The following is a 42,951-nucleotide window of genomic DNA, read 5'->3' on the forward strand; positions in this document are numbered from 1 at the left end:
ACCGAGCCGCAGCTGCGCGAGAAGCTGTCGTCCGCGATCACGGAGGCGGGCGGGCACGTCCTGCCGGAGCAGGACGGGGCGCTGCGGGTGACGGGGCTGCCGCTCCCCCGCATCAGCGACATCGCGCACGACACGGACGTACGCCTGTGGGAGCTGTCGCCGCACCAGGCCTCGCTGGAGGAGGCGTACATGCGGATGACGCAGGGGGCGGTGGACTACCGCTCGACCATCGACCAGAAGGCGGGCCTGATGCAGCCCCTCCCGCCGGGCGCGCAGCCCCCCATGCCCGTCCCGGGGCAGGGCCAGCCGGACTGGTACGCCCCGCCGCCGCCCCAGCAGGGCGGGCAGCCGTTCGCGGGCCCGCAGGGCCAGGCGCAGCCGGGTCCCTACGGCGGCCCCGGCGCGGGTATGCCCAACCCGTACGCCCATCCCCAGCCCCCGGCCGCCCCGCCTGCGCCCGCTCCCGCGCCGCAGGCACCCGCACCGGCCGCCGCTCCTGCCCCGCAGGGATCCGCCACCACCCCGACCCAGCCCGAGGACGCCCGATGAGCACCCCGCAGCCTTCGATGCAGCAGGCCCAGGCCGCCGTGCCGAACCGGCAGGCGGGCGGGCCGTCGTACCCCGGTTACACCTCGCCGATCCCCGTCGTGCGCACGCATCTCGGGCACGCCATCGCATCGGAGTGGACGAAGATCCGCTCGGTGCGGTCGACGATCTGGACGCTGGGCGTGTTCGTGCTGCTCGTCGTCGGGATCGGGCTGGGGGCCGCCGCCCTGGTCGCGGCCAACTCCTCGCCGGAGAGCATGGCGGGCGACAGCCCGCTGCTCCTGGGCTTCTTCGGTCTGCTGCTCGGCAGCATGTGCATCATGACGCTCGGCGTGCTGACCACGGCCTCGGAGTACGGCACCGGGATGATCCGTACGACGATGGTCGCCTGCCCCTCGCGCGGCCGGGTCCTCGCGGCGAAGGCGATCGTGTTCTTCACCGTCGCCTTCGTGGCCACCCTCGTCCCGGTCGTCGTCGTCGCCCTCGCGGACGTGGCCCTGCTGGACGGCGCCCGCACCCCGACCGGCCAGGAGTGGCTGAAGGGCACCCTGGGCATCTCGCTCTACGTCGCGCTGCTCGGTCTGCTCTCGCTGATCGTCGGCTCGATCATCCGGCACTCGGCGGGCGCGGTCACCCTCATGATCGGTGTCGTGCTGGCCCCGCTGGTCCTCGCGCTGTTCATGGTCTCGCAGTCCCTGGCGGACCTGCGCCAGGCGCTGTTCGAGTACTCCATCCCGAACCAGCTCAGCGTGTTCTACTCCAATTCCCTCACCGACTCCGGCCCTTCGGGCTGGGACCCGCTGTGGATCATCCTCGGCGTGACGGCCGTCGCGTTCGCCGGCGCCTTCGCCCTGCTGGAGAAGCGGGACGTGTAGAACAGCCCTAGAACCTCGGCGCGTTACGGGACCGCTGCACCCGCGTGGTGCGGCGGTCCCGTGCGTTCCAGCACGCCTTGTGCCAGTGTCTGCGCTCGTCGACACCCGAGTGGTCCGGCCAGGCCACCACGTGCGGCACGCCGTCCGGGATCATCTGGTCGCAGCCCGGGCAGCGGTACGTCTTGCCCTGCGCGCTCGCCCCCGCCACATGCCGGATGTTCCAGTCCTCACCCTGCCAGTGCGTCGAGGACTGGAAGCCGCCGTACCGGCCGGACCGGTCGTCCTCGGCACTCCGGCCGGCCGAGTCCGACGAACCGGAACCCTTGGGTCGGTTGCGACGCGGGGACACAGGACACCTCACGGGGCTATACAGGGAGCACGGACCTTGTCCAGCCTACGCGGGACAGGGCGGGGTACGCGTAGGGCACCAACCCCCACAAGTCCCCCTCCGGGGCGACCCATTCTGCAGACAATCGGCAAATCTCTCCGCCAGGCCGTGTCCTCGGCACGTGTCAGACGGTTATGCCGTGTGGGGGAGCTCCGTGTCGGAGCCAAGGAAGCAGGAAAAGCACATGCACGTGGGAAGTTTCGTGTTGGCGGCCCAGTTCCCGGGGCAGGGCCAGGGAGAGGCACTGCACCGCGCGGTCCGCACGGCCGAGGTCGCGGAAGAGGCCGGACTCGACGCGGTCTGGCTGGCAGAACACCACTTCGTGCCGTACGGCACCTGTCCGTCGGCGATCACTTTGGCGGCCTTGCTGCTGGGCCGCACCCGCCGCATCCGTGTCGGCACCGCCGTGAGCGTGCTGCCCACGGTGCACCCGGTGGCCCTCGGGGAGCAGGCCGCACTGCTGCACCTGACGAGCGGCGGACGCTTCTCGCTGGGCGTGGGGCGCGGCGGCCCGTGGGTCGACCTGGAGGTGTTCGGGTCGGGTCTTGAGGCCTACGAGAAGGGCTTCCCGGAATCACTCGATCTGCTGGTGCGCTGGCTGCGCGAGCCGTCCGTCGGGGCGGACGGCGAGCGCTTCCGGTTCCGCGAAGTACCGGTGGTCCCACGGCCGTCGGAGGCGCTCACGGAAGTGGCGGGTCCCGAGGTGATCGTCGCCTGCACCTCCCCGGCGAGCGTCCGGCTGGCGGCCGAGCGCGGGCTGCCGATGCTGCTCGGGATGCATGTCGGGGACGAGGAGAAGGCGGAGATGGTCGCGCTGTGGCGCAGGCAGGCGCGCGCCGCCGGCCACGCGCCGGAGAAGGTCCTGGACGCGCCCCATGTCTCCGCCGGTGTCTGCCAGCTCGCGGACCGGCGCACGGACGCGGTGGAGGCCCTGGTGAAGGCGATGCCGGGCTGGCTCAGGCAGGGACTCGGCGCCCATGTCACGGTCGACGGCCGCGCGCGGCAGATGCGCGATCCGGTGGCCTACACCGAACTGCTCTGCGGACTGCACCCGGTGGGCACCCCGCGGCTCGCCGCCGACCGCCTGGCGGCGACCAGCGAACGCACGGGCGTCACCCGTTTCGCCCTGCTCGTCGAGGGCTCGGGAGACCTGGCGGCCACCGAGGAGAACGTACGGCGGCTGGGTGCGGAAGTGCTGCCGCATCTGTCCTGAATCGGAACAACCCTGTCCGGCGGGAGCTTGCCGCCCCGGTACTGATGCACCTCCCGCGTACGGAGCGGCAAGCGAGCGGCGCCGCGTCAGCAGTCCCGGAACTCCGGAGACTGGTTCAGCAGTTGGCTGCGCACCGAGGTGAAGCGGACCAGCGTCTCGTCGACCGAGGAGTCCAACGGGAACACCGCCACCCGGTGGCAGTTCTGGAAGGCCAGCCGCACACCGAAGTGCCGCTGCAGCGCGCCGCGTATCGCGTCACTCGCAAGCGCACGCAGCAGCTGACCGCGTGCCTGCTCGTCCGGCGGGGGCGTCTGGTTGTCGGCGAAGTTGCCGCCGTCGACCTTCAGCTGGGCCACCAGGGAGCTGATCATCTCCCATGCGTAGGGCAGGGAGGTCCGGACGCAGTCGACGAATTCGGCTTCGTCGACCTCGCCTCGCTCGGCCTTCTCGAGTAGGGCCGGTGAGACGTCGAGCGACATGGGTTCTCCTCTCGCACCCCTGATCGCTCAGGGGTTGCCGGACAGATGAGGGAGTTCGCGCTGCCGGACACGCTCAGTACACGCCTCGCGACCTCCCGTTTACTACGGTAGGCAACGGACGGTGACGGCACCAGGAGAATGCGAACAAAGGGCACTCCCAACAGGCCCACAATCGGCCACAAGTGAACAGGGTTTCTCCACAGCCTTACGGGCCGAATCGCGTGGACATGCGCCCGTCGAGTAGCGTTGCCGACCATGCGTCTCGTCATTGCCCGGTGTTCCGTCGACTACGCGGGCCGGCTCACCGCCCACCTGCCCTCGGCCCCCCGTCTGATCCTGGTGAAGGCCGACGGCAGCGTCTCCATCCACGCCGACGACCGGGCCTACAAGCCCCTGAACTGGATGTCGCCGCCCTGCACGCTGAAGGAGGAGACCGGGGACTTTCCCGAGGGTGCCGTGGGCGTCTGGACCGTCATCAACAAGGCGGGCGAGAAGCTCATCATCACGATGGAGGAAGTCCTCCACGACTCCTCGCACGAACTCGGCGTGGATCCTGGCCTGATCAAGGACGGCGTGGAAGCACACCTTCAAGAACTGCTCGCCGACCGCATCGAAACGCTCGGCGACGGCTACACCCTGATCCGCCGCGAGTACATGACGGCCATCGGCCCGGTCGACATCCTGTGCCGGGACGCCGAGGGCCGGACGGTCGCGGTGGAGATCAAGCGGCGCGGCGAGATCGACGGCGTCGAGCAACTCACCCGCTACCTCGAGCTGTTGAACCGCGATCCCCATCTCGCCCCGGTCCGCGGCATCTTCGCCGCCCAGGAGATCAAGCCCCAGGCCCGCGTCCTCGCGACCGACCGCGGTATCGGCTGCCACGTCATGGACTACGACGCGCTGCGGGGCATCGAGGACGACAAACTGCGGCTGTTCTGACAACGCCGCTTCTTCTACGACTTCTGCAACTTCTGCGACTTCTGCGACTTCTACGACGACGAGGGCCGGGTCCGCTTCCTGGACCCGGCCCTCTTGTGTCGCGCGCGGTGTCTAGATGACGGACCCGCTCGGTGAGCTCACCGTGCTGCTCTCCGGGGCGCCGGCCGAGCTGCTGGTCTCCACCGGGGCGGAGGAGGCGGGGCCGCTGGCCGAGGTGGAGGTGGTGGGGGCCGTCGTGCCGGTCGGGGTGGGCGTGGACGTCGGCGTGTCCGAAGGCTTCGGCGACTCGGACGCCGACGCGGTCGGTGTACTGGGACGCGTGGGTGTCGACGACGTCGAGGGCTTGGGCGACGTCGGCTTCGGGGACGTCGGCGTACCGCTGCTCCCCGGCCCCTTCGTCCCACTCGGCGTGTCCGAAGGCTCCGCCGCCCCCGTGGGCGTCGGATCGTCCGAAGTCCCGTACGTCCCGTCGGGCCCCGGGTCGGTCGGGCGGGATGTGGCCGTACCCGTGTCGCCGTTGCCGTCGTCGTTCTTCGGGACGTCCGCGCCGAGGTTGCCGTCGTCGATGCCGACGCTGGCCGACGGGTTGGGGCCCACCTCGTTGGACGGGGCGTTCGGGTCGTTGCCGGAGGTGGCGCCCAGCGTCACGACCGTGCCGAGGACCGCGACCAGCAGTGCACCCGCGCCGGCGGCGACGAGGTTGCGCTTGGCGAGGCCCTTGAGTCCGCCGCGGGCCTTGCGCGAGGGCACGGGCGTGGACGGCGAGCGATGGACGACGATCGTCTGGGAGTCGACCGGCGGCTGCAGCGTCGGGAAGGCCGCGGGGACTCCCCTGGGCGGTGAGGCGGACTCGTCGTACCGGGCGTCGGGCACCTCCTCGCCCGCCGTCGCGCCGAGGCCGACGGCCAGGCCGGGCGCGCTGCCGTCCCGGTCGGAGACCAGGGTGAGGGCGCGGCGGCCCGCGACGGTGCCGCGCTTGTCGGCGAGGGCGCCGCGCAGGCCGATGGAGGACTCCAGTTCGGCGCGGGCCCGGTCGAGCTGTCCGCCGCAGAGCGCGAGGATGCCGAGCTCGTGGTGGAAGTAGGCCTGTTCGGACACCTCACCGGCCAGCCGGGAGGCCTCGGAACCGGCCCGCAGCGCACGCTCCCAGGCGCCCCAGTGGCCGCCGGCGGCGAACGCGGGCGCCGCCGTGCGGGCCAGCTGCACGGTGACGGCCTCCTCGTCCTCGTCGGGCGCGGTGGTCGCCGGGACCAGGACGGCGAGGGCGGCGAGCAGGGCGTCGGCCTCCGCGCACACCCGCTCGGGGGTGACCGAGGGGTGTCCGGCCCACCAGGCGTAGTGCCGGGCGGCGGTGTGGGCCCGGCTCTCGGTGTCGTCGCCGTATCCGGCGGCCTCCAGCTGGGTGAGGACACCGGCGGCGAGCCGGTAGCGGGAGCCGACCGGGGAGACCAGACCGCAGTCCGCGAGCTCACCGAGGGCGGCGTCCGCGTGGGTGTCGCCGATGAGGGCGGGCAGGTGCGCCTGGTGGGGCACCTCGCCGCCGAGCGCGACGGCGAACCGCAGGGTGGCACGGGCGGACTCGCTCAGCCGGGAGGCGAGCAGCGGGGCGGGTGCCGCGGCCTCGCCGAGCGCGGGAAGGGGGACCTCCTCGCCCTCGTCGGGGGTGACCGGGGCGTCGGCCGGGGCCGCGTCCGCGAAGACACCGAACTCGTCGACGGCGTTCGCGTCGGCCCGCACCCGGTCGCGCTGCCTGAGCAGGGCGCCGGCCTGGACGAAGCGCAGGGGCAGGCCCTCGGACTCGAACCAGAGGTCGCCCGCCCAGTTCGACTCCTCCTCCGTCAGCACCCGTGCGACGGAACGCTCCAGGAGCTCCACGCCGTCGGCGCGCTCCAGGCCGCCGAGGAAGACCTCCTCGACGGCGGAGTCGGCCGAGGGCGCGGGCACGTCGGGCGTGGCACCGATCACGAAGGCGCACTCGGGGGTGGCGTCGAGCAGTTCGTCGAGGGCCGTGCCGCCGAACTCGATGTCGTCCAGGACGACGACCGCGCCGATCTCACGGACGCAGGAGAACAGTTCGTCCCGGTCCGGGCGGTGCAGGGGCGAGTCGAAGACGGCGTAGTAGAGGTCGTACAGCAGCTCGCTCGCCGTGCGGTGGAAGCCGGTGAGGCGGACCACGCCGTCGGGGGCGAGGTCCGAGCAGTCCTCGGCGACGAGGTCGAGGAGGCTGGTGCGGCCGGAGCCGGCGGGGCCGGTCAGGCGTACCGAGCGGCCGCGGGCGAGCAGCCGTACGAGTCGCTCGCGCTCGTCCTGGCGGGCCAGGAGCGGCGGCGCGGTGCGGGTCGGTCCTGGTGGGACGGGCGGGCGGGCCGCGCGGTCCACCTCGGCGCGTGCGGCGGCACCGTACTTCTCGGGCCGTCCGGGGCGCTCGCCGGGCGGGCAGGCCTCTATCTCGCTGCCGTCGACGGGGTTGACGGTGAGCAGGAAGTCACCCGCGACGAGTTGCACGGTGCGGGCGAGCGTGGGCGAGTGCTGGCCGAAGTCGGATGTGAGGGAGTCCCTGGGAGGCCGCTGACGCGGCGAGCCGCCGTCTTCGTCATGGCCGTACTCCTCGGGTCCCCGGTTGTTCGGGTCCATAGGTTCAAGCCCCCCAAAAGCGTCTCGTGTGCCGTCAGTGGCCCTCCCGGCCTGCAGCTCACCGCGCTGTCGCTTCTGGTCCGGGCCCGCTCGAAGGGAATGTGGCAGCGGGCGACCGAACCCTAAACCTTCGCACAGTATCTACGACAGCCCGGGGTACCGCGCCGTCCGAGACGTCACAGTCTCGTGAGGATTGCGCGTGACATGCGTGTCGTCACGGCGGCCGGGTCAGACGCGGGGCAGGGACTCCACGCCGATGCCGCCCTCGATCGCCAGGATCCGGTGCAGCCGGGTGGCGACCAGGAGGCGCTGCATCTGCGGCGGTACGTCGCGCAGCACCAGTCGGCGGCCGCAGCGGCCGGCCCTGCGGTGGGCCCCCATGATCACCCCGAGGCCGGTGGCGTCCCAGGAATCCAGCTCGGACAGGTCGAGCACCAGGTCGCCGGCTCCGTCGTCGACGGCCGAGTGCAGGACCGTACGGGCGTCCGCCGCGCTGCGGACGTCGAGGCGGCCCCCGACGACCAGCTCGGCGTGGTCGCCCCTGATGTACATATGCGCTCCCCGTGAGTGCGTGGAGTACTCCAACGAATGTGCATGTCCAGTGATGACACCTCTGACTGCGTTGGGCGGCCAGAGGTTGCCGTCCGTAAGCGAACCGATACCGAATTCACCCTCGGGTGTGAAACCAGAGGGGCTTGTGCGGTTACGGTGACGGAAAAACCGTCAGTGCTTGTAAAAGCCCTGCCCGCTCTTGCGCCCGATGTCACCGGCGTCCACCATCCGGCGCATCAGCTCCGGCGGGGCGAACTTCTCGTCCTGGGACTCGGTGTAGATGTTGCTGGTGGCGTGCAGCAGGATGTCGACGCCGGTCAGGTCCGCCGTGGCGAGCGGTCCCATGGCGTGGCCGAAGCCCAGCTTGCAGGCGAGGTCGATGTCCTCGGCGGTCGCGACGCCCGACTCGTAGAGCTTGGTCGCCTCGACGACGAGGGCGGAGATGAGACGGGTGGTCACGAACCCCGCCACGTCCCGGTTGACGACGATGCACGTCTTGCCGACGGACTCGGCGAACTCCCGCGCGGTGGCGAGGGTTTCGTCGCTCGTCTTGTAGCCGCGGACCAGCTCGACGAGCTGCATCATCGGCACCGGTGAGAAGAAGTGCACGCCGACGACCCGCTCCGGGCGCTCGGTGGCCGCCGCGATCTTGGTGATCGGGATCGCGGAGGTGTTGGAGGCCAGTACGGCGTCCGGACGCACGATCTTGTCGAGCGCGCGGAAGATCTCGTGCTTGACTTCGAGCTTCTCGAAGACGGCCTCGACGACGATGTCGGCGTCGGCGGCCGCGTCCAGGTCGGTGGTCGCGGTGATCCGGGCGAGGGCCGCGTCGGCGTCGTGCGCTTCCAGTTTGCCCTTGCTCACGAACTTGTCGTACGAAGCCTTGATTCCGTCGGTGCCGCGCTGCAGCGCCTCGTCGGTGACGTCTCTCAGGACCACGTCCCAGCCCGCCTGGGCGGAGACCTGGGCGATGCCGGAACCCATCAAGCCGGCGCCGATGACGGCAAGCTTCCGTGCCACTGTTGCGACTCCCCTTTGAAACGCCTTACGCCCTGTTTACGTTGCCTCTGCGGCGGACACTAGCGCTCGTGAAGGGCTGTGTGACCGGTTAGTAATGCGCGTCACGTCTCATCTGACGGACATCACACCGGTAGCTGTCACGAGTGGTCTCGTACGGCGTAGTTGAGCACCTTATCGCTCAACAGCTCCTCAATGTCGTCGAGAAGCGCGAGCGCCTCTCGTGACACTTCGTCCGGTTTGCGCCCGGCGGCCATCTCGCGTCCGATACTGCCGATGACCGTCTGGTGGAGCCAGTTGATCTGACCGGCGATCAGGGCGGGCAGCGGATCGCCGGGCGCGGCGCCGGTCTCCTCGCGCAGGGTCGCCTCCAGGTTCTCCTGGACCTCCTGCTGGATGCTCCACAGCCGGGAGCGGAGCGTCGGCGCGTCCTGGACGACCCGCATGAAACGGTCGTAGCCCGCCAGCAGGCCGACCCGCGGCGAGACCGCCTCGACCTCGGCGCGCAGCTCCCTCAGCACGGCCGCGGCCGCCGACTCCCCGACGTCCCGGCCGCGCACCCAGCGCGAGAGCCGGTCGACGATGCCTTTGCTGCGGTCGAGGAAGAGGTCCTCCTTGGCCGGGAAGTAGTTGTAGACGGTGTTGACGGAGACGTTCGCGGCCTCGGCGATCTCGGCGACGGTCACCGCGTCGAATCCCCGCTCGATGAACAGGCCGGTCGCGACGTCCGAGATGTACTGCCGGGTCTGCCGCTTCTTCCGCTCCCTGAGCCCCTCTGCCATCTCCCGATCCTAACCGTTCTTGGGCATCCTTAATTTTTGGAGTCATTGCAAAATTTCAGGGACTCTGTTTTTCTGGCTCCATGGCTACCGTCATCAGCGCGGCCGGACTGGCCCGCGCCTTCCAGACCAAGCACGGCCCCGTCGAGGCCGTCCGAGGAATCGATCTCACCGTCCGCGAGGGCGAGATCCTCGGCTTCCTGGGCCCGAACGGCGCCGGGAAGACGACCACCCTGCGGATGCTCACGACCCTGTTGGCGCCCACCGGCGGCGCGGCCACCGTCGCCGGCTGCGACCTCGCGACCGACGCCGCGGGGGTGCGGCGGGCGTGCGGGTACGTGGCCCAGTCGGGCGGGGTGGATCCGCAGATCTCCGTGCGGGAGGAGCTGATCACGCAGGGGCGGCTCTACCGGCTGCCGAAGGACCAGGCCATCGCCCGCGCCACGGAGCTGGCCCGCGACCTCGGTCTCACCGACCTGCTCGACCGCAGGTGCGGCACGCTCTCCGGCGGCCAGCGCCGCCGCCTGGACATCGCGATGGCGCTCACGCACCGGCCGAAGGTGCTGTTCCTGGACGAGCCGACCACCGGACTCGACCCCGCCAGCCGCGCCGACCTGTGGGACCTGATCCGCCGTCTGCGCGACGAGTACGGCACGACCGTCTTCCTGACCACCCACTACCTCGACGAGGCCGACGCCCTCTCCGACCGTCTGGTGATCGTCGATCAGGGCGTGGTCGTGGCGGAGGGCACACCGGCCAGGCTGAAGCTGGAGTTCGCGGGCTCGATCGACGCCTCGCTCCAGGACACCTTCCTCGCGATCACCGGCCGCAGCGCCACACCGACCGACGCCGCCCCCGTAGCCGTATAGGAACCCCATGCTGCTCCAGGACACCGCTCTCATCTACGGCCGCTACCTCCGCCAGTCGCTGCGCTCCCGCATCGCCCTGCTCTTCGGCGTGCTGACGCCGCTGCTGTATCTGCTGTTCTTCGGCCCGCTCCTCACCGATCTGCCGCTCGGCGGACAGGGCAGCTCCTGGCAGGTCCTCGTGCCCGGGCTGCTGCTCCAGCTGGGGCTGCTCGGGGCGTTGTTCGCCGGCTTCCTGATCATCATGGAGAAAGGCCAGGGCGTGGTGGAGCGGATGCGGGTCACCCCCGTCAGCCGGCTCGCCCTGCTGCTGGGCCGGGTGCTGCGCGACGCCACCGTGTTCGTCTTCCAGGCAGTGCTGCTGGTCCTCGCCGCGGTGGCGATGGGGCTCCGGGCCCCGCTCACCGGGATCCTGATCGGCTTCGCGTTCGTCGCTCTGCTGACCGTCTCGCTGGCCTCGCTGTCGTACGCGCTGGCGATGAGGGTCCGTACGCCCCAGGAGTTCGGCCCGCTGATCAACGCCGTGTCGATGCCGTCGATGCTGCTGTCCGGCCTCATGCTCCCGATGACCCTCGGCCCGGCCTGGCTGGACGTCCTCTCCCACCTCATGCCGCTGCGCTATCTGGTGGACGCCATGCGGGACGCGTACGTCGGCTCGTACACGACGCCTCACATGCTGTACGGCGTCGTGGTCGCCGTGGCCCTCGCGGGACTCGCCGTGACGGTGGGCACACGGGTCTTCCGGCCGTCCGGGGCGTAACTACGCTGGCCTCATGGTCAATCTGACGCGCATCTACACCAGGACCGGCGACCGGGGCACCACCGCACTCGGTGACATGAGCCGGGTCGCCAAGACCGATCTGCGGATCTCCGCGTACGCGGACGCCAACGAGGCGAACGCGGTGATCGGCACGGCGATCGCGCTGGGCGGCCTCGACGAGGAGGTCGTCACGGTCCTCACCCGGGTGCAGAACGACCTGTTCGATGTCGGAGCCGATCTCTCGACGCCCGTGGCCGAGAACCCCGAGTTCCCGCCCCTGCGTGTCGAGCAGTTCTACGTCGACAAGCTGGAGGCGGACTGCGACCGCTTCAACGAGCGGCTGGAGAAGCTCCGCTCCTTCATCCTCCCCGGCGGCACCCCGGGCGCGGCCCTGCTCCACCAGGCCTGCACGGTCGTACGTCGGGCCGAGCGCTCGACGTGGGCGGCGCTGGAGGTCCACGGAGACCACATGAATCCGCTCACGGCGACCTACCTGAACCGTCTGTCGGATCTGCTGTTCATCCTGGCCCGTACGGCCAACAAGGACGTCGGGGACGTGCTGTGGGTCCCGGGCGGGGAGCGTTAGCGCTCGCGCTTGGGGAACAGGGTGTAGCTGCCGGCGATGAGGATGTTCATGCCGATCAGCCACAGCATGCGCTGCTGCCAGGCGCGCAGCGAGTCGGCCTGCCCGTCGCCGACGTACCAGACCGCGGCCTGGAGCAGTGCGACGGCGACCACCGCGGCCAGGATCCAGCGGCCCGCGACCTTCCACTCGTGGAGCGCGCGGGCCGTGCCGTACTTCGGCGGCTTCACCGGCGGTGGGCCGCCCGCGAACCGGTGGGCGACCTGTGCGTCCGCCCACTTGATCGTCGAGTGACCGAGGCCCACGGTGAAGCCGATGTAGACGGCGGCCAAGCCGTGCCTCCAGTCGGGCTCGGCACCGTTCTTCAGGTCGATCGCGGTGACCGTGAACAGCACGAGCTCCAGCAGCGGCTCGCACAAAAGCAGGGCCAGTCCGACGCGGGGCATGCGCAGCCCGTAGCGGAAGGTCAGCCCGGCTGCCAGCAGCACCCAGAAGGCCACCTCGCAGGCGACGATCAGTCCGACGACCACGACCACTCCCTTCGTCTGTCCTCCAGGCTCTCGACGCGCGCGGCCGCTTGCGTCGTAGTCGGTGACGAAACCGCCGTACATCGAAAGATGCAGTCCAGGACCGTTCCCCGGGATCAGGTGGGGCGCCCTGACACCGTGTTGGATGGAGTCATGGCCCTCCCCCGCCCGCACCGCTTCGACGTGTACATCGCGGCCGGCGGGCTGCTCGGCGGCCTGCTGCTGGTCGGCATGGGCCTGGGCACCCGGCCGTCCAGCGACCCGATCACCCTCTTCGACGGCCCCTGGCCGGTCCTCGTGCCGCTCACCGTGCTGGCCGGCTGCGAGCTGCTGCGCCGGACGGCGCCCCGCACGGCCCTGCTGACCGGCACCGTGGCGATCTGCACCGACCTGGTGACCCAGGGCAATCTGGCCACGATCCTGATGTTCACCGACGTCGTCTACGCGGCCGTCCTCTACGGCCCGCTCGCCTCGGCCCGCCGCATCCAGTGGATCACCGGGCTGCTCACGGTGGCCGGGACGCTGGTGCCGTTCGCGGTGTGGCGGGTGCCGGAGGCGCTGCTGATCGGCGTGGTCGTGGGGGTGGTGGCGTACGGGCCCGCGGCCACCGGGTGGATCGTGCGCGACCACCGTGACGCCGCCGAGGCCGCCCGGCTGCGCGCCGAACAGACCGCGCTGCTCGCCGAGATGGACCGCGCCCAGGCCGTGACCGCCGAACGGGCCCGGATGGCACGGGAGTTGCACGACATGGTGGCGAACCACCTGTCCGCGATCGCCATCCACTCCACGGCCGCGCTGTCCATCGACGAGGCGGCCACCTCCCGGCAGGCGCTGGCCGTCATCAGGGAGAACAGCGTGGCCGGCCTCGCCGAGATGCGGCGGCTGATCGGCATCCTGCGTGATGCCGGCGGCGACACCGAGCCCGCCGCCTCCCCCACCCTGGACGGCCTCACCGCACTGGTCGACGGCGCCCGCGCCAACGGCCTCGACGTGCGGCTCGACACCGACGACCACGGCAGGGTTCCCGCGCCGGTCGAACTCGCCGCCTACCGCATCGTCCAGGAGTCCCTGACCAACGCCCTCAAGCACGCCTGCCCCGGCCGCGTCACCGTCGCCCTCGACCGACACGACGGTCTGCTCGACATCCGGGTGACCAGCCCCTACGGCCACCGGAACGGCCCGCGGGCCCCCGGCTCCGGTGCAGGACTGGCCGGCATGCGGGAGCGGGCCGCGCTGCTCGGCGGCACCTTCCGGGCCGGGCCGCAGGACGCCCTGTGGGTCGTACGCGCCACGCTCCCCGTGCCGGAAGGAGAATCCGCATGATCCGTGTCCTCGTCGCCGAGGACCAGTCCGCCGTACGCGCCGGGCTCGTCCTCATTCTGCGCAGCGCACCCGACATCGAGGTGGTCGGCGAGGCGGCCGACGGTGAGCAGGCGGTGGAGCGCGCCCGGGAGCTGCGACCCGATGTGGTGCTGATGGACATTCAGATGCCGCGCCTGGACGGGGTGTCGGCGACCCGGACGGTCGTGTCGGAGGGGCTCGCCGACGTCCTCGTGCTGACCACGTTCGATCTCGACGAGTACGTGTTCGGGGCACTGCGCGCGGGCGCGTCCGGGTTCCTGCTCAAGAACACCGAGGCCAGGGATCTGCTGGCGGCGGTGCGGACCGTGGCGCGCGGGGAGGGGCTGATCGCGCCCGCCGTCACCCGCCGTCTGATCGCCGAGTTCGCCGCCGGACCCGCGCGGGAGCCGTCCGCCGATCCCGCCATTCTCGACGCCCTCACCCGCAGAGAACGCGAGGTGCTCTCCTGCCTCGGCGAAGGCCTGTCCAACGCGGACATCGCACGGCGCCTCGACATGGCCGAGGCGACGGTGAAGACCCACGTCAGCCGCCTGCTGGGGAAGCTGGAGCTGCGGAGCCGGGTGCAAGCGGCAGTGCTTGCACAGGAGTTGGGCGTCTAGTTGCGTTGTGAACCAGAGTGGTCCAGACCTATTGACCTGTGGTCCAGACCTTTCTATTCTCGCGGCACCGTGGGTGTGAAGGCTCAGTCACGCCCCCAACTCCCCTAGGAGGCGCACGATGCGCTTCAGACACAGAGCCGCGGCAGGACTCGCGACACTGTTGCTCCCCTTCGCCGGTCTGGTCGGCCTCGCGAGCCCCGCCCAGGCCGCGACCTCCGCCACGGCGACCTACGCCAAGCCCCAGGACTGGGGCACCGGATTCGAAGGCAAGTGGACGGTGAAGAACACCGGTACCACCAGCCTCAGTTCCTGGACCGTCGAGTGGGACTTCCCCTCCGGCACGTCCGTCACCTCCGCCTGGGACGCCGACGTCACCTCCGCCGGCACCCACTGGACCGCCAAGAACAAGTCCTGGAACGGCACCCTCGCGCCCGGCGCCTCCGTCTCCTTCGGCTTCAACGGCACCGGCTCCGGCTCCCCGGCCAACTGCAAGCTGAACGGCGGCAGTTGTGACGGCGGCTCCACCCCCGGGGACGCGGCACCGTCCGCTCCCGGCACCCCCACCGCCTCCGGCATCACCAACACCTCGGTGAAGCTGGCCTGGAGCGCCGCCACCGACGACAAGGGCATCAAGAACTACGACGTACTGCGCGACGGTGCCAAGGTGGCCACCGTGACGACGACCTCGTACACGGACACCGGCCTGACCGCCGGCACCGACTACTCCTACACCGTGCAGGCCCGGGACACCGCCGACCAGACCGGACCGGCCAGCGGCGCGGTCGCGGTGCACACCACCGGCGGCACCACCGACCCGCCGCCCACCGGCTCCAAGGTCAAGCTCGGCTACTTCACCGAGTGGGGCGTCTACGGCCGCAACTACCACGTCAAGAACCTGGTGACCTCGGGCTCCGCCTCGAAGATCACCCACATCAACTACGCGTTCGGCAACGTCAAGGACGGCAAGTGCGTCGTCGACGACACCTACGCCGCCTACGACAAGGCGTACACCGCCGACCAGTCGGTCTCCGGCACCGCCGACACCTGGGACCAGCCGCTGCGCGGCAACTTCAACCAGCTGCGTGAGCTCAAGGCCAAGTACCCGAACATCAAGGTGCTGTACTCCTTCGGCGGCTGGACGTACTCCGGCGGCTTCGCGCAGGCCGCGGCCAACCCCGCCGCCTTCGCCGCCTCCTGCAAGTCGGTCATCGAGGACCCGCGCTGGGCGGATGTCTTCGACGGCATCGACATCGACTGGGAGTACCCGAACGCCTGCGGTCTGACCTGCGACACCAGCGGGGCCGCCGCCTTCAAGAACCTGATGGGGGCGCTGCGTTCGGAGTTCGGCCCCAACTACCTGGTCACCGCGGCCATCACCGCCGACGGCACCTCCGGCGGCAAGATCGACGCCGCCGACTACGGCGGCGCCTCCCAGTACGTCGACTGGTACAACGTGATGACGTACGACTACTTCGGTGCCTTCGACGCGGACGGCCCGACCGCCCCGCACTCCCCGCTCACCTCGTACGCCGGCATCCCGACCGCCGGCTTCGACTCCGCCGACGCGATCGCCAAGCTGAAGTCGAAGGGCGTGGCCTCCAACAAGCTGCTGCTCGGCATCGGCTTCTACGGCCGCGGCTGGACCGGTGTCACCCAGGCCGCCCCCGGCGGCTCGGCCACCGGACCCGCGCCCGGCACCTACGAACAGGGCATCGAGGACTACAAGGTCCTCAAGACGTCCTGCCCCACCACCGGCACCATCGCCGGCACGGCGTACGCGTACTGCGGCAACAACTGGTGGTCCTACGACACCCCCGCCACGATCGCCGGCAAGATGACCTGGGCCAAGAACCAGGGCCTGGGCGGCGCGTTCTTCTGGGAGTTCAGCGGCGACACCGGCAACGGAGAGCTGGTGAGCGCCATCAACAGCGGGCTGCAGTAGGGCCGTCAGGCCACGTTCACGCGCTGACCGGGCGGGGCTGCCTCCAGCCACGCGAGGAAACCGGTCAGCGCGTCTTCGCTCATGGCGAGTTCCAGACGCGTGCCCCGGTGCACACAGGTCAGGATCACGGCGTCGGAGAGCAGGGCCATCTCCTCCTCCCCGTCGGGCAGACGACGGCCGGCGACCTCGATCGCGGCCCGTTCCAGGACCCGGCGCGGGCGATAGGCGTAGGAGAAGACGCGGTACCACTCGACGCGGTCGCCGTTGTAGCGGGCGACGCCGTAGCTCCAGCCCTTGCCGCTGATGTCGGTCTTCTCCGGGACGTCCCAGCGCAGGGAACAGTCGAAGGTGCCGCCGGAGCGCTGGATGAGCCTGCGGCGCAGGCCGAAGACGAACAGCCCCAGTACCACCAGGGCCACGACGATTCCGCACACAGTCAGAGCGAGGACCATCGACACCGACCTCCTCGTCTCCTAGGTACCTTCAATAGGTAACGGAACGGAAAAAACATCCAGATCTGCCTCAGCCGCGACCGGCTCCGGATCACTCCGGTGCCGGCCGCGGCTGAGGAACGTCATACGGCTCCGCGCTGGTTCAGCGCGAAGTCGCCGCGCGCAGTCGTACGTCCGCGCGACGCTCGGCGGCGGCGTCGCCCTCCGCCTTCGCGCGCTCCAGCTCCCGCTCCGCGCGCTGGACGTCGATCTCGTCCGACAGCTCGGCGATCTCGGCCAGCAGCGACAGCTTGTTGTCGGCGAACGAGATGAAACCGCCGTGCACCGCGGCGACGACCGTCCCGCCATCGCTCGTACGGATGGTCACCGGGCCCGACTCCAGCACACCGAGCAGCGGCTGGTGACCGGGCATGACGCCGATGTCGCCGGACGTGGTGCGCGCGACGACCAGGGTGGCCTCGCCGGACCAGACCTCTCGGTCGGCCGCGACCAGCGCGACGTGCAGCTCAGCAGCCAAAGTGGCTCCTCGGGTCACCACCCGGCGGTTCTGCCGGGTGTTGGTTACAAGTCTAGTGGGCGTGCGTGAGGGGGCGGGACGTGCCCCGCCCCCTCACGCGTGAACCACAGGGTTCACTTCGAACTCAGGCCGTTCAGGAGACGCCGAGCTCCTTGGCGTTGGCCTTGAGGTCCTCCAGGCCACCGCACATGAAGAACGCCTGCTCCGGGAAGTGGTCGAACTCGCCGTCGCAGATCGCGTTGAACGCGGTGATCGACTCGTCCAGCGGCACGTCCGAGCCGTCCACGCCGGTGAACTGCTTGGCGACGTGGGTGTTCTGGGACAGGAAGCGCTCGACGCGGCGGGCACGCTGGACGACCAGCTTGTCCTCCTCGCTGAGCTCGTCGATGCCGAGGATCGCGATGATGTCCTGGAGGTCCTTGTACTTCTGGAGGATCCCCTTGACACGCATGGCGGTGTTGTAGTGGTCCGCCGTGATGTAGCGCGGGTCCAGGATCCGGGACGTGGAGTCCAGCGGGTCCACGGCCGGGTAGATGCCCTTCTCGGAGATCGGACGGGACAGAACCGTCGTCGCGTCGAGGTGGGCGAAGGTGGTGGCCGGGGCCGGGTCGGTCAGGTCGTCCGCGGGGACGTAGATCGCCTGCATCGAGGTGATCGAGTGACCGCGGGTCGAGGTGATGCGCTCCTGGAGGAGACCCATCTCGTCGGCCAGGTTCGGCTGGTAGCCCACCGCGGAGGGCATGCGGCCGAGCAGGGTCGAGACCTCGGAACCGGCCTGCGTGAAGCGGAAGATGTTGTCGATGAAGAACAGCACGTCCTGCTTCTGCACATCGCGGAAGTACTCCGCCATGGTCAGACCGGCGAGGGCCACGCGCAGACGGGTGCCCGGGGGCTCGTCCATCTGGCCGAAGACCAGCGCGGTCTTGTCGATGACGCCCGAGTCGGACATCTCCTCGATGAGGTCGTTGCCCTCACGGGTGCGCTCACCGACACCGGCGAACACGGAGACACCGTCGTGGTTGTTGGCGACGCGGTAGATCATCTCCTGGATGAGCACCGTCTTGCCGACGCCGGCACCGCCGAACAGACCGATCTTTCCACCCTTGACGTACGGGGTGAGAAGGTCGATGACCTTGACGCCGGTCTCGAACATCTCGGTCTTCGACTCGAGCTCGTCGAAGTTCGGGGCCTTGCGGTGGATGGACCAGCGCTCGCCGTCGTAGGTCTCGTCGCTGTTCAGCACCTCACCGAGGGTGTTGAACACCTTGCCCTTGGTGAAGTCGCCGACCGGGACGGTGATGCCCGTGCCGGTGTCGGTGACGGCGGCCTGGCGGACCAGACCGTCGGTGGGCTGCATCGAGATGGTGCGGACCAGGCCGTCACCCAGGTGCTGGGCGACCTCCAGGGTCAGCGTCTTCTTCTCGCCGGCGAGGGCCGGGTCGGCCACCTCGACGTGAAGGGCGTTGTAGATCTCGGGCATGGCGTCGACGGGGAACTCCACGTCGACGACCGGGCCGATGACCCGGGCGACGCGGCCCGTGGCAACGGCCGTCTCAACTGTCGTCGTCATTACCTGTCACTCCCCGCGGACGCGTCGGCCAGGGCTGCGGAGCCACCGACGATCTCGCTGATTTCCTGGGTGATTTCGGCCTGGCGGGCCGCGTTGGCAAGTCGGGAGAGCGTGGTGATGAGCTCTCCCGCGTTGTCGGTGGCCGACTTCATCGCGCGCCGCGTGGCGGCGTGCTTGGAGGCGGCCGACTGGAGCAGCGCGTTGTAGATACGGCTCTCCACGTAGCGCGGCAGCAGGGCGTCGAGGACGTCCTCCGCCGAGGGCTCGAAGTCGTAGAGCGGGAGGATCTCGCCCTGCGGCTTCGCCTCCTTGGCCACCTCTTCGAGGCTGAGCGGCAGCAGGCGGTCGTCGAGCGCCGTCTGCGTCATCATCGAGACGAACTCGGTGAAGACGATGTGGAGCTCGTCCACTCCGCCCTCGGCCGTGTCCTTCTCGATGGCCTCGATCAGCGGGCCCGCGACCTTCTTGGCGTCCGCGTACGTGGGCTCGTCGGTGAACCCGGTCCACGACTCCGAGATCTTGCGCTCACGGAAGTTGTAGTGGGCGACACCACGGCGGCCGACGACGTAGATGTCGACCTCCTGGCCCTCGCGCTCCAGCCGCTCGGTGAGCCGCTCCGCCTGCTTGATGGCGTTGGAGTTGAAGGCGCCCGCGAGACCGCGGTCGCTCGTCAGGAGCAGCACCGCGGACCGCGTGACCGTCTCGGCCTGCGTGGTCAGCGGGTGCCGCGTGTTCGAGCCGGTGCCGACCGCCGTGACCGCGCGGGTGAGCTCGGTCGCGTAGGGCGTGGAGGCCGCCACCTTGCGCTGCGCCTTGATGACGCGCGAGGCGGCGATCATCTCCATCGCCTTGGTGATCTTCTTGGTCGCGGTGACGGATCGGATGCGACGCTTGTAGACCCGGAGCTGGGCTCCCATGAGTCAGGTCCCTTCCTTACGTCACTTGGCCGTGGCCGGGGCGTCCTCGCCGAGAAGCCTGCCGTCCGAGGTCTCGAACTGCTTCTTGAAGTCGGCGATCGCGTCGGCAACAGCGGTGAGGGTGTCGTCCGACATCTTGCCGCCCTCCTTGATGGAGGTCATGAGGCCCTGCTCCTTGCGGTGCAGGTACTCCAGGAGCTCCTTCTCGAAGCGGCGGATGTCGTTGACCGGGACGTCGTCCATCTTGCCGGTGGTGCCGGCCCAGACGGAGACGACCTGGTCCTCGGTCGCCATCGGCTGGTACTGGGCCTGCTTCAGCAGCTCGACCATGCGCTGGCCGCGCTCCAGCTGCGCCTTCGACGCGGCGTCCAGGTCGGAACCGAAGGCGGCGAACGCCTCCAGCTCACGGAACTGGGCGAGGTCCACGCGCAGACGACCGGAGACCTGCTTCATCGCCTTGTGCTGCGCGGAACCACCGACTCGGGAGACGGAGATACCGACGTTCAGCGCGGGGCGCTGACCGGCGTTGAACAGGTCCGACTCCAGGAAGCACTGGCCGTCGGTGATGGAGATGACGTTGGTCGGGATGAACGCCGAGACGTCGTTGGCCTTGGTCTCGACGATCGGCAGACCGGTCATCGAGCCGGCGCCCATGTCGTCGGAGAGCTTGGCGCAGCGCTCCAGCAGACGGGAGTGCAGGTAGAAGACGTCACCCGGGTAGGCCTCACGCCCCGGCGGGCGGCGCAGCAGCAGGGACACGGCGCGGTAGGCGTCGGCCTGCTTCGAGAGGTCGTCGAAGATGATGAGGACGTGCTTGCCCTCGTACATCCACTGCTGGCCGATGGCCGAACCGGTGTACGGCGCCAGGTACTTGAAGCCGGCCGGGTCGGACGCCGGGGCGGCGACGATGGTCGTGTACTCCAGCGCGCCGGCCTCTTCGAGGGCGCCACGCACGGAGGCGATGGTCGAGCCCTTCTGGCCGATGGCGACGTAGACGCAGCGGACCTGCTTCTTCGGGTCGCCGGAGCGCCAGTTGTCACGCTGGTTGATGATCGTGTCGACGGCCAGGGCGGTCTTGCCGGTCTGACGGTCACCGATGATCAGCTGACGCTGGCCACGGCCGATCGGGGTCATCGCGTCGACGGCCTTGTAGCCGGTCTCCATCGGCTCGTGCACCGACTTACGGGCCATGACGCCCGGAGCCTGCAGCTCGAGGGCGCGACGGCCGCTGGTCTCGATCTCGCCGAGGCCGTCGATGGGGGCACCGAGCGGGTCGACGACGCGGCCGAGGTAGCCCTCGCCGACGGCCACGGAGAGGACCTCGCCGGTACGGGTGACCGGCTGCCCCTCCTCGACGCCGCTGAACTCACCGAGGATGACGCAGCCGATCTCGCGCTCTTCCAGGTTCAGCGCGAGGCCGAGGGTGCCGTCCTCGAACTTCAGCAGTTCGTTGGCCATGGCCGAGGGCAGACCCTCGACCTTCGCGATGCCGTCGCCGGCAAGGGTGACCGTACCGACCTCCTCGCGCGAGGCCGCGTCCGGCTTGTACGACTGGACGAAGTTCTCCAGCGCGTCCCGGATCTCCTCCGGCCGGATCGTGAGCTCCGCCATCTGGGTTCCCTGCTCTCCTTGTTGGGCCCGAAGTTTCACTTTGGGGGTCTGGGGGCGACCCCCAGGATTCTTCATGTACGGCCCAACCAGGGCCGTCGTCCGTACGTACTGCTGTGAAGTTGCTGCTAGCCCGCCAGGCGGCGGCCGGCGTCCTCGATGCGGTCCGCGATCGAGCCGTTGATGACCTCGTCGCCGACCTGCACCCGGATCCCGCCGAGGACCTCGGGGTCCACGTCGAGGTTGAGGTGCATCGGGCGGCCGTAGAGCTTCGCCAGGGCACCGCCCAGGCGCTGCTTCTGCTGGTCGCTCAGCGGGACCGCCGAGGTGACGACGGCCACCATGCGGTCGCGGCTCTCGGCGGCGAGCTTGGACAGGGACTCCAGTCCCGACTCCAGGCTACGTCCCCGGGGCGCGGCCACGAGGCGCGTCACCAGACGCTCGGTCACGGCGTCGGCGCGGCCGCCGAGCAGGCTGCGGAGCAGCTCGCCCTTGGCCGTGGCCGACGCGGACCGGTTGGTCAGCGCGGCACGCAGCTCGGTGGTGGAGGCGACGATCCGGCCGAACCGGAACAGCTCGTCCTCGACGTTGTCGAGCCTGCCCCGCCGCTGGGCGGCGGTGAGGTCGGCGACGGCGGCCAGCTGCTCCAGGGCGTCCACCAGGTCGCGCGACTGCGACCAGCGCGAGCGCACCATGCCGGACACCAGGTCCACGGCGGGGCCGCCGACCTGGGTGCCGATCAGGCGCTGGGCCAGTTCGGCCTTGGCCTCGCCGGGCTGCGCCGGGTCGGTCAGGACCCGACGCAGTGACACCTCGCGGTGGAGCAGCGCGGTGACGGCGGCCAGCTCGTCGGCGAGCGAGCCGGCGTCCACGGACGTGTTGTCCGTCAGCGCGTCGAGACGCTCGCGTGCGGCTGCCAGGGCCTCGCGGCTCGCTCCGTTCATCGCGCGGCCTCGGCCTTCTCCTCGAGGTCGTCGAGGAAGCGGTCGATGACGCGGCTCTGCCGGGCGTGGTCCTCGAGGGACTCGCCGACGAGCTTGCCGGCCAGGTCGGTGGCGAGCTTGCCCACGTCCTGGCGCAGCGCGGACGCGGCGGCCTTGCGGTCGGCCTCGATCTGCGCGTGACCGGCGGCGACGATCTCCTCGCGCTGCCGCTGGCCTTCCGCGCGCATCTCGGCGATGAGCGTGGCACCCTGCTCCTGAGCCTCCTGGCGCAGGCGCGCGGCCTCGTGGCGGGCCTCGGCAAGCTGTGCCTTGTACTGCTCAAGGACGCTCTGGGCCTCGGTCTGCGCGGCCTCGGCCTTCTCGATACCGCCCTCGATGGCCTCGCGGCGCTCTTCCAGAACCTTGTTGATGTTCGGGAGGAGCTTCTTGGCGAGGAAGCCGAAGACGATGACGAAGGCGATCAGGCCGATGACAAGCTCAGGGATCGGCGGGACGAGGGGGTTTTCCTTCGCCTCGGCCGCCAGAATGAGCATCTGGCTCATGTCAGTGCCTTTCGTCTAGTGGGCTGTCGATGAACGGCAGATCACTGGCCGTAGACGAACGGCATGACCAGACCGATGAGGGCGAGCGCCTCACAGAAGGCGAAGCCGAGGATCTGGTTGGCACGGATCAGGCCGGCAGCTTCGGGCTGACGGGCAAGAGCCTGGGTGCCGTTACCGAAGATGATGCCGACGCCGACGCCGGGACCGATGGCGGCGAGGCCGTAGCCGATCGAGCCGAGCGAACCGGAGACGGCAGCGAGGGTCTCAGTGGCAGCCATGCTGATTCTTCCTTATCTGTACGGACCGGCGGGGGTTGGCCGCCGGACACCAAGGGGGGTTCGGGAGGCGGTGCTCAGTGGTGCTCGGCGAGCGCGCCCTGGATGAAGGTGCAGGTCAGCAGCACGAACACATACGCCTGCAGGGCCTGGATGAAGAGCTCGAAGGCCGTCATCACGATGACCATGATGAAAGAGACACCCGCGTAGGCGATCCCGATGCCGTTGAGCAGGTACCAGCTGGCGATCGTGAAAAGCAGCAGCAGGGTGTGGCCCGCGAACATGTTCGCGAAGAGTCGCACGGCGTGGGTGAACGGCCGGACGAGCAGGTTCGAGAAGAACTCGATCGTCATGGCCAGCGGGAGAACCGGGCCGAGCGACTTGTCGTAGCCGGTGAAGTTCTTGAAGGCGCCGACGAATCCGTGCCGCTTGAACGTCAGCGATACCCAGAGGATGTACACGATCGCCGCGAGGACGATCGGGTACGCGATGATCGACGTCACCGGGAACTGGGCGACCGGGACGATCGACCAGAGGTTCATCATCCAGATGAAGAAGAAGAGCGAGACGACCAGCGGTACGTACTTCTCGCCTTCCTTCTTTCCGATGGTCTCGTAGACGACTCCGCGGCGGATGAAGTCGTAGCCGGACTCGGCGACCATCTGCAGCTTGCCGGGGACGACCTTCGGCTTACGGAAGGCGGCCCAGAAGAAGCCGACAACGATGACCGAGCCGATCAGCGCCAGCAGCATCGGCTTGTTGAAGTACACGTTGCTGTCGCCGTCCCCCAGAAGGGGCTCGAACAGGAACGAGTGCAGGCCGGGTGCCGGGAAGCCACAACCGTCGAAGATGTGGCAATCGGTCTCGAAGGCGAGCACCTGCGTCGGGTCAGCACTCACCGCGGGCTCCTTCAGCGTGGCGCATAGGTACGGCAACCTCGTTGTGTCGGCGCGGCGCGCAGCCGCGGTTCGGCACTGGACTGGTGTTACGGATGTGGGGGCGGCCGGGGGGCATCGAGCCTCGCGTTCGAGCAGGCGTCAGCTCGGATGCCCGCGCCCGCGATGCCGCAGTTGGCACCGGACGATAGCAGGGTCTCTCAGTCGCATTTATCCCGGCCCTACCTCTCACGACGAGTGCCCCGTTTTTTCGGGCTTGGTGCCCGAATCGGGTTCGACGTAGAGGATCTTGGACTTCATGTGGGCGCGTGTCTGTGCGGCGATCCAGGTGAGGGTGCCGGCGACTAGCGTGAGAGCGAAAGCCTTGGGGTGGAACAGCGTGGTGTTCTTGAACACCGCGACGAAGACGAACAGCAGCAGGATCTGAGCCGTGTAGAGCATCAGGCCCATCGCCTGGAAGAGGTGCGGAAGCGATTTGGCAGTGCGCTGCAGGATGTAGAGACCGATTCCCATGAAGAGGATCACGATCAGCGTCGCCACTCCCGCCCCGACCGCACCCTTGCCACCGGCGACCACACCACTGACGACGGCGGCGACCGCGCCGACGGCAGCCGTGGGCACGGCGGCCTGAGCCAGGATCCGGACGTCGTTGGACGGCATGGCGGCAACTCCGCTTTCAAAGGGGGGCAGGTGTCGTCATGGACGAGCGTAGTCCCGGGCTGAGGGTGACCCTCACGCCGGTGGACCGTCGCACTCACGGTCCTTCGGCTCCGCCCTGGGTTCTCGTGAACCGTATCACAAACTATTTGATGCGGTCTTTACCTAGAAGGTGTGCCCACTGTCACACATGAGAGTGAAGCTGCGCGTCTGTGCGGAAACCAGGCCGAGTTGTCTGGTATAAGGGCGATTTGTCGCCCCGCAGAACTCCCACGCGTTGGCAATGCTTTAGTCAGATTCTTACCTTGGGCGTCAGCGCGAGGTGTCCGCCGTACGCCTCTCCGGGACGTGCTGACGGGCGCTCAGCGCGGTCGCGCCGTTGACACCCGCCACCCCCACGGTCACCGGGGCGCGCTGCTCCACCTCCACGTCCACCGGCTCCGCGGCCACGGCACGCCTGCGGCGGCGGTAGCGCGGCGGCACGACGGCCTGGGCCCACACCGGGACGCGCGGGGTGAAGCGCGGCAGCAGGAGCAGGACGAGCCCGATCGCGCTGAGGAACACGACACCGAGCACGATCCACATGGACGCGGAGTTCACCGAGTAGGCGAGCGAGCCGAACGCGATCAGCGCCGACCAGAAGTACATGATCCACACCGCCCGGCTGTGCGAGTGCCCGATCTCCAGGAGCCGGTGGTGCAGGTGACCGCGGTCGGCGGCGAACGGCGACTGGCCGCGCCAGGTGCGCCGCACGATCGCGGAGATCAGGTCGGCGGCCGGCACCGCAATGATGCTCAGCGGCAGCAGCAGCGGGATGTAGACGGGGACCGTCTGGTGCACGGCCGCCTTCTCGGACCCGGCGAACAGCTTCAGCGCGTCCGGGTCGATCTGCCCGGTGATGGAGATCGCGCCCGCGGCCAGCACCAGGCCGATGAGCATCGAGCCGGAGTCGCCCATGAAGATGCGCGCGGGATGCATGTTGTGCGGCAGGAAGCCCAGGCACATGCCCATCAGGATCGCCGCGAACAGCGTCGCCGGGGCGGCCGCCTCGATGCCGTACGAGTACCAGATCCGGTAGGCGTACAGGAAGAACGCCGCCGCCGCGATGCAGACCATGCCGGCCGCGAGACCGTCGAGGCCGTCGACGAAGTTCACCGCGTTGATGGTGATGACGACGAGCGCGACCGTCAGCAGGGTGCCCTGCCACTGGGTCAGCGCGACCGAGCCGACACTGGGGATGGGCAGCCACAGGATCGTCAGACCCTGCATGACCATCACGCCGGCGGCGATCATCTGGCCGCCCAGCTTGATCAGGGCGTCGATCTCGAACTTGTCGTCCAGGACGCCGATCAGCCAGATCAGGGCCGCCCCGGAGAGCAGGGCGCGCGGTTCGTTCGACTTCTCGAAGACCTCGCTGAGGTTGGTCAGATGGTCGGCGACCAGCAGGCCCGCGCACAGTCCGAAGAACATGGCGATACCGCCGAGCCGCGGAGTCGGTTCCCGGTGCACGTCACGGGCCCGGATCTCCGGCATCGCTCCGGCCACGATCGCGAACTTCCGTACCGGCCCTGTCAGCAGATACGTCACCGCGGCCGTGATGCAGAGCGTCAGCAGGTATTCACGCACAGGCTTCCCCACAGGTCTCGCTGGCCATCTCAGCCCCACACCCTAGCGACGCACGCATATGGTTGTGGACTTCCGGGTAGGGCTGATGGTTGCACGTGCGGCTGTGCACGCAGGTGCGAATACCCTCGCTCAGGCCGGATACGGCGGAAATCCGCCGACCAGATCCCGCACTTCTTCACGAGCCCCGGCGCTCTCCACCTCACCGCGCACCACCCTCCCGAGCAGGGCGGCGATCCTCGCCATCTCCTTCTCGGCCATGCCCTGGGTGGTCACGGCGGCGGTCCCCAGGCGCAGTCCACGGGAGTTGGTGTGCGGCAGCGCACAGCAGTCGAGCACCATCCCCGCGGCCGCGAGCCGTCCCCGCGCCGTGCGCCCGTCGACGCCGAGCGGCGCCGGATCGGCCGTCACGAGGTGAGTGTCGGTCCCGCCGGTGGTGACGACGAGCCCCTCGTCGGCCAGCCCGGCGGCGAGCACCCTCGCGTTGACGACCACCTGATGGGCGTACGCGGAGAACGCCGGTGTCGCCGCCTCGCCGAACGCGACCGCCTTCGCGGCGATGGTGTGCATCTGCGCGCCGCTCTGCGTGAACGGGAAGACGGCCCGGTCGACCCGCTCGGCCAGTTCACCGCCGCACAGGATCATTCCGCCGCGGGGGCCGCGCAGCACCTTGTGCGTGGTGGCGCAGACGATGTCGGCGTACGGCACGGGACTGGGCGCCGCTCCCCCGGCGACGAGCCCGATGGGGTGGGCGGCGTCGGCGATGAGATAGGCGCCCACCTCGTCGGCGACCTCGCGGAAGAAGGCGTAGTCGATGTGCCGGGGATAGGCGATGGAGCCGCACACGATCGCCTTGGGCCGATGGGTGCGGGCCAGTGTCCGGACCTGCTCGTGGTCGATGAGCCCGGTCTCGGCGTCGACGCCGTAGGGGACGAAGTCGAACCAGCGGCCGGAGAAGTTGGCGGGCGAGCCGTGCGTGAGGTGGCCGCCGTAGGGCAGGCCGAGGGCGAGGACGGTGTCACCGGGGCGCAGGAGCGCGGCGTAGGCGGCCAGGACCGCCGAAGAGCCGGAGTGGGCCTGCACGTTGGCGTGCTCGGCGCCGAACAGGGCCTTCGCCCGGTCCACGGCGAGCCGCTCGGCGACGTCGACGATCTCGCAGCCGCCGTGGTGCCGGGAGCCCGGATAGCCCTCGGCGTACTTGTTGGCCAGCGACGAGCCCAGCGCGGCCAGCACGGCGGGCGAGCAGAAGTTCTCGGCGGCGATGAGCTGAAGCGCCGACGACTGCCGGTAGAGCTCCCCGAGCAGGATCTCGGCCAGCTCGGGGTCCTGCCGCGCGAGGACGTCTGCGGTCTGGGGCGCATGGGTGACCGACATGGTGGACTCCGGGGCGTCGACGGTGACGTACGTCCAATGTAGGCCCGGTGCCCGTGGGGTGCCCCGTCGTTACGCCCTTGCGGGTCACCGGCTTCGAGCCGCTGCGTCGGACTCCGTCCGCCGGCTCGGGTCCCGCCCCGCCCCGCGTCACGTGCGCGCGGGAACTCCCGTCAGCGCCGTGACCACCGGATCCAGCGCCTCGTGTATTTCGTCCCCGATCGAGCGGAAGAAGGGCAGCGGTGCTCCATACGGGTCGAAGACCTCGTCGGCCTCGGCGGTCGGGGCCAGGAGCCACCCGCGTAGCGCCGCCGCGGCGCGGACCAGGGCGCGGGCGCGGATCACCAGGCCCTCCTCCAGGGGCGGCAGGGTCGCCGTGTCGATCGCCTTCACCAGACGGGTGAACTCCTTCAGCGTGAAGGTGCGCAGGCCCGCCGAGTGGCCCATGGAGATCACCTGCTGGCGGTGGTCGCGGGTGGCGGTCAGGACCAGGTCGGCCATGATCACGTGCTCGTCGAGGAGCTCGCGCCCGGTGAAGCCGGAGGCGTCCGCACCGAACTCGGCCAGTACCGCCTCCGCGTTGGCCTCCATGGGCGCGCCCTCGTGGCCCCAGGTCCCCGCGCTCTCCACGACCAGGCCGCCCCACAGCGGGTCGCCCAGCCGGTCCGCCAGGGCATGCCGGGTCAGCCGCTCGGTGATCGGCGAGCGGCACACGTTGCCGGTGCTGACGTGGAGGATGCGGAAGCTGTCACGCGGGAGCCCTGTGAAGGTGCGCGTCTCTTCCCCGTCCCATATGCCACGCCCCGCGTCAGGGGCCGTCAATTCGCCACCTCGAGGTCGGGTACGACCTTCCTGAGCTCGTCCGCGGAGATCGCGCCCGCGCGCAGCAGCAGGGGCACCTCGCGGGTGACGTCGACGATCGAGGAGGGGACGTTGCCGGGGGTCGGGCCGCCGTCGAGGTAGACGGAGACCGAGTCGCCGAGCATCTCCTGCGCGGCGTCGCAGGTCTCCGGCGACGGGTGACCGGTCAGGTTGGCGGAGGAGACCGCCATGGGGCCGACCTCGGTCAGCAGCTCGATGGCGACCGGGTGCAGCGGCATCCGGACGGCCACCGTGCCCCTCGTGTCACCCAGGTCCCACTGCAGGGACGGCTGGTGCCTGGCGACGAGCGTGAGCGCGCCCGGCCAGAAGGCGTCGACGAGTTCCCAGGCCAGCTCGGAGAAGTCGGTGACGAGACCGTGGAGGGTGTTCGGGGAGCCGATCAGCACGGGGGTGGGCATGTTGCGGCCCCGGCCCTTGGCCTCCAGGAGGTCGGAGACGGCCTCGGAGGAGAACGCGTCGGCGCCGATGCCGTACACCGTGTCGGTCGGCAGGACCACGAGCTCGCCACGGCGGACGGCGGACGCGGCTTCGCGCAGACCGGTCGTGCGGTCGGTCGCGTCGTTGGTGTCGTATCGCCGTGCCATATCTAGCGGGCCTCCTCGTACACGTACTGCTCTGGAGTCTTGGGGGTGTGGCTCACGGCATCGCCCTGCGGGCCGTCGCGAACCGGGGGCGGTTGTTGAGGTCGGGGTGGTCGGCCGCGTCGGCCCAGCCCCGCTCCTCGGTGAAGATCCACGGCACCTGGCCGCCCTGGGTGTCGGCGTGCTCGATGACGACGACACCGCCCGGGCGCAGGAGCCGGTGTGCGGTCCGCTCCAGACCGCGGATGAGGTCAAGGCCGTCCTCGCCCGAGAACAGGGCGAGTTCGGGATCGTAGTCCCGCGCCTCGGGAGCGACGTACTCCCACTCGGTGAGCGGGATGTAGGGCGGGTTGGAGATGACCAGGTCGACATGGCCGTCGAGGTCGCGGAAGGCGTCCAGGGCATTGCCCTGGCGCAGGTCGACCCGCGAGCCCTCGACGTTCTTGCGGGTCCACCGCAGGGCTTCCTCGGACAGCTCCACGGCGTGCACGCGGGAGCGCGGCACCTCCTGGGCGAGGGCGAGCGCGATGGCGCCGGAGCCGGTGCACAGGTCGACGATGCACGGCTCGACGACGTCCATCGCGCGGACCGCGTCTATGGCCCAGCCGACCACGGACTCGGTCTCGGGGCGCGGCACGAACACACCGGGGCCCACCTGGAGTTCGAGGTAGCGGAAGTAGGCGAGGCCGGTGATGTGCTGGAGCGGCTCGCGCTGCTCACGGCGCGCGATGGTCTCCCAGTAGCGGGCGTCGAAGTCGGCGTCCTTCACGGAGTGCAGCTCGCCCCGCTTCACGCCGTGCACGAACGCGGCGAGCTCCTCCGCGTCGTTGCGCGGCGAGGGCACGCCGGCGTCGGCCAGCCGCTGGGTGGCCTGGGCCACCTCTGCGAGCAGCAGATTCACGCAAGTCCTCCGTGTCGTCCTCGTGCGTGGGTACGCCTCTTACGCGGCCGCCAGCTTCGCTGCCGAGTCCGCGTCGACGCAGGCCTGGATCACCGCGTCCAGGTCGCCGTCCAGGACCTGGTCCAGGTTGTACGACTTGAAGCCGACGCGGTGGTCCGAGATGCGGTTCTCCGGGTAGTTGTAGGTGCGGATCTTCTCGGAGCGGTCGACGGTGCGGACCTGGCTGCGCCGGGCGTCGGCGGCATTGCGCTCCGCCTCCTCCTGCGCCGCCGCGAGCAGCCTGGAGCGCAGGATACGCAAGGCCTGCTCCTTGTTCTGCAGCTGGCTCTTCTCGTTCTGGCAGGAGGCGACGACCCCGGTGGGAATGTGCGTGATGCGCACCGCGGAGTCGGTCGTGTTGACGGACTGCCCGCCGGGCCCGGAGGAGCGGTAGACGTCGATGCGCAGGTCGTTGGGGTTGATCTCGACCTCGACCTCCTCCGCCTCGGGCGTGACCAGCACACCGGCCGCGGAGGTGTGGATACGGCCCTGGGACTCGGTCGCCGGGACGCGCTGCACCCGGTGCACTCCGCCCTCGTACTTCATCCGGGCCCACACGCCCTGGCCGGGCTCGGTGGCGCCGTTTCCGCCCTTGGTCTTCACGGCGACCTGGACGTCCTTGTAGCCGCCCAGCTCGGACTCGGTGGCGTCGATGATCTCGGTCTTCCAGCCGACGCGCTCGGCGTAGCGCAGGTACATGCGCAGCAGGTCGCCGGCGAACAACGCGGACTCGTCGCCGCCCGCGCCCGCCTTGATCTCGAGGATGACGTCCTTGTCGTCGCTGGGGTCGCGCGGGACGAGGAGCAGCCGCAGCTTCTCCGTCAGCTCGTCGCGGGCCTTCTCCAGCTCCTTGACCTCGGCGGCGAACTCCGGGTCGTCGGCGCCCAGTTCGCGCGCGGTCTCGATGTCGTCGCCGGTCTGCTTCCAGGAGCGGTACGTGGCGACGATCGGGGTGAGCTCGGCGTAGCGCTTGTTCAGCTTGCGCGCGTTGGCCTGGTCGGAGTGGACCGACGGGTCGGCGAGCTTCGTCTCCAGGTCGGCGTGCTCACCGACGAGTTCCTCGACGGCCTCGAACATCTCTGGGCTCCTGTACTGCGGATGAAGGGGGAAGGCGGGCGACCAAAAACGCCGGTCCCGGCGCACTCCGAGGAGTGCGGCGTGGACCGGCGCTGGTGGCTCGCTACTTCTTGGCAGCAGCCTTGCCGAAGCGGGCCTCGAAGCGGGCCACACGGCCACCGGTGTCGAGGATCTTCTGCTTGCCCGTGTAGAACGGGTGGCACTCGGAGCAGACCTCGGCACGGATGGCGCCGCTCTGGATCGTGCTACGGGTGGTGAACGACGCGCCACAGGTGCAGCTGACCTGCGTCTCGACGTACTCGGGGTGGATGTCGCGCTTCAAGGTGTCTCCTAGTTTCGGGAGGGCGCCGGGTCGCCACCGCGGGCTGCGGGAGCGTGAACCGGGGCCGACGTACCAGTCTGCCAGCACTGGCCGCATCCCCCAAAACGAGGGGGCACCGCGATCTATTCCCAGCCCTCGGCGGACGCCCCCGCAGACGCGTTCCTATGACGTGACGACGCCCTTGGCCTGGCCCGTCGCGGTGCCTTCCGTGGCCGACCTCGGGATCGCCCGGTCGTTCTCCAGGGCCGTCCAGATCTGCTTGGCCTTGGCCTCCTGCACGAGGACCCGGTTCGGGTTGGCCGGGTCGTAGCGGACCGGCAGGGTGACCATGGTCATGTTCGAGTCGCTGATGTGCTTGAGGCCGCTCGCGAAGGAGACCAGGGAGTTGACCGAGCCCAGGTCGGAGTCGGTGGTGACGGCCTTGGTGGCGGTGTCGGCGAGGTCGTACAGCTTCCTGGGACTGGTCAGCACGCCGACGCTCTTGACCTGCTTGACCAGCGCCTTGATGAAGGCCTGCTGGAGCTGGATCCGGCCGAGGTCGGAGCCGTCGCCGACGCCGTGCCGGGTGCGGACGAGACCGAGGGCCTGTTCGCCGTCGAGCCGGTGGGTGCCGGCCTTCAGGTTCAGGTGGCTGTCGGTGTCCTTGATGTTCGCGGTCGTGGTGACCGTGACCCCGCCGAGTTCGTCGACCAGCTTCTCGAAGCCGCTGAAGTCGACCTCCAGGTAGTGGTCCATGCGGATGCCGGTCATGGACTCGACGGTCTTGACGGCACAGGCCGCGCCGCCGGTCGTGTACGCGGAGTTGAACATGACCTCCGACGCTGCGTCGTGCTCCTTGCCGTCGGTGTCGGTGCACTGGGGGCGGTCGATCAGGGTGTCGCGCGGGATGGAGACCACGGTGGCCTTCTTGTGGCCCTCGTACACGTGGATGACCATCGCGGTGTCGGAGCGGGCGCTGCCGTCGTCGGTGCCGCCACCGAGCTTCCTGTTGGAGCCGGAGCGGGTGTCGGAGCCCAGGACGAGGATGTTCTCGGAGCCGTTGTCGACCTTCGTGGGCCGTTGACTGCCGAGGACCTGGTCGATGTCGACGCTCTTGATGTTGCCGTTGAGCTTGAAGTACACGTAGCCGGCCCCGGTGCCGCCCAGCACGACGATCCCCGCGGCGACCCACGCCGTGATCAGCAGGCCCTTGCGGCCACTGCTGCGGGGTGTGCGGCGACGTCTTTTGCCGCCCGGTTCTCCGGGTATCGGCGCGCTCTCGGCTGACATGTGCTCCTCGAATCTCGTCCGGTCGGTTACCCCCTGTTTTCAGGGTCAGACGTGGTCATCAGAAGACCCGTACCGCTCCATGGTCGCCCCGCCTGGTCGGGCGGGGGAACTCGAGAAAGGGTTGCACAACGCAGAGTGCCCATCGCGTACGGCGATGAGCACTCTGCGTAGTCGCGTGAGCGGGTCAGGCCGCGCTCACCTGCTGTTTCACCCGAAGATGTCGTACTGCTGGAAACCGGTGCCCAGTGACTTCGCTGTGCCGAAGATCTCGCTGGTGGCCTTCCCGGTGCCCGGGTAGACATACAGCGTGCCGCTGGCGTTGCGGATCAGGAGGTCGGCCTTGCCGTCGCCGGTGAAGTCGCCGACCGCGTCGAACGCGTTGTAGCTCGGCCAGCTGCGCACCTTGACACGGGCCGCGAAGGCACCCGTGCCGGACTTGCCCGCGCCCTTGTACAGGTAGACGGCGCCGGTGCTCTTGTTGCGGGCGATCAGGTCGGCCTTGCCGTCACCGTTGAAGTCGCCGTGGCCGACCAGCGCGTTGTACTGGCTCCAGCCCCCGCCGACCCGCGACGGCGAGCTGAAGGTGCCGTTGCCCTTGCCCGGGTAGATCCACAGGACACCGGAGCTGTCGACCGAGATCAGGTCGGGCAGGTAGTCGCCGGTGACATCGCCGGGCGCGATGATCCGGGTGCGGGTCTTCCAGTTGGTGAAGATCTTCGTGCTGACCCAACTGCCGTCGTCACGCGCGCTGTTGAGCACGAAGTGATCCCAGTAGACCGCGCCGGCGGTGGTCCGGTAGACCCAGTCCTGGAAGCCGTCCCGGTTCAGGTCGGCGGACCGGACCAGGTTGACGCCGCTCCAGTCGCCCAGGGACTGGCGGGTGGCCAGCGAGGTGCCCTTGGAGTCCAGCTCGTAGCCCACCTTGGTGGAGGACTTGCGGGCGTAGATGTCGGCCTTGCCGTCGGTGTAGCTGAGGTTGCCGTCGTCGATCTGCGCGTAGGCCGCCCCGACGTACGCGCTGACCTTGGCGAAGACGCCGTAGGAGCCCTCGACGACACAGTCGTGGCCGGCCACGCCGTCGTCGGCGCTCCAGGAGACGACACCGACGATCCGGCCGGCGACGACCAGCGGGCCGCCGGAGTCGCCGTTGCAGATGGCCGTCGTACCGGTGTCGCTGCCGGTGGCGGGCTCGCCCGCGCAGACGTTGTGGCCCTTGATGTACAGGCTGCCGTAGGCGCCCGCGCAGGTGGCGTCCGACTGGATCGGCAGCGAGGCCGTCTTCAGCGTCTCGGAGATGTCCTGCGTGGTGGAGCTGGTGCGGCCCCAGCCGTAGACCTTGGCGGTCTTGGCGGCCGTGCCCGTGTACGAGGTCGTGTCGGTGTTCGTCGTCAGGCGGATCGGGGTCGCCTTGACGGGGGCCGCCAGGGTGAGGACCGCCACGTCGTTGTCGATCGTGGTCGCGTTGTACGACGGGTGGTTCCACTGGCGCAGGACGGCGGTGGCCTGGCCGCCGTGCAGGTCGGTGTTGTTGTCGGCGTCGGTGGTCGGCAGCACGGTGGCGCTGGTGACGACGACGCCGTACTTGGCCCAGTTGTAGCCCTTGACACAGTGCGAAGCGGTCAGGATCTTCGTCGGCGAGACGACCGAACCGCCGCAGAAGAAGCCGAAGTCGTCGCTCTCGTCGGTGGTGCCCTTGTCGTCGTAGTACCAGAGCTGCGCCATGTACGGCGCGGTGCTGATGGTGGTCGTCGTACCGCCGATGATCTTCGGGCCGGCGGTCGTGGCGGTGGTGCTCGCGCTGCGGGACGACTTCTTGGTCGTCTGGCCTGCGATGTCGTCGCCGGCCTCGGCGCCCACGATGCGCTTCTTCAGCGTGGCGAGCGACGGCTGGCTGACGACGGGCTTCGCGGTCGGTGTCGGCAGCGCGGTGGCCGCGTCGGCGGACGTCGTCAGCACCGCGGCGGTCACGGCGGCGGCGATGCCGGCCGCGGCGACGGGCAGGGCGAAACGTATCCGGCGTCTGTGCCGACCGGCTCCAGGCATGGACGTACCCACTGAAGTCCCCCCTCGGGATCGGAAGTTCGGACGAATGTCGAATGCGAGTCCGAAGAGCGTGATCGTACAGCGACCCACTGACAACGCGGAGGGCCGCCCCCTGACAGCAGGGGCGGCCCTCTTCGGGAACGCTGGACGTCAGTCGCCGTTGCCCGGCGTCGGCGTCGTCTTCTGGATCTGCATCAGGAACTCGGCGTTCGACTTCGTCTGCTTCATCTTGTCGAGGAGCAGTTCGACCGCCTGCTGCTGGTCGAGGGCGTGCAGCACCCGGCGCAGCTTCCATACGATCCCGAGCTCGTCGGGGGCGAGCAGGATCTCTTCCTTACGGGTACCGGACGCGTCGACGTCCACCGCCGGGAAGATCCGCTTGTCGGCGAGCTTGCGGTCGAGCTTGAGCTCGGCGTTGCCGGTGCCCTTGAACTCCTCGAAGATGACCTCGTCCATGCGGGACCCGGTGTCCACCAGCGCGGTGGCGAGGATGGTCAGCGAGCCGCCGTCCTCGATGTTGCGGGCCGCACCGAAGAAGCGCTTCGGCGGGTACAGGGCGGTCGAGTCGACACCACCGGACAGGATGCGGCCGGAGGCGGGCGCGGCCAGGTTGTACGCACGGCCCAGACGCGTGATCGAGTCGAGCAGCACGACCACGTCGTGGCCCAGCTCCACCAGCCGCTTGGCGCGCTCGATGGCGAGCTCGGCGACCGTGGTGTGGTCCTCGGCCGGACGGTCGAAGGTCGAGGAGATGACCTCGCCCTTGACCGACCGCTGCATGTCGGTGACCTCTTCCGGACGCTCGTCGACCAGGACGACCATCAGGTGGCACTCGGGGTTGTTGTGCGTGATCGCGTTGGCGATCGCCTGCATGATCATGGTCTTGCCGGTCTTCGGCGGGGCCACGATCAGACCGCGCTGGCCCTTACCGATCGGCGCGACGAGGTCGATGATGCGGGTGGTGAGGATGCCGGGGTCCGTCTCCAGGCGGAGGCGGTCCTGCGGGTACAGCGGCGTCAGCTTGTTGAACTCCGGGCGGCCACGGCCGTGTTCGGGCGCCATGCCGTTGACGGAGTCGAGACGCACCAGCGCGTTGAACTTCTCGCGCCGCTCGCCTTCCTTGGGCTGACGGACCGCGCCGGTGATGTGGTCACCCTTGCGCAGGCCGTTCTTGCGGACCTGGGCGAGGGAGACGTACACGTCGTTCGGCCCGGGCAGGTAGCCCGACGTACGGATGAAGGCGTAGTTGTCGAGGATGTCCAGGATGCCCGCGACGGGGATCAGGACGTCGTCCTCGTTGATCTGCGGCTCGGGGGTGCCGCCCATCTCGTCACGGCCACGACGGCCACGACGGTCCCGGTAACGGCCCCGGCGGCCGCGGCGGCCACCATCGAAGTCGTCGTCGTCCTGCGGGCCGTTGTCGCGCTGCTGACGGTCCTGACGATCCTGGCGGTCCGGACGGCCGCTGCCCTGCTGCTGGTTCTGCTGGCGCTGACCGCCGCCCTGGCCCGGCTGGTCGTCGCTCTTGCGACGCTCACCGCGGTCCCCACGCTCTGCGCGGTCTGCGCGGTCGCCCCGCTCGCCGCGGTCACGACCGCGGTCGCGGTCACGGCGGTCGCGGCGGCCACGGCTGTCGCCGTCACCGGCGTCGCCCTGCGGCTGCTGCTGCGCCGGCGTCTCGGCCTTGGGCTCGCTCTTCGCCTCGGCCACGACGGTCTCGGGGCTGCCCGCGGGGGCACCCGCCTCGGCGGTGGCGCGGCGACGACGGCGCTCGGTGGGAGCGTCGTCCGTCCCGCGCTCGGCGGCCGGCTGGCCGGGAATCTCGATCTGCTGCTGGGCCACGGCCTTGTCGGCGGGGGCCTCGGCCTTCGCCTCCGCGTTCTTCTCGGCGGCGTCGCCGGTGCGGGCCTTGGAGGTGGCGCGGCGCTTCGGCTTGGTCTCGGCGGCGTCGCCGGCGGCCGAGGACGCGGCCTTGGGCGCCGCGGCACCTCCTCCGGCCTGCGCCTCCTTGATGACCTCGATGAGCTGGCTCTTGCGCATACGCCCGGTGCCCTTGATACCGAGGCCGGAGGCGACCTGCTGCAGCTCGGCCAGCACCATGCCGTCGAGGCCGGTACCGCGGCGCCGCCGGGAGCCGGCACCGGTGGCAGGCGCGGAGGCGTCCGTGGAGGGCGCGGCAGCGGTCTCCTCGACACGTGCGCCCATCAGATCGGTGGTGTCGCTCACGAAGGGTCCTTCCCTGGAGCGGACGTCGGCCTGTCTGGCTCGGCGACCGTTTGTGCTGTCCGACGGCGGTCCCATCCTTGTGGACCGTGCCGGGGCGGTGGTCCGCCGGAACGGCGGAGGAATGTGGTGACGGCGCTTCCGAGAGCCGTGGCACTGAGTGTCCGTGTCACGTGGCTTGGTCGCACCGGTTCCGGAGCGTGCCCGGCGAGTCGCTCAGTGCTCGCGTACGAGGTACTGCCCATGTACGTCGTACGGAACGCTGTGCGGCTTGGGAGGCTCCCGGAAGAATGTCTGTCCCGGACGGGGACGTGAAGCACCTCGCCATGGTGGGGTCGGGTGCAGACTTGAGATTAACACTACCGGATCCAACAAACATTCCCCCTCTCGAAATCCGGCACACGCCGGATCTCAGATGTCACTGGCGGCCGCGAGCGGGAGCACACAGGCCCCCTGGGCGTCGAGGTCCAGCCGGTTGGCGGCCCAGCCCTCGCCCGCCAGATGGGCCACCTTGTCGGCGCTGTCCGTGTCGACCAGCGCGAGCACGGTGGGCCCTGCCCCTGAGATGACTGCCGGGACTCCGTCGGCCCGCAGCCGCTCCACCAGTGCGGCGCTCTCCGGCATGGCGGGTGCGCGGTACTCCTGGTGGAGACGGTCCTCGGTGGCCGGCAGCAGCAGCTCGGGGCGCCTGGTGAGGGCCTCGACGAGCAGCGCGGCACGGCCGGCGTTGGCGGCGGCGTCGACGTGCGGCACGGTGCGCGGGAGCAGTCCGCGCGCGGTTTCGGTCAGGACGGGCTTTCCGGGCACGAAAACCACCGGAACGATGGAATCGGCGGGCTCCATCCTGATCGCCCGCGCGGCGCCGGCCTCCATCCAGGAGAGCGTGAATCCGCCGAGCAGACAGGCCGCCACGTTGTCGGGGTGGCCCTCGATCTCGGTGGCGAGCTCCAGGAGCGCGGTGTCGTCGAGCCGGGCCTCGCCGCCTATGGTCACGGCGCGCGCGGCGACGATTCCGGCGCAGATGGCGGCCGAGGAGGAGCCGAGGCCCCGGCCGTGCGGGATGCGGTTGGCGCAGACGATCTCCAGGCCGCGCGGCTGGCCGCCCAGCAGGTCGAAGGCGGTGCGCAGGGAGCGTACGAGAAGGTGGTTCTCGTCGCGCGGGAGCGTCTCGCTGCCCTCTCCCGCGATGTCGATGTGCAGCCCTGAGTCGGCCACCCGGACGACGACGTCGTCGTAGAGACCCAGCGACAGGCCCATGGCGTCGAAGCCCGGGCCGAGGTTGGCGCTGGTGGCGGGGACGCGCACCCGGACGGCGGCGGCGCGGAAGGCGGGACCGGCCATCTCTCGATGACTCTCCTTGAGCTGCGTGATTGTCGAATGACATTCGATGACATTCGATGGCGTACGAAGACCCTGCGGGCCGCGGAGACGCCACGGCACCCCGCTGTACGCGAGGGCATATGCAGCGGGCGGGTTCGGTACAGCCTATCGAAGGAAGGTTCTGTGGCGACATAGGGCGCACAGGAGGCGCACGATGCGTGTCGTAAGCCCCCTGTGCACCCCTCGTGGGGATTCCCTGCTCGGGCGACGCGGGTCAGGTCTCAGGCGAGCCCGAGGCGCTCGGCCGCCGTGGCCGCGTCGACCGGGACGGTGACCGGCTGCGGGGCGCCCGCGACGGCCCAGTCGGGATCCTTGAGGCCGTTGCCGGTGACCGTGCACACGATCTTCTGGCCCGGGTCGACCTTGCCCTGCTCGGCGGCCTTCAGCAGACCGGCCACGGAGGCGGCGGAGGCGGGCTCCACGAATACGCCCTCCTGAGCGGCCAACAGCCGGTAGGCGCGCAGGATCTCACGGTCCGTCACCTCGTCGATGAACCCGCCGGACTCCTCCTTCGCCGCGAGGGCGTACTGCCAGGAGGCGGGGTTGCCGATGCGGATGGCGGTGGCGATGGTCGAGGGGTCCTTGACGACCTCGCCGCGCACGATCGGGGCGCTGCCGGATGCCTGGAAGCCCCACATCCGAGGAGTCTGTGCGGCCACCCCGTCGGCGGCGTACTCCTTGTAGCCCTTCCAGTACGCCGTGATGTTGCCGGCGTTGCCCACGGGCAGGACGTGGATGTCGGGCGCGTCGCCGAGCATGTCGACGATCTCGAAGGCGGCGGTCTTCTGGCCCTCGATGCGCACCGGGTTGACCGAATTGACCAGCGCCACCGGGTAGTTGTCGCTCAGCGCGCGGGCCAGGGTGAGGCAGTCGTCGAAGTTCCCGTCGACCTGGAGGATCTTCGCTCCGTGGATGAGGGCCTGCCCCATCTTGCCGAGCGCGATCTTGCCGCGCGGCACCAGCACGGCGGAGACCATGCCCGCGCGTACGGCGTAGGCGGCGGCGCTCGCCGAGGTGTTTCCGGTGGAGGCGCAGATGACCGCCTTCGCGCCCTCCTCCTTGGCCCGCGTGATCGCCATGGTCATGCCCCGGTCCTTGAAGGACCCGGTGGGGTTGGCGCCCTCCACCTTGAGGTGGACCTCGCACGCGGTGCGCTCGGAGAGCACCTGCGCGGGCACGAGGGGCGTGCCGCCCTCGCGGAGCGTCACGACCGGCGTGCTGTCGGAGACGGGCAGCCGGTCCCGGTACTCCTCGATGATTCCGCGCCATTGGTGGGTCATTGCTGGTTACTCTCCTTCAACCCGCATGATGCTGGCGACACCCCGCACGGTGTCGAGCTTGCGCAACGCCTCGACGGTCCCGCCCAGGGCGGCGTCGGACGCGCGGTGCGTGACGACGACGAGAGAGGCCTCGCCGTCCTTGCCCTGCTGCCGAACGGTATCGATGGACACCCCGTGCTCGGCGAACACGGTGGCGACCTGGGCGAGAACACCCGGTTTGTCGGCCACGTCCAGGCTGATGTGGTAACGCGTGACGACCTCGCCCATGCCCGAGACGGGGAGGGCGGCGTACGAGGACTCGCCGGGCCCGGTCGTGCCGCTGAGCCGGTTGCGGCAGACGGCGACGAGGTCGCCGAGGACGGCGGAGGCGGTGGGGGCGCCGCCTGCGCCCGGGCCGTAGAACATCAGCTGGCCGGAGGCGTCGGACTCGACGAACACGGCGTTGTAGGCGCCGCGGACGGAGGCGAGCGGGTGCGTGAGGGGAATCATCGCGGGGTGCACGCGCGCGGTGACGGACTGCCCGTCCTCGGCCCGCTCGCAGATGGCGAGCAGCTTGATGGTGCAGCCCATGTTCTTCGCGGAGGCGAAGTCGGAGGCGGTGACCTCGGTCATGCCCTCGCGGTAGACGTCGTCGAGACGCACGCGCGTGTGGAAGGCGATCCCGGCGAGGATGGCGGCCTTGGCGGCGGCGTCGAACCCCTCGACGTCGGCGGTCGGGTCGGCCTCGGCGTACCCGAGGGCGGTGGCCTCGTCGAGGGCCTCCTGATAACCGGCCCCGGTGCTGTCCATCTTGTCGAGGATGAAGTTGGTGGTCCCGTTGACGATGCCGAGCACCCGGTTGACCTTGTCGCCGGCGAGGGACTCGCGCAGCGGGCGGATCAGCGGGATGGCACCGGCGACGGCGGCCTCGTAGTAGAGGTCCTTGCCGTGCTGTCCGGCCGCCGCGTGCAGGGCGGCGCCGTCCTGGGCGAGGAGCGCCTTGTTGGCGGAGACGACGGAGGCGCCGTGCTCGAAGGCGGTGGTGATGAGGGAACGCGCGGGCTCGATCCCCCCGATGACCTCCACCACCACGTCGATGTCCCCGCGTTTGACCAGGGCGGTGGCGTCGGTGGTGACGAGTTCCGGCGCGATGCCCTCGCGCACCTTGGAGGGCCGCCGCACGGCGACCCCCGCGAGCTCCACGGGGGCGCCGATCCGGGCGGCGAGGTCGTCGGCGTGCGTCGTCATGATGCGCGCCACCTCTGAGCCGACCACTCCACAGCCCAGCAGCGCCACCTTCAGCGGACGCGTACGCATCATCCGACCTCGTTTCCTCATACCGGCTACGGTGGACCCAGTCTCACTCACCGGACGGGAGTTTCTGCCCTTGGTCCGGATGATGAGACATCTATTTCATTTGTACGGGGGCGGAAGACCGTAGATCTTCCGTTCTTTCTCTGCAGGCGTCCGTCGGGGTTCATCCGACGTCGAGCCGCAGAAGGTCCTCCTCCGTCTCGCGGCGGACGATGACCCGGGACCCGCCGTCGCCGACGGCGACGACCGGCGGACGCAGCACGTGGTTGTAGTTGCTCGCCATGGACCGGCAGTAGGCGCCCGTCGCCGGTACGGCGATGAGGTCACCCGGTGCCAGGTCGGCCGGCAGGAACGCGTCCTTGACCACGATGTCCCCGCTCTCGCAGTGCTTGCCGACGACCCGGGCGAGCATGGGCTCGGCCTCACTGGTCCGGGACACGAGGGCGACGGTGTACTCGGCGTCGTACAGCGCGGTACGGATGTTGTCCGACATGCCGCCGTCGACGGAGACGTAGGTGCGCAGCCCGTCGAGGCGCTTGACCGTCCCCACCTCGTAGAGCGTGAAGGCGGTCGGCCCGACGATGGCGCGTCCCGGCTCGACGGAGATCCGCGGGGTCCGCAGCCTGGCGGCCTCGCACTCCCGCGTCACGATCTCGGTGAGCGCCTTGGCGATCTCGTGCGGCTCGCGGGGGTCGTCGTCGCTGGTGTACGCGATCCCGAGACCACCACCGAGGTCGATCTCGGGCAGCTCGACACCGTGCTCGTCACGGACGTCCTTGAGCAGCCCGACCACGCGGTGCGCGGCGACCTCGAAGCCGGACATGTCGAAGATCTGCGACCCGATGTGGGAGTGGATGCCGATGAGCTCCAGCCCGTCGAGCTGCAGCGCCCGCCGCACGGCCTCGGCGGCCTGTCCGCCGGCCAGCGGGATGCCGAACTTCTGGTCCTCGTGGGCGGTGGCGATGAACTCGTGGGTGTGCGCCTCGACGCCGACGGTGACCCGGATCTGGACGCGCTGTCGCTTGCCGAGTCCCTGCGCGATGTGGGCGACGCGCACGATCTCCTGGAAGGAGTCGAGGACGATGCGTCCGACGCCGCTCTCGATGGCCCTGGTGATCTCTTCCGTGGACTTGTTGTTGCCGTGGAAGGCGATGCGGTCGGCGGGCATGCCGGCGGACAGGGCGGTGGCGAGCTCGCCCCCGGAGCACACGTCCAGGTTGAGCCCTTCCTCGTGCAGCCAGCGCACGACGGCTCGCGACAGGAACGCCTTGCCGGCGTAGAAGACGTCGGCGTCGGCCCCGAAGGCACCGCGCCAGGCCCGTGCCCGGGCCCGGAAGTCGGCTTCGTCGAGGATGTACGCGGGCGTGCCGTGCTGTTCGGCGAGGGTCTTGACGTCGATGCCGCCGACGGTGACGACGCCTTCCGCGTCCCGGCCGACCGTCTGGGCCCAGATCTTTGGGTCCAGGGTGTTGAGGTCGGCGGGCGGGGCGGAGTAGTGGCCCTCGGGAAGGACGTCGGCGTGACGGGGCCCGGCGGGATGTGCGGAACGGCTCATGTTCTCGGATGGCTTTCTGTGTGCGTCACAGGTGTTCGGGTGCGTCGATGCCGAGCAGGGACAGGCCACCGGCCAGCACCGCCCCGGCGGCTTCGGCGAGCGCGAGCCGGGCACGGTGGGCGGCCGAGGGTTTCTCCGCACCCCGCGGAAGAACGGCGGCGAGCAAGGGCAGCACGGCATCGGCGACGGCGACGAGGTGCCGGGCCAGGCGGTCGGGGGCGTGGTGCGCGGCGGCGGCCTGGAGGACACGGGGGTGATCGGCGAGGGCGTTCCGCAGGAGCATCGCCGTGTCGTGTACGGCGGTTTCGGATACGGCGGTTTCCGGTACGGCTGCCTGTGCGCGCCGTGGGTCCGCGGCCCCGGGCTCGGCGTGGAAGCCCAGGTCGGCGGCGTTGCGGGTGAGGGCCCGGGTGCGGGCGTGGGCGTAACGGACCCGGAAGAGAGGGTTGCTCTCCCGCTGGACCAGGTGGTCGGCGGTGATGCGGGGCCGGTCGTGGGGGGCCGGGTGGAGAAGCGCCCAGCGGGCGGCGTCCCGGCCGAGGGGGAGGGGGTCGGTGTCGGCCGGTACGGGTCGTAGGTCGGCGTGGACATCGAGGGGGGCGGGCGCGTCGGGGGTGCGGGGGGCGCCGAGCGTGCCGTATGTGTGGACTTCGGCGCCAAGGAGGTCGGTCCA

The 42,951-nt window shown here is 69.9% G+C and carries 41 protein-coding genes and 1 pseudogene; 10 read left to right on the plus strand and 32 right to left on the minus strand.

Going from position 1 to position 42,951, the window contains the following annotated elements; all coding sequences use genetic code 11:
* Positions 1 to 549: pseudogene (locus tag ACFVYN_RS33260) on the plus strand (ABC transporter ATP-binding protein); the annotation flags it as partial.
* Positions 546 to 1,421 (plus strand): ABC transporter permease, encoded by an 876-nt coding sequence (locus tag ACFVYN_RS33265; protein ID WP_390005486.1) that lies wholly within the window; start codon positions 546 to 548, stop codon positions 1,419 to 1,421. The pseudogene ACFVYN_RS33260 and the gene ACFVYN_RS33265, both read left to right, overlap by 4 nt.
* A 7-nt stretch (positions 1,422 to 1,428) precedes the next feature.
* On the opposite strand, the gene ACFVYN_RS33270 is transcribed toward ACFVYN_RS33265, so the two are convergent.
* Entirely contained in the window at positions 1,429 to 1,770 is a 342-nt protein-coding gene (locus ACFVYN_RS33270) for a hypothetical protein (RefSeq protein ID WP_007384743.1), read from the minus strand.
* A gap of 223 nt (positions 1,771 to 1,993) precedes the next feature.
* Between ACFVYN_RS33270 and ACFVYN_RS33275 the strand changes: the two genes are divergently transcribed.
* A complete protein-coding gene (locus ACFVYN_RS33275; protein WP_390005489.1) occupies positions 1,994 to 3,022 on the plus strand; it encodes an LLM class flavin-dependent oxidoreductase in 1,029 nt (342 codons plus the stop codon).
* Between the two features lie 86 nt (positions 3,023 to 3,108).
* Here ACFVYN_RS33275 and ACFVYN_RS33280 read toward each other — a convergent pair whose 3' ends face one another.
* Positions 3,109 to 3,501: an SCO5389 family protein gene (locus ACFVYN_RS33280; protein WP_007384741.1), complete on the minus strand. Its 393-nt coding sequence runs from the start codon at positions 3,499 to 3,501 to the stop codon at positions 3,109 to 3,111.
* A gap of 255 nt (positions 3,502 to 3,756) precedes the next feature.
* On the opposite strand from ACFVYN_RS33280, the gene nucS reads away from it, so the two are divergent.
* On the plus strand, positions 3,757 to 4,440 hold the full coding sequence (gene nucS / locus ACFVYN_RS33285) for an endonuclease NucS (protein ID WP_390005492.1): 684 nt from the start codon (positions 3,757 to 3,759) through the stop codon (positions 4,438 to 4,440).
* A 111-nt stretch (positions 4,441 to 4,551) separates the two neighbouring features.
* Here nucS and ACFVYN_RS33290 read toward each other — a convergent pair whose 3' ends face one another.
* The 4 genes from ACFVYN_RS33290 to ACFVYN_RS33305 form a co-directional block, all read right to left on the minus strand.
* Positions 4,552 to 7,074: an ATP-binding protein gene (locus ACFVYN_RS33290; protein WP_390005494.1), complete on the minus strand. Its 2,523-nt coding sequence runs from the start codon at positions 7,072 to 7,074 to the stop codon at positions 4,552 to 4,554.
* A 228-nt stretch (positions 7,075 to 7,302) separates the two neighbouring features.
* Positions 7,303 to 7,626, minus strand: a complete 324-nt coding sequence (locus ACFVYN_RS33295; RefSeq protein WP_020136551.1) for an STAS domain-containing protein — start codon at positions 7,624 to 7,626, stop codon at positions 7,303 to 7,305.
* A 171-nt stretch (positions 7,627 to 7,797) separates the two neighbouring features.
* A complete protein-coding gene (locus ACFVYN_RS33300) occupies positions 7,798 to 8,646 on the minus strand; it encodes a 3-hydroxyacyl-CoA dehydrogenase family protein (RefSeq protein ID WP_390005496.1) in 849 nt (282 codons plus the stop codon).
* Positions 8,647 to 8,783: 137 nt separating this feature from the next.
* The gene (locus ACFVYN_RS33305; protein ID WP_390005498.1) at positions 8,784 to 9,425 is read right to left on the minus strand and encodes a TetR/AcrR family transcriptional regulator; all 642 of its coding nucleotides are present in this window, start codon (positions 9,423 to 9,425) and stop codon (positions 8,784 to 8,786) included.
* 80 nt (positions 9,426 to 9,505) lie between these two features.
* On the opposite strand from ACFVYN_RS33305, the gene ACFVYN_RS33310 reads away from it, so the two are divergent.
* Genes ACFVYN_RS33310 through ACFVYN_RS33320 form a run of 3 tightly spaced genes read left to right on the plus strand, consistent with a single transcriptional unit; the run spans position 9,506 to position 11,634 of the window.
* On the plus strand, positions 9,506 to 10,291 hold the full coding sequence (locus ACFVYN_RS33310; RefSeq protein ID WP_390005500.1) for an ABC transporter ATP-binding protein: 786 nt from the start codon (positions 9,506 to 9,508) through the stop codon (positions 10,289 to 10,291).
* A gap of 7 nt (positions 10,292 to 10,298) precedes the next feature.
* Entirely contained in the window at positions 10,299 to 11,048 is a 750-nt protein-coding gene (locus ACFVYN_RS33315) for an ABC transporter permease (RefSeq protein WP_390005503.1), read from the plus strand.
* A gap of 13 nt (positions 11,049 to 11,061) precedes the next feature.
* The gene (locus tag ACFVYN_RS33320; RefSeq protein WP_390005505.1) at positions 11,062 to 11,634 is read left to right on the plus strand and encodes a cob(I)yrinic acid a,c-diamide adenosyltransferase; all 573 of its coding nucleotides are present in this window, start codon (positions 11,062 to 11,064) and stop codon (positions 11,632 to 11,634) included.
* Here ACFVYN_RS33320 and ACFVYN_RS33325 read toward each other — a convergent pair.
* Complete coding sequence (locus tag ACFVYN_RS33325; RefSeq protein WP_390005507.1) at positions 11,631 to 12,161, minus strand: hypothetical protein; 531 nt, start codon at positions 12,159 to 12,161, stop codon at positions 11,631 to 11,633. The two genes, ACFVYN_RS33320 and ACFVYN_RS33325, sit on opposite strands and share 4 nt — an antisense overlap.
* A 150-nt stretch (positions 12,162 to 12,311) precedes the next feature.
* On the opposite strand from ACFVYN_RS33325, the gene ACFVYN_RS33330 reads away from it, so the two are divergent.
* From ACFVYN_RS33330 to ACFVYN_RS33340, 3 genes are all read left to right on the plus strand, one after another.
* Positions 12,312 to 13,481 (plus strand): sensor histidine kinase, encoded by a 1,170-nt coding sequence (locus tag ACFVYN_RS33330; protein ID WP_390005510.1) that lies wholly within the window; start codon positions 12,312 to 12,314, stop codon positions 13,479 to 13,481.
* On the plus strand, positions 13,478 to 14,119 hold the full coding sequence (locus tag ACFVYN_RS33335) for a response regulator (protein ID WP_390005513.1): 642 nt from the start codon (positions 13,478 to 13,480) through the stop codon (positions 14,117 to 14,119). The genes ACFVYN_RS33330 and ACFVYN_RS33335 overlap by 4 nt, the downstream gene beginning before the upstream one ends.
* A 118-nt stretch (positions 14,120 to 14,237) precedes the next feature.
* Positions 14,238 to 16,061, plus strand: coding sequence for a glycosyl hydrolase family 18 protein (locus ACFVYN_RS33340; RefSeq protein ID WP_390005516.1), 1,824 nt, complete (start codon positions 14,238 to 14,240; stop codon positions 16,059 to 16,061).
* A 5-nt stretch (positions 16,062 to 16,066) separates the two neighbouring features.
* On the opposite strand, the gene ACFVYN_RS33345 is transcribed toward ACFVYN_RS33340, so the two are convergent.
* From ACFVYN_RS33345 to ACFVYN_RS33465, 25 genes are all read right to left on the minus strand, one after another.
* Positions 16,067 to 16,513 carry a DUF2550 domain-containing protein gene (locus ACFVYN_RS33345; RefSeq protein ID WP_390005519.1) on the minus strand — a complete coding sequence of 149 codons (447 nt, stop codon included), beginning with the start codon at positions 16,511 to 16,513 and terminating at the stop codon, positions 16,067 to 16,069.
* 142 nt (positions 16,514 to 16,655) lie between these two features.
* On the minus strand, positions 16,656 to 17,030 hold the full coding sequence (locus ACFVYN_RS33350; RefSeq protein WP_037721615.1) for a F0F1 ATP synthase subunit epsilon: 375 nt from the start codon (positions 17,028 to 17,030) through the stop codon (positions 16,656 to 16,658).
* A gap of 133 nt (positions 17,031 to 17,163) precedes the next feature.
* The gene (gene atpD, locus ACFVYN_RS33355; RefSeq protein ID WP_352391230.1) at positions 17,164 to 18,600 is read right to left on the minus strand and encodes a F0F1 ATP synthase subunit beta; all 1,437 of its coding nucleotides are present in this window, start codon (positions 18,598 to 18,600) and stop codon (positions 17,164 to 17,166) included.
* Positions 18,600 to 19,517, minus strand: a complete 918-nt coding sequence (locus tag ACFVYN_RS33360) for a F0F1 ATP synthase subunit gamma (RefSeq protein WP_306976287.1) — start codon at positions 19,515 to 19,517, stop codon at positions 18,600 to 18,602. The genes atpD and ACFVYN_RS33360 overlap by 1 nt, the downstream gene beginning before the upstream one ends.
* A 21-nt stretch (positions 19,518 to 19,538) precedes the next feature.
* Positions 19,539 to 21,128, minus strand: coding sequence for a F0F1 ATP synthase subunit alpha (atpA, locus tag ACFVYN_RS33365; protein WP_390005523.1), 1,590 nt, complete (start codon positions 21,126 to 21,128; stop codon positions 19,539 to 19,541).
* A 125-nt stretch (positions 21,129 to 21,253) separates the two neighbouring features.
* Positions 21,254 to 22,069 (minus strand): F0F1 ATP synthase subunit delta, encoded by an 816-nt coding sequence (locus tag ACFVYN_RS33370; protein WP_390005525.1) that lies wholly within the window; start codon positions 22,067 to 22,069, stop codon positions 21,254 to 21,256.
* Positions 22,066 to 22,611 carry a F0F1 ATP synthase subunit B gene (locus ACFVYN_RS33375; protein WP_390005528.1) on the minus strand — a complete coding sequence of 182 codons (546 nt, stop codon included), beginning with the start codon at positions 22,609 to 22,611 and terminating at the stop codon, positions 22,066 to 22,068. The genes ACFVYN_RS33370 and ACFVYN_RS33375 overlap by 4 nt, the downstream gene beginning before the upstream one ends.
* A 41-nt stretch (positions 22,612 to 22,652) precedes the next feature.
* Positions 22,653 to 22,889 carry an ATP synthase subunit C gene (locus ACFVYN_RS33380; RefSeq protein ID WP_033285402.1) on the minus strand — a complete coding sequence of 79 codons (237 nt, stop codon included), beginning with the start codon at positions 22,887 to 22,889 and terminating at the stop codon, positions 22,653 to 22,655.
* A gap of 74 nt (positions 22,890 to 22,963) precedes the next feature.
* Positions 22,964 to 23,800: a F0F1 ATP synthase subunit A gene (gene atpB / locus ACFVYN_RS33385; protein ID WP_079141321.1), complete on the minus strand. Its 837-nt coding sequence runs from the start codon at positions 23,798 to 23,800 to the stop codon at positions 22,964 to 22,966.
* 210 nt (positions 23,801 to 24,010) lie between these two features.
* Positions 24,011 to 24,442 (minus strand): hypothetical protein, encoded by a 432-nt coding sequence (locus ACFVYN_RS33390; RefSeq protein WP_390005530.1) that lies wholly within the window; start codon positions 24,440 to 24,442, stop codon positions 24,011 to 24,013.
* 309 nt (positions 24,443 to 24,751) lie between these two features.
* On the minus strand, positions 24,752 to 26,065 hold the full coding sequence (locus ACFVYN_RS33395; RefSeq protein WP_390005533.1) for an MraY family glycosyltransferase: 1,314 nt from the start codon (positions 26,063 to 26,065) through the stop codon (positions 24,752 to 24,754).
* 129 nt (positions 26,066 to 26,194) lie between these two features.
* Positions 26,195 to 27,436 carry a serine hydroxymethyltransferase gene (gene glyA, locus ACFVYN_RS33400; protein ID WP_390005536.1) on the minus strand — a complete coding sequence of 414 codons (1,242 nt, stop codon included), beginning with the start codon at positions 27,434 to 27,436 and terminating at the stop codon, positions 26,195 to 26,197.
* Between the two features lie 147 nt (positions 27,437 to 27,583).
* Positions 27,584 to 28,255, minus strand: coding sequence for a protein-tyrosine-phosphatase (locus tag ACFVYN_RS33405; RefSeq protein WP_352391221.1), 672 nt, complete (start codon positions 28,253 to 28,255; stop codon positions 27,584 to 27,586).
* Entirely contained in the window at positions 28,252 to 28,899 is a 648-nt protein-coding gene (locus ACFVYN_RS33410; protein WP_352391220.1) for an L-threonylcarbamoyladenylate synthase, read from the minus strand. Before ACFVYN_RS33410 ends, ACFVYN_RS33405 begins: the two co-directional genes overlap by 4 nt.
* Before the next feature lie 52 nt (positions 28,900 to 28,951).
* Positions 28,952 to 29,797 carry a peptide chain release factor N(5)-glutamine methyltransferase gene (gene prmC, locus ACFVYN_RS33415; RefSeq protein ID WP_007384714.1) on the minus strand — a complete coding sequence of 282 codons (846 nt, stop codon included), beginning with the start codon at positions 29,795 to 29,797 and terminating at the stop codon, positions 28,952 to 28,954.
* 39 nt (positions 29,798 to 29,836) lie between these two features.
* Positions 29,837 to 30,913, minus strand: coding sequence for a peptide chain release factor 1 (gene prfA, locus ACFVYN_RS33420; protein WP_390005540.1), 1,077 nt, complete (start codon positions 30,911 to 30,913; stop codon positions 29,837 to 29,839).
* 103 nt (positions 30,914 to 31,016) lie between these two features.
* Positions 31,017 to 31,235: a 50S ribosomal protein L31 gene (gene rpmE, locus ACFVYN_RS33425; RefSeq protein ID WP_059211395.1), complete on the minus strand. Its 219-nt coding sequence runs from the start codon at positions 31,233 to 31,235 to the stop codon at positions 31,017 to 31,019.
* 162 nt (positions 31,236 to 31,397) lie between these two features.
* Positions 31,398 to 32,504: an LCP family protein gene (locus ACFVYN_RS33430; protein ID WP_390005542.1), complete on the minus strand. Its 1,107-nt coding sequence runs from the start codon at positions 32,502 to 32,504 to the stop codon at positions 31,398 to 31,400.
* A 207-nt stretch (positions 32,505 to 32,711) separates the two neighbouring features.
* Positions 32,712 to 34,547 (minus strand): trypsin-like serine protease, encoded by a 1,836-nt coding sequence (locus tag ACFVYN_RS33435; protein WP_390005544.1) that lies wholly within the window; start codon positions 34,545 to 34,547, stop codon positions 32,712 to 32,714.
* A gap of 150 nt (positions 34,548 to 34,697) precedes the next feature.
* Positions 34,698 to 36,773, minus strand: a complete 2,076-nt coding sequence (gene rho / locus ACFVYN_RS33440) for a transcription termination factor Rho (RefSeq protein ID WP_390005545.1) — start codon at positions 36,771 to 36,773, stop codon at positions 34,698 to 34,700.
* Positions 36,774 to 37,181: 408 nt separating this feature from the next.
* On the minus strand, positions 37,182 to 38,111 hold the full coding sequence (thrB, locus tag ACFVYN_RS33445) for a homoserine kinase (RefSeq protein WP_390005546.1): 930 nt from the start codon (positions 38,109 to 38,111) through the stop codon (positions 37,182 to 37,184).
* A 260-nt stretch (positions 38,112 to 38,371) separates the two neighbouring features.
* Positions 38,372 to 39,430 carry a threonine synthase gene (thrC, locus tag ACFVYN_RS33450; RefSeq protein ID WP_390005547.1) on the minus strand — a complete coding sequence of 353 codons (1,059 nt, stop codon included), beginning with the start codon at positions 39,428 to 39,430 and terminating at the stop codon, positions 38,372 to 38,374.
* 6 nt (positions 39,431 to 39,436) lie between these two features.
* A complete protein-coding gene (locus ACFVYN_RS33455; RefSeq protein WP_390005548.1) occupies positions 39,437 to 40,729 on the minus strand; it encodes a homoserine dehydrogenase in 1,293 nt (430 codons plus the stop codon).
* Between the two features lie 157 nt (positions 40,730 to 40,886).
* On the minus strand, positions 40,887 to 42,278 hold the full coding sequence (gene lysA / locus ACFVYN_RS33460) for a diaminopimelate decarboxylase (RefSeq protein WP_390005549.1): 1,392 nt from the start codon (positions 42,276 to 42,278) through the stop codon (positions 40,887 to 40,889).
* A 25-nt stretch (positions 42,279 to 42,303) separates the two neighbouring features.
* Positions 42,304 to 42,951 (minus strand): DALR anticodon-binding domain-containing protein (locus ACFVYN_RS33465; protein ID WP_390005550.1); only part of this gene is annotated, 648 nt, incomplete at its 5' end.

Origin of the sequence: Streptomyces sp. NPDC058307, assembly GCF_042880295.1 — a bacterium.
Lineage (GTDB): Bacteria > Actinomycetota > Actinomycetes > Streptomycetales > Streptomycetaceae > Streptomyces.

Coding starts and splice junctions, on each gene's coding strand:
- ACFVYN_RS33265 (WP_390005486.1), top strand. CDS start 546: ATGAGCACCCCGCAGCCTTCGATGCAGCAGGCCCAGGCCGCCGTGCCG.
- ACFVYN_RS33275 (WP_390005489.1), top strand. CDS start 1,994: ATGCACGTGGGAAGTTTCGTGTTGGCGGCCCAGTTCCCGGGGCAGGGC.
- ACFVYN_RS33280 (WP_007384741.1), bottom strand. CDS start 3,501: ATGTCGCTCGACGTCTCACCGGCCCTACTCGAGAAGGCCGAGCGAGGC.
- nucS (WP_390005492.1), top strand. CDS start 3,757: ATGCGTCTCGTCATTGCCCGGTGTTCCGTCGACTACGCGGGCCGGCTC.
- ACFVYN_RS33290 (WP_390005494.1), bottom strand. CDS start 7,074: ATGGACCCGAACAACCGGGGACCCGAGGAGTACGGCCATGACGAAGAC.
- ACFVYN_RS33295 (WP_020136551.1), bottom strand. CDS start 7,626: ATGTACATCAGGGGCGACCACGCCGAGCTGGTCGTCGGGGGCCGCCTC.
- ACFVYN_RS33305 (WP_390005498.1), bottom strand. CDS start 9,425: ATGGCAGAGGGGCTCAGGGAGCGGAAGAAGCGGCAGACCCGGCAGTAC.
- ACFVYN_RS33310 (WP_390005500.1), top strand. CDS start 9,506: ATGGCTACCGTCATCAGCGCGGCCGGACTGGCCCGCGCCTTCCAGACC.
- ACFVYN_RS33315 (WP_390005503.1), top strand. CDS start 10,299: ATGCTGCTCCAGGACACCGCTCTCATCTACGGCCGCTACCTCCGCCAG.
- ACFVYN_RS33320 (WP_390005505.1), top strand. CDS start 11,062: ATGGTCAATCTGACGCGCATCTACACCAGGACCGGCGACCGGGGCACC.
- ACFVYN_RS33330 (WP_390005510.1), top strand. CDS start 12,312: ATGGCCCTCCCCCGCCCGCACCGCTTCGACGTGTACATCGCGGCCGGC.
- ACFVYN_RS33335 (WP_390005513.1), top strand. CDS start 13,478: ATGATCCGTGTCCTCGTCGCCGAGGACCAGTCCGCCGTACGCGCCGGG.
- ACFVYN_RS33340 (WP_390005516.1), top strand. CDS start 14,238: ATGCGCTTCAGACACAGAGCCGCGGCAGGACTCGCGACACTGTTGCTC.
- ACFVYN_RS33345 (WP_390005519.1), bottom strand. CDS start 16,513: ATGGTCCTCGCTCTGACTGTGTGCGGAATCGTCGTGGCCCTGGTGGTA.
- atpD (WP_352391230.1), bottom strand. CDS start 18,600: ATGACGACGACAGTTGAGACGGCCGTTGCCACGGGCCGCGTCGCCCGG.
- ACFVYN_RS33360 (WP_306976287.1), bottom strand. CDS start 19,517: ATGGGAGCCCAGCTCCGGGTCTACAAGCGTCGCATCCGATCCGTCACC.
- atpA (WP_390005523.1), bottom strand. CDS start 21,128: ATGGCGGAGCTCACGATCCGGCCGGAGGAGATCCGGGACGCGCTGGAG.
- ACFVYN_RS33370 (WP_390005525.1), bottom strand. CDS start 22,069: ATGAACGGAGCGAGCCGCGAGGCCCTGGCAGCCGCACGCGAGCGTCTC.
- ACFVYN_RS33375 (WP_390005528.1), bottom strand. CDS start 22,611: ATGAGCCAGATGCTCATTCTGGCGGCCGAGGCGAAGGAAAACCCCCTC.
- ACFVYN_RS33380 (WP_033285402.1), bottom strand. CDS start 22,889: ATGGCTGCCACTGAGACCCTCGCTGCCGTCTCCGGTTCGCTCGGCTCG.
- ACFVYN_RS33390 (WP_390005530.1), bottom strand. CDS start 24,442: ATGCCGTCCAACGACGTCCGGATCCTGGCTCAGGCCGCCGTGCCCACG.
- glyA (WP_390005536.1), bottom strand. CDS start 27,436: ATGTCGGTCACCCATGCGCCCCAGACCGCAGACGTCCTCGCGCGGCAG.
- ACFVYN_RS33410 (WP_352391220.1), bottom strand. CDS start 28,899: ATGGCACGGCGATACGACACCAACGACGCGACCGACCGCACGACCGGT.
- prfA (WP_390005540.1), bottom strand. CDS start 30,913: ATGTTCGAGGCCGTCGAGGAACTCGTCGGTGAGCACGCCGACCTGGAG.
- ACFVYN_RS33430 (WP_390005542.1), bottom strand. CDS start 32,504: ATGTCAGCCGAGAGCGCGCCGATACCCGGAGAACCGGGCGGCAAAAGA.
- ACFVYN_RS33435 (WP_390005544.1), bottom strand. CDS start 34,547: ATGCCTGGAGCCGGTCGGCACAGACGCCGGATACGTTTCGCCCTGCCC.
- thrB (WP_390005546.1), bottom strand. CDS start 38,111: ATGGCCGGTCCCGCCTTCCGCGCCGCCGCCGTCCGGGTGCGCGTCCCC.
- thrC (WP_390005547.1), bottom strand. CDS start 39,430: ATGACCCACCAATGGCGCGGAATCATCGAGGAGTACCGGGACCGGCTG.
- ACFVYN_RS33455 (WP_390005548.1), bottom strand. CDS start 40,729: ATGATGCGTACGCGTCCGCTGAAGGTGGCGCTGCTGGGCTGTGGAGTG.
- lysA (WP_390005549.1), bottom strand. CDS start 42,278: ATGAGCCGTTCCGCACATCCCGCCGGGCCCCGTCACGCCGACGTCCTT.